Raw genomic sequence first — 55543 nt, forward strand, 5'->3', positions numbered from 1 at the left:
GGGGCCGGATTCGCTATCCGGAATGAGAATCGGCGTCTACCAGCACAGTTCGGTCGCGGCGGAATTGCTGGTGCAGGTCCTTCGGTCTTTCGGCGCCGAGGCAGTTCCTGTCGGAAAGAGCCAAACCTTCGTGCCCGTCGATACCGAAGCCGTGGATGCAGGCACGCTTGCGAAGCTGAAGGGCTGGGCCCGCGAATTCGCGCTCGACGCCATCGTGTCGACGGACGCCGACGCCGACCGCCCGCTTGTCGCCGACGGGAACGGTGATCTGTTCCGGGGCGACCTGATCGGGCTGGTTACGGCTCTTTTCGTCGCGGCGGATACGGTGGTGACGCCCGTGACCTCCAATTCGGGCATTTCAGATGCCCTGGGTTTCGAGGTGAGGAGAACGAAGGTCGGGTCCCCCTTCGTCATCGCCGGCATGGAAGCGGCGTACCGCGATGGCACGGTCGTCATCGGCTTCGAGGCCAATGGCGGCGTTCTCCTGGGGTCGAATTGCCAGTTGAATGGAAAGACGTTGCCCGCGTTGCCGACGCGGGACTCGCTCCTCCCGATCCTGGCCGTGCTTGGCACCGTCGCATCTACGAAAAGACCACTGTCGCGCTTGCGCGAGCTTTGGCACCTTCCATTCTGCGCCAGCGAGCGCCTCGAGAACTTCCCGCTCGAGAGCTCGCGCAAATTGATGACCGAGCTCGCTGGCCCGGATGCGCTGCAGCAGTTCCTGGCCCCGTTCGGTACCGTCGCCGAAATCGATGAAACCGACGGCCTCAGGGCGCGGATGGATAGCGGTGAGATCATCCATTTGCGGCCGTCCGGAAATGCGCCGGAATTGCGCTGCTATTCGGAGGCCGCGACCTATCACAGGGCGACTGCGATCGTGGCGCTGACGCTGGAGAAGGCGCGGGCATTCGCATCCACCGGCCCAGAGGTCGCCTCATGAAAGTCGTTCCGGTCATCATCAGCGGCGGAGCCGGCTCGCGCCTGTGGCCCGCCTCGCGGCAGTCGCACCCCAAACCCTTCCTCAAGGTGGCGGACGGGCATTCGCTGATCCAGCACACCGCCTTGCGCGCCGCCTCGATCAAGGACGTCGTCGAGCTTGTCACCGTGACGTCGCGGGAGCACCTCTTCCTGACGACGGACGATTTCGACGAACTCGACCCCGTCGTTGCGCAGCGCACCTTCCTGCTCGAGCCGAAGGGGCGCGATACCGCCGCCGCGGTGGTCGCGGCCGCGATCCACGTCAGGACAACGCAAGGCCCCGAGGCCATTCTGTGCATTTTCCCTGCGGACCACATGATTGGAAACGTGGCGGCCATGGCCAGGGCCATCGAACATGCCGGGCAAGGACGCATCGCGACGCTGGGGATAAACCCAACCAGACCGGACACGGCCTTCGGCTATATCGAGGCGGACGGCGAAAAGGTCGCCCGCTTCGTCGAGAAGCCGGATCTGGAGACCGCCAGGGCCTATGTCGCGTCCGGGCGCTTTTCCTGGAACGCCGGCATCTTCTGTTTCCAAGCACGGGTCATGCTCGAAGAAATGGCCAAGCATTGTCCCGCGGTGATCGAGGCCGTTCTCGCCAGCTATGAGGACAGCGGATCAGCCGGGGCGAAGGCTTTGCGAACATCGAACTCTCGGCGGAGCATTTCGCCGTGGCGCCGCGCATTTCACTCGACCATGCGGTGATGGAAAAGGCGCAAAACCTGGCCGTCGTTCCCTGCGACATGGAATGGAACGACATCGGATCGTGGAACGCGATGGCCGAACTGGTCGCCCCCGACCAGAGCGGCAATCGAATTCGCGGCGACGTTCGCATGGTCGACACCGCGGGCAGCTACGTCAGCTCCGACAAACGCCTTATCGGCACGGTCGGCGTCAGCGACCTGGTGATCGTCGATTCCCCGGACGCATTGCTGGTGGCAGCCCGCGACCGCGTCCAGGACGTCAAGAAACTGTTCGAATCCCTCAAGGCTTCCGGACATGAAGCGCATTTGCTTCACAGCACCGTGCACCGGCCGTGGGGCACCTACACGGTTCTGGAGGAAGGCGAGCGCTTCAAGATAAAACGCATCGAGGTGAAGCCTGGCCGGCGGTTGAGCCTGCAGATGCACCACCATCGCTCGGAGCACTGGGTCGTGGTCAGCGGCTCGGCAAAGATCTTCAATGGCGACGAGGAGCTGTTCCTGGCGACCAACCAGTCGACCTACATCCCGTGCGGCCACAAGCATCGGCTCGAGAACCCGGGCAAGATCGACCTGGTGATCATCGAAGTCCAGAGCGGCGATTATCTCGGCGAGGATGACATCGTGCGGTTCGACGACGTATGCGGTCGCACCTGACAATTCATTGGCTCGCAGGGTTGGCGGGCAAAAACTACACACACAGGGGCTGGGACGGGGCAAACATCAGACACACCGAGAGCATTGATGACAAAGACAGCATTGATAACCGGCATCACCGGACAGGACGGCGCCTATCTGGCGGAACTCCTGCTGGCAAAGGGGTATTAGGTCCACGGACTTGCGCGGCGATCGAGCACGGCCGACGTCAACACGACGCGCCTGAAATGGCTTGGCATCGAGAAAGACGTCAGGATCGTCGACTGCCCCGGACGGACTTGCAGGACGACGCTTGGCGTAATAGAACACAACAAGAACATAGTAAGGAGTTGCGCCATGAAACTGACCGGGAAGCTCGACTATCTGGAACTGCCGGCGACCGGCGGCACGCTGGATAGCGTGAAAGCCTTCTACAGCGCCGCGCTCGGCTGGTCGTTCACCGACTACGGGCCGACCTATTCGGCCTTTGCCGAGGGGCTGGACGGTGGTTTCCAGGCCGATGCCGGCGAAGCCGCCGCGAAGCCGCTGCCGGTGCTCTATTCGGAGGCGCTGGAGGAAACGCTTGCGGCGGTCGAGAATGCCGGCGGCGCCATCGTCAAGCCGATCTTCTCGTTTCCAGGCGGACGACGCTTCCATTTCACCGATCCGGCCGGCAACGAGCTGGCCGTCTGGGGCGAATAGACGCAAACTGACCGGTCCTCGGGCCGCCCCTCGGACAGGCGCGCCGGTCAGTCGACGGCGAAACATGCGGCAAGATTACCTTGGATGAGACCTGTCCGAGCATTGAGCTTTGCGCCGGCTCGTCCTATAAGGCCGCGCGCAACGGCACGTTGCGGCTGTTGGGGCGTCGCCAAGTGGTAAGGCATCGGTTTTTGGTACCGACATTCCCAGGTTCGAATCCTGGCGCCCCAGCCAAACCAACAGCACGAGACATCAGCGACTTGTCGCTTTGAGCGGCCCGTTTTCAGCCTTGCGCATGAACTTGCGGCAGGGCGGCATCGAGCGACCGCTCGAACGCATCGACCAGCGTATCGACCTGAGGCTCGGTGATGATCAGCGGCGGGCAAAAGGCGATGGCGTCGCCCATGTTGCGCGAGATGACGCCATTCTGCTGCAGCAACCCGTTGACCAGCGCACCGAGAGCGGCAGGCTTGCCCCATGGCGCCTTGCTCGCCTTGTCGGCGACCAGCTCGACGGCGGCGATCAGACCAACGCCGCGCACCTCGCCGACCAGCGGATGCGAGGCGAGCTTGCGCAGCCGCGCCTGCAAATGCGCGCCGACCCTGCGCGCATTGCCGACAAGGTCGCGCTCCTCGATCAGCTTCACATTCTCAAGCGCGACCGCTGCCGCGACCGGATGGCCGCCACCGGTGAAGCCATGACCGAAGGTGCCGATGCGATTGCTTTCGTCGGCTATCGGCTCGAACACCTTGTCGTTGATGAGCAGGGCCGAGATCGGCAGGTATGAGGACGAAATCTGCTTCGACAGGACCATGATGTCGGGCTTGATGCCGAAGGCCTGCGAGCCGAACATCTCGCCGGTCCGGCCGAAGCCGCAGATGACCTCGTCGGCAACGAGCAGGATGTCGTATTTCGACAGCACGGCCTGGACCTTCTCCCAATAGAAGGCAGGCGGTACGACGACGCCGCCGGCGCCCATGATTGGCTCGCCGAAGAAGGCGGCAATGGTCTCCGGTCCCTCGGCAAGGATCAGGCTCTCCAACTCGTCGGCAAGACGGCTCGAGAACTGCTCCTCGCTCTCGCCCGGCCTGGCGTCGCGCCAATGGTGCGGCGTCGATATGTGCAGCACATTGGCGATCGGCAGGTCGAAGGAGAGATGGTTGTTCGGCAGCCCGGTCAGGCTTGCCGCGGCTATGGTGACGCCGTGGTAGCCGCGCTTGCGGCTGATGATCTTCTTGCGCGCCGGCTGACCGAGCGCGTTCGAGCGGTACCAGATCATCTTGAGCGCCGTATCGTTGGCCTCGGAGCCGGAATTGGTGAAATAGGCCTTGCTCATCGGCACCGGCGCCATCTGCACCAGCTTCTCGGCCAGGTCGATCAGCGGCGAATGCGCTTTCGATCCGAAGTCATGATAGAAAGGCAGCTTCGACATCTGCCGGGTCGCGGCCTCGACCAGGCGCTTTTCCGAGAAGCCGACCGCGACGCTCCACAGCCCTGCCATCGCCTCGATATAGCGGTTGCCGGCAATGTCCTCGACATAGATGCCGTCGCCCTTTTCGATGACCAGCGGACCCGTTTCCTGATGCTTGCGGGCATTGGTGTAGGCATGCAGGTGGTAGCGGATGTCGCGGGCTTCAGGGGAATTGGGTTGGGCGTCCATGCTGGCTCCTGTCTGCAGGCGTGCGGGCCAAACAGACCGTCTCTGTGATGAGAAGTCCAAGGTTCCGCCTCGCATTTGAGAGGCTTGATGCATCATGGCGGCAGGCGGCCGCAAGAGCCGCTCTGTCATGATCGATAGCGCCATGCAGTTCCCAACGCTGCTTCGCACCACCCCAATGCCGCGGCCAGGCGCATGATCGCCGGCACTGGACAACAAGCCTATGATCCTTGAAGGCTGTGAGGCGCCGCTTGCGCAACCAAAATGGACGGGGGCATGGAACAGGTCGATTGCATCGTCGCCGGCGCCGGCGTCATCGGCCTGGCGGTTGCGCGCACCATGGCCGCACAAGGCCTCGACACGCTGATCCTCGAAGCCGCCGACGCCATCGGCACCGAGACGAGCTCGCGAAATTCGGAGGTCATCCACGCCGGCATATACTACCCAAGGGGGTCACTGAAGGCGCGGTACTGCGTTGACGGGCGCGAGCTTCTGTACCGCTACTGCGCGGAGCGGTCGATCCCGCACCGGCGCTGCGGCAAGCTCATCGTCGCAACCGACGAGGCACAGGAGCCGGTGCTTGCCTCCATTCGCGCCAATGCCGCCGCTTGCGGCGTTGACGACCTGCGGTTTCTCTCCGCAGCCGAGGCGCAAACGCTGGAGCCGGCGCTGCATTGCACCAAGGCATTGCTGTCGCCCTCCACCGGCATCATCGACAGCCACGCTTTGATGCTCGCCCTGCTCGGCGAGGCCGAAGAGAACGGCGCCATGCTGTCGCTCAACACGCGCATCGTTTCCGGTCGGATCGGCGCCGGCGGCGGCATCGTCCTCGAGACGATGGACAGCGCAAGCGGCGAGCGTTTCGAGATCGCCGCCTCACACCTGATCAACGCAGCCGGTCTCGGCGCGGTGGCGCTTGCCGCCTCGCTCGACGGGTTCGACCGGCAGTTCCTGCCCACGCTTCGCTACGCCAAGGGCAATTATTTTTCGGTGGCCGGGCGCGCGCCGTTCTCGCGGCTTGTCTATCCCGTGCCCGAACCCGGCGGGCTCGGCGTCCATCTGACGCTCGACCTCGCCGGCACGGCGCGCTTCGGGCCGGATGTCGAATGGACGGACAGGCTCGACTACCGCGTCGACCCTGCGCGCGGCGAGCGCTTCTATGATGCCATCCGCAAATACTGGCCGGAGCTCGCCGACGGCAGCCTGCAGGCAGCCTATAGCGGCATTCGCCCAAAGCTCTCCGGACCCGGCGAGGCCAACAGCGACTTCGTCATCCAGGATCCGGCAACCCATCGCATCGAAGGCCTGGTCAATCTGTTCGGCATCGAAAGCCCCGGACTGACGTCCAGCCTGGCGATCGCGGAGCATGTCGCGCGTATTCTGGGACCAAGGGCGCGCTGATGCACAGCCCAATTACAAGCACCTCGACAGTCAGCCAAGCGGGCCACTAAGGACCTCGCCAACACCCCGGAGCAAGCCCGCGCGTTGCTGGCGCGATTCAGCTCGCCTCGCGCATGGCTTCGGCCGCCTGCAGGTCGACCGAGACCAACTGGCTGACGCCCTGCTCAGCCATGGTGACGCCGAACAGCCGGTCCATGCGGGCCATGGTGATCGGGTTGTGGGTGATGATGACGAAGCGCGTCTCTGTGGTGCGGGACATCTCGTCCATGAGATTGCAGAAGCGCTCGACATTGTGGTCGTCGAGCGGCGCGTCGACCTCGTCGAGCACGCAGATCGGCGCCGGATTGGTGAGGAACACGGCGAAGATCAGCGACATCGCCGTCAGCGCCTGCTCGCCGCCGGAGAGCAGCGTCATGGTCTGCGGCTTCTTGCCCGGCGGGCGGGCAAGGATTTCGAGCCCGGCTTCCAGCGGATCCTCGGATTCGATCAGCTGCAATTCGGCGGTGCCGCCGCCGAACAGATGCGAGAACAGGCGCTGGAAATGGCCGTTGACCACCTCGAAGGCCGACAGCAGCCGCTCGCGCCCTTCCCGGTTGAGGCTCTGGATCGCCTGCCGCAATTTGCGGATCGCCTCGATGATGTCCTCGCGCTCGGAAACGATGGTCTCCAGCCGGTCGGACAGCTCCTTTTGCTCTTCCTCGGCGCGCAGGTTGACGGCGCCGAGCCGCTCGCGCTCGACCTTCAACCGGTCGAGCTGGCGCTCGACCTCGGCCATTTCGGGCATCGGGTCATCGGCTTCCAGACCGGTGTGGCGGATGACCAGGTGCGGCGGCGTGTTCAGCGTCTCCTGGATACGCGCCTCGACCTCCAGCCGCCGCTCATCGGCGGCCGTCAGCCGCTCCTCGGCGCGGACACGGGTTTCGCGCGCCTCGGCCAGCGACTGAATCGCTGCGGTCGCGGCCTTCTCGAGCTCGGCCTGCCGGTTCTCCGCTTCCTGCAAACGGTCGGCCGCCGCCTGGCGCAGAGTCTCCGCCTCGGTCAATTGCGACAGCAGCGCGCGACGCTTGGCGTCGATCTCGTCCGGAGCGTCGGCCAGCCGCTCGCGCTCGGCCTCGGCTTCCGCCCTGCGCTCGCCAAGAGCGGCGATCTGCGTCGAGGCGTTCTCGGCCCGCTCCAGCCAGTTGCGGCGCTCGGCGCCGATCGCTTCGAGGCGGCGGGTGCGGGCCTCGGCCTCGCGCCTCAAGCCCTCATGGACGGCGCGCGCGTCGGCGAGGGTGGCGCGATCGCGCGAGACATTGGTCGAGGACTGTTCGAGTTGCAGCTGCAGGTCGCCGAGATCGGGCGCGTCCTGCAGCAGCATCTCGGCTTCCAGGAAAGCCGCCTGGGTTTCCTCATGGCTGTCGACGACGCGGGCGCGCGCCTCGTCGAGCGCGGCACGCCGGCTTACCAGCTCGCCGCCGGCCTTCTCGGCCTCGGCAAGCGCGTTGCGGGCAGCATCCAACCCATGCTGAGCGTCGCGGCCGGCCTGGCGGGCATTGCGCTCGGCCTCGCTTGCCTGGCGCAGCGCCTGTTCGGCCTGGGCAAGGGCTGCCTCCGCCCCGCGCAGGATGCGGGTGGCCTGCACCGCCTCGGCGTCGAGCTCGGCCAGTCGGTTCTTCTGCGCCAGCCGCTGCGCGGCGGCGGTCGGCGCGTCTGCGCTGGCGGTCAAGCCGTCCCAGCGCCACAGCGCGCCGTCGCGGCTGACCAGCCGCTGGCCTGGCGCGAGCAGCGCCTGCAGACGACGGCCGTCGGCGGCCTCGACAATGCCGATCTGCGCCAGCCGGCGGGCAAGCTGGGACGGCGCTCGCACCACGCTGGCAAGGCTCTTCACGCCTTCGGGCAGCGCGGCGTCGCCCGGCTGGACGGCGCTCTCGCCCCAATGCACGGGGGCGCTGCGGTCGAGCGGCACGTCGAGATCCTCACCGAGGGCGGCGCCAAGGGCGGTCTCGTAGCCGCGCTCGACGCTGAGCTGCTCCAGCACGGAGGGGAAAAGATCGCCACTGGCGGCATTCAGAATCTTGGAAAGGGTGCGGGCTTCGGTCTCGATGCGCTGCAACTCAGCCTTGGCGTCCTGTAGCGGCGGACGGGCGGCGCTTTCGGCGCCACGCGCCTCGGCGACCGCCTGCTCGGCCGCAATGGCGCCGGCCTCGCTCTCTTCCAGCCGCGCCGCGGCATCCTCGACCAGCAGCCGCTTCTCGGCCGGATCGGGCAGGCCGGAAATGCGGGCGACGATGTCGGACAGCTCGCGATCGACCTCGGCGAGCTGGCGGGCAAAGCGGTCGCGACGTTCGGCGGTCTCGCGCAAAGTGCGCTCGATCTGATGGCGCGAGGCGGCCGCCTCGGCGCGTTCGGCGGTCAGCGCGGCAAGCTTTGCCTCGCTCTGCGAAAGCGTCGCGCCGGCCTGTTCGAAGGCGGCCCGGGTGGTGGCCTCGCGCTCGGCGGCGCCGGCGTTCTCGGAGTTGAGCGAGGCTTCCTCGGTGCGAAGGCGCTCGAGGATGTCCGCATTGTCGCGCACCATGCGCTCCTCGCGGGCGATGTCGCCGTCGAGCTGCTGCAGCCGGCGCTCAAGCTCGGCCTGGCGGGAGCGGATGCGGCCGGCCTCTTCCTCGATCTGTGTCTTGGTGATCGACAGGCGCTGGAAGGCGGCGGCCGCGGCAGCTTCGGCGTCGCGCAGGTCCGGCAGCCGGTGGGCGCCGATGCCTTGCTCTCTGGCGGCGGCCATCTGCGCGGCGGCGCGGTCGCCGACCAGCGTCGTCGCGGCGGCCAGCGCGGAACGCGCCTCGCCTTCCTGGGTCTTGGCCAGCGTCCAGCGCAGATGCAGGAGGGTCGCCTCGGCCTTGCGGATATCGGCCGACAGGTTCTTGAAGCGCGAGGCCTGGCGCGCCTGGCGCTTCAGGCTGTCGATCTGGCTCTCCAACTCGCCGACGACGTCATCCAGCCGTTCGAGGTTCTGCTCGGCGGCCTTCAGCCTGAGCTCGGCCTCGTGGCGGCGCGTGTGCAGGCCGGAAATGCCGGCCGCCTCTTCGAGCAGCGCCCGACGCGCCTGGGGCTTGGCCTGGATCAGCTCGCCGATGCGGCCTTGCCCGACCATCGAGGGCGAGCGCGCGCCGGTCGACTGGTCGGCGAACAGAAGCTGCACGTCCTTGGCGCGGGCTTCCTTGCCGTTGATGCGATAGAGCGAGCCCGCCTCGCGCTCGATGCGGCGCGACACCTGCAATTCATCGGCGTCGTTGAAGGCTGCGGGCGCGGTACGGTCGGTGTTGTCGAGGAAAAGCGTGACTTCGGCGGTATTGCGGGCCGGCCGCGTGCCCGAGCCGGAAAAGATGACGTCGTCCATGCCGGACGCGCGCATGTTCTTGTAGGAGCTTTCGCCCATCACCCAGCGCAGCGCCTCGACAAGGTTCGACTTGCCGCAGCCGTTCGGCCCGACAATGCCGGTAAGCCCGCGTTCGATGACGAACTCGCCGGGCTCGACGAAGGACTTGAAACCGAGGAGGCGAAGGCGCGAAAATTTCATTCGCGCCGCCCCACACTACAGGCGCGCGCGCCGAAGCCGAGCCGCTTCGGCGCGGCCTGGACGTCAGAGCAGAGGGTCGATGATGGCCGACATTTCCTCAATCGACATCGCCCCTTTGTAGGTCTTTCCATTGATGAAGAAGGTCGGCGTCGAGTCGACCTTGAACTCGTCCGCGCCGCGTTTCTGGACTGCTCTCACATCGTCCAGAAGTTTCTGGTCCGTCAAGCAGGCCTCAAAGGACTCCTGTGTAAAACCGGCGAGCTTGGAGATCTGCAGCAGTGCTTCCTTGGTGTTGTTGACGCCGACCCAGCTGGGCTGCTGCTTGAACAGCACGTCGACCATCGGGAAATAGTTATCCTTGGCGCAACGCGCCAGCATGAAGCCGGCCTCGGCGCTCGGGTCGAAGGGAAATTCACGCAGGATGTAGCGCACCTTGCCGCTGTCGATGTACTTGGTCTTCAACTCAGGGAAGGTGGTTTCGTTGAAGTGCGCGCAATGCGGGCAAGTCATCGAGGCATATTCGACGATGGTGACCTTGGCGTCGTCCTTGCCAAGCTGCTTTTCGGGCAGCGCGCCCGGCTTCAGCAGCTGCGCCATGTCGACCGTGCCCTGCGCTTCCGGCACCTTTGCGGCGGCCGGCGTTGCCGGCTTGGCGGGCGTCGACGGGTTGGCGGGCTTCACATCGGCGGCCTTTGCGTCCTCGCCCGAGTCGCTGCATGCGGCGATGAGAGCCACCGCCGGAATGGCGGCCAGCGAGGTCAGAAGGTTTCTGCGAGACAAAGGACGGTTCATGCGAATCACCTGATATCGGTTGGATTTTGCAATGCAAAGGCTAGAAAAGGCGAGAGTTGGCGCGAATTAAGGCATCGCCGTCCCCATTCCAATCGCCAAATTTTGGCGTGCGTTCACGAATACGCGAGATTAGCGACAATCCTATGGTCTTTTCTGCCCCAGAATGGTTGCGCCGAGGCGCTCCAGCGAGGCGCGCAGGCCATCGTCCTCGATCTTGCCGACGGTTCGCGAAAGCTTCGCCTTCTCGGCGTCGTTGAGTTGTCTCGGCGCCGGTTTCGGCCGGGCCTTTTCGGACAGCACCGGCTTCTGCACGATCTTGATGCGGCCAATGGCGTTGAAGCCGAGGAAGGCATTGACGCGATTGATGATTTCGCCTGCCTCGTGCTGCAGGTGGAGCGCCGCCATGCCCTCGCACGCGATGATCAGCAGCGCCGGCTCGAACGGATCGTCCTCATGCAGGCGGCGCGGCCATTGGATCTTTTCCGGGCGAGAGCGGCCGGCTAGCCGGGGCCCGGCGATCTCCTCCCAGGACTGCACCAGCCCGATCGAGATGCCGGCCCGCTTCTTCAGCACCGGATCGAGGATTTCGGTTGCGAGATCGCTCACCGGGACGGGATTGCCGTAGGGCCTTTTCCCTGCCATGTGCGTTCTCCAATCCCCGAGCTCACCCGATCAATGGCATCGCACGACCAGACCCGCAAGGCCGCATCCGGCGAAAGCAGCGAAGCCGTTTCAGTCGCCTCCCGCCTGCTTGACTGGTACGACGCGCATCACCGCGACCTGCCGTGGCGCGTCGCGCCCAAGGCGCTGGCGGAGGGAGCCAAGCCCGATCCCTACCGGGTTTGGCTGTCGGAAGTGATGCTGCAGCAGACCACGGTCGAAGCGGTCAAAGCCTATTTTCGCGCCTTCCTCGAAAAATGGCCTGACGTCCGGGCGCTGGCGGCGGCGCCCGCCGAGGACGTCATGAAAGCCTGGGCCGGGCTCGGCTACTATTCGCGGGCGCGCAACCTCAAGGCCTGCGCCGATCTTGTCGCTCAGCGCGGCGGCCGCTTTCCGGACACGGAGGCCGGCCTCAGGGAGTTGCCGGGGATCGGCGCCTACACGGCGGCGGCGATCTCGGCCATCGCCTTCGACCGGCCGGCGGCCGTCGTCGACGGCAATGTCGAGCGGGTTGTGTCCAGGCTGAATTCGATCGCGACGCCGCTCAGCGAGGCCAAGCCCGAGATCCGCGCGCTGGTCGAGCGGATGGTTCCGACAAGGCGGCCGGGCGATTTCGCTCAGGCGATGATGGATCTCGGCGCCACGATCTGCACGCCGCGGCGGCCGCGCTGCATGCTGTGCCCGCTGCGCGCGGATTGCAGCGCCATTGTCTCGGGCGATCCCGAGCGCTTCCCCGTCCGCCTGCCCAAGGACGACAAGCCGCTCAGACGGGGTGCGGCCTTCGTGGCCCAGCGCAGTGATGGCGCCGTCCTGCTTCGCAAGCGGCCGGAAAAAGGCCTGCTCGGCGGCATGACCGAGGTGCCGACGACGGCGTGGAGCGCAAGGGTGGACGGCGCGACCACGGAGGCTGGGGCGCCGTTTGCGGCTGACTGGCGACGCGCCGGCCGGATCGCGCATGTCTTCACCCATTTCGCGCTCGAACTCGAAGTCTTTCATGCCCACATCAAAGGTGATGCGCCGGAAGGGCATTTCTGGTCGCTGGCCCATGAGATTTCCGGGGAGGCGCTGCCCACCGTCATGAAAAAGGTAATCGAGGCAGCGATACCGGGCGCGACCAAAGCGCGTCGCGTGTGACCGGGTCACGCGCGACACGCTATCCCAAACCGCTGCACTTTTGGGCGACATGCGCTAAGGCAGCGCCCGCATTGAAAGGACAGGCATGACCGAAATCCGCCACATCGTGTTCGACATCGGCAGGGTGCTGATCCACTACGACCCGGACCTTCCCTTCAGCCGCCTGATCCCCGATGCCGAGGAACGCAAATGGTTCTTCGACAATGTCTGCACGCATGACTGGAACCTCGAGCAGGACCGCGGGCGGACATGGGCAGAGGCCGAAGCGCTGCTGATCGGCGAATACCCGGGCCATGCGGGGAATATTCGCAATTTCCGCCGGCATTGGCACGAGATGGTGCCGCATGCCTATGACGACAGCGTCGCCATCATGGTCGGCCTGATCGAGGCCGGCCACGATGTCACCATGCTGACCAACTTTGCCTCGGATACGCTTGCCGAAGCCCGGCAGCGTTTCGACTTCCTCAACCGTCCGCGCGGCGTGACCGTTTCGGCCGACATCCGGCAGATCAAGCCGGATCGCGCTATCTACGATCATCATGTCGCTGCGTTCGGCCTCGAACCGTCCGCGACGTTGTTCATCGACGACAGCCAGAAGAATGTCGACGGCGCCAGGGCGGCCGGCTGGCAGTCGGTGCTGTTCACCGACGCCGAAACGCTCAAGACGGACCTCGAGCGTTACGGGATCAGGGCCTGATTTGAATCGCTTCGGACGATCCGCTGAAGTTCTGATTCAACTTTAACAGCGGGATCTCAGGCCCCTGCCCGCTCCATGCCGAGGCGGGCGATGCGGCGCAGCTCGTCGATCGGGGTGAGGCCGCCGCTACGCTCATAATGCCAGAAGGTCCAGCCGTTGCAGGCGTCCAGCCCCTGCACCTCGGCGCCGATCTTGTGGATCGAGCCGGCGCTGTCGCCGATCGCCACCGTGCCGTCGGCGCGCACCTTGGCCGCCCAGCGTTTCTTGGCGTCGTAGAGGGTGGCGCCGGGCTGCATCAGTCCGGTGTCGATCAGGCTGATGAAGGCCACGCGCGGCTCGGCGCGCTTGCCGGACAATACGGTCAGGTCGGCTCCTTCCAGTGGCCGCACCGCGTCGATGCGCTCATTGGCGGCGTCGATATAGGCCTGCTCGCGCTCGATGCCGACGAAGTGGCGGCCGAGGCGCTTTGCCACCGCGCCGGTGGTGCCGGATCCGAAGAAGGGATCGAGCACGACGTCACCCGGCTTGGTCGAGGCCATCATGATGCGGGCGAGCAATGCTTCCGGCTTCTGCGTCGGATGCAGCTTGTCGCCATTGTCGTTCTTCAACCGCTCCTGGCCGGTGCATATCGGAAACAGCCAGTCGGAGCGCATCTGGACGTCGTCGTTCGAGGCCTTCAGCGCCTCGTAGTTGAAGGTGTAGCCCTTGGCCTTCTGATCGCGCGAGGCCCAGATCATCGTCTCATGCGCGTTCTGGAAGCGGCGGCCGCGGAAGTTCGGCATCGGGTTGGTCTTGCGCCAGACGACGTCATTGAGGATCCAGAAGCCGAGATCCTGCATCTTGGCGCCGACCCTGAAGATGTTGTGATAGGAGCCGATGACCCAGATGGTGCCGTTCGGCTTCAGCACGCGCCGCGCCGCCAGCAGCCAGGCGCGGGTGAAGGCGTCATAGGCCTCGAAACTCTCGAACTGGTCCCAGTCGTCGTCGACGGCATCGACCTTGGACTGGTCGGGCCGGTGCAGGTCGCCATCGAGCTGCAGGTTATAGGGCGGATCGGCGAAAATGACGTCGATGGACTTTTCGGGCAGCCGCTCGAGGGCCGCGATGCAGTCGCCCTTGAGGATGGTGTCCAGCCATTCGGATTGCTGGGGAGCGCGGGAGAGCTCGTCGAGAAGACGCACGGCTGACATTTTTACACCCAAGGCACGCGTTACTGTTTACTGTCCGTTATGGTTACCGATCAGCGTAAATATTCGGTGAAGGGCGGGACTGCCCCGGTCGAGACCTGCCGTGAATTTGCGAAGCCCGGCCGCTTGGTGTATGCCGCGCCGCCTGAGCCGTATCAGGCCAGCTTTCTCCCGCGTTCCGGATTGCCATGCCCCAGCCAGACCTTGTCATCTTCGATTGCGACGGCGTGCTCGTCGATTCCGAAATCATCGCCGCGCGCATCGAGGCCGAGCTCCTGACCTCGGCCGGGTATGAGATCTCGGCCGAGGAACTGGCCGAGACCTATGCCGGACTGACCTTCAAGGACATCATGATGCGGGTCGAGGAGAAATCCGCCATCCCGTTCCAGGCCTCGCTGATCGGCCGCGCCGAAGAGCTGGTCGACCGCAAGCTGCGCAGCGACGTGCGCGTCATCGACGGCGCGCGCGAGGCGGTCGCGGCGGTGACGGTGCAGCGCTGCGTCTGCTCGAATTCCCGCACGGAGCGGGTCGAGTTCATGCTGGAGAAGGTGGGGCTGCTGCCGTTCTTCGCCGGCCGCATCTTTTCGGGGCTCGACATCCCCAGCAAAAAGACCAAGCCGGCTCCGGACGTGTTCCTTTACGCCGCCGAAAGGCTCAACGCCGATCCGAAAAACACCTTCGTCATCGAGGACTCGGTGCATGGCGTCACCGGCGCCAGGACGGCCGGCATGCGCGTCATCGGCTTCACCGGCGCCGCGCACAGCTATCCCGGCCACGCCGACGCGCTGACCGAAGCCGGCGCGGAGACGGTCATCCGCCGTTGGGCCGAGTTGAAAAGCGTGATTGCCGCGCTGTCGGAATGGTCGGCGGACGCTTGAGGCGTCCGCCCCAGCCCACCTCAGTTTGTCGCCGGAGCGGCCTTTTTCTTCCGCTTGCCCTTGTCGGTCGCGGCTTTCGGCGTGTTTTCGTCATAGCCGGCAAAGGCCTGGTAGTCCTTGGCGGTCGGTTCCGGCACCACGACGTTCTGGTCGGTGAAGACGAACTGCGTCGCGGCCGACGGGTCGGAGACCTGGACCCGGTACTGGTGGATCTGCGAGTAGAGCACATCGGTGCCGTGCATCACCGCGACGCGGATCGGCATGGTGATGGTGCCGGGCGCGAACATCGGCCCCGGCACGACCTTGCCGGCCACCGCTATCTTCATCGACAGCTGACCGTTGGCGCGCATGCAATCGCGGGTCACGTCGGTGATCGAGGCCTGATAGATGACCTTGGCGGGATCGCGATCGGGATCGACAATAGTGCCATCAGGCGCGGTCTGGGCGGCGGCGGCCTCGGCGTCCTGCGCGGCGTCGGCCTTCTTCCTGGGCTTGGCGCCGCCCTTGGCATAGGTGTTGAAGTAGGCGGTGCCGTCGCGCAGCGTCACTTTCGGGCAATAGGCCTCCAACTGGCTGGCAAGCACCTTGGGGTCCTGCGGCGGCGGTGGCGCCTGGGTGTCCTTCTTGCCCAGACCAAAGCTCAGTATGCCATTGTCGCTCGATTGGCAGCCGGCGGCGGCAAGCATAAAGCCGGCAAGCGCCAGACCCGCGACAAAACGACGGTTGACCGAATGAAACGCCATGAACTCCACTTCCCTCTCGCAAAGCTGGTGACGTATATCAACGGCGCGGCGAAAATGCGACTGAGCCGGCTCGGAAAATTAACCAATTGGCGGTGGATGAACCCGCCGGCTGCAATGGACTTGTGACGATGCAATATGTGAGTACCCGCGGGGACGCGCCCGTGCTTGGATTTTCCGACGCGGTGCTGGCCGGGCTGGCCCGCGACGGCGGGCTCTATGTGCCACGCGAATGGCCGCAGTTTTCCGCCGCCGACATCGGCGCCATGCGCGGCCTCGCCTATCCCGACCTTGCCATTCGCGTGCTGACGCCGTTCCTGGGCGGCGAGATCGCGGCGCCCGTCTTCGAGCGGCTGGTGCGCGAGGCCTATGCCACCTTCCGTCACGAGGCCGTCTGCCCGCTGGTGCAGACCGGGGCGAACACTTTCGTGCTCGAACTCTTCCACGGCCCGACGCTCGCCTTCAAGGACGTCGCGATGCAACTGCTGGCGCGGCTGATGGACCATGTGCTGGCGGAGCGCGGCCAGCGCGCCACCATCGTCGGCGCCACCTCTGGCGACACCGGCGGCGCCGCGATAGATGCTTTCGCCGGCCGCGACCGCACCGACATCTTCATCCTTTTCCCGCACGGCAAGGTCTCGCCGGTGCAGCAGCGGCAGATGACGACGTCAAGCGCGGCGAACGTGCATGCACTGTCGATCGAAGGCAATTTCGACGATTGCCAGGGCCTGGTGAAGGACATGTTCAACGACCACGGTTTTCGCGACCGGGTCTCGTTGTCGGGCGTCAATTCGATCAACTGGGCACGCATCATGGCCCAAATCGTCTATTATTTCTCCTCGGCGCTGTCGCTCGGCGCGCCCGACCGGCCGGTGTCGTTTACCGTGCCGACCGGCAATTTCGGCGATATCTTCGCCGGTTATGCCGCGAAAAGAATGGGATTGCCGATCGATCGGCTGATCATCGCCACCAATGACAACGACATATTGGCGCGCACGCTGGCGAGCGGCGAATACCGCACCAAGGGCGTGTTCGCCACGACCTCGCCGTCGATGGACATCCAGGTGTCGTCGAACTTCGAGCGCCTGCTGTTCGAGGCGGCCGGCCGCGATGCCGAGACCGTGCGGCGCTACATGAACGGGCTGAAGCAGTCCGGCGCCTTCACCATCGAGGCGGGCGAAATCGCGAAGATCCGCGCCGAATTCGACGCCGGCCGTTCAAGTGTCGACGAGGTCGCCGCCACCATCCGTTCGACGCTCGCGGCGAGCAACTATCTGCTCGACCCGCACACGGCGGCGGCCGTGCACGTTGCCGCCGGCAAGGTCGATGGCGCAGTCCCCATGGTGGTGCTGGGCACCGCCCATCCAGCCAAGTTCCCGGCCGCGGTCGAGGCCGCCAGCGGCATCACGCCGGCCCTGCCGGCATGGCTGGGCGCATTGATGACAGCCGACGAAAAATACACGGTACTTCCCTCCGACCTGAAAATGGTGGAAGATTACGTCGGACGCCACACGCGGGCGGCGCGTTAAGGAGTACTTGCCATATGGGTGTTGAGGTAAGCCGTCTGTCGAACGGCCTGACAGTCGCAACCGAAACCCTTCCAAGCCTCGAATCCGTTGCCCTCGGTGCCTGGGTCAAGTCGGGCGCACGCAATGAGCGTGAGGAAGAGCACGGAATGGCCCATTTGCTCGAGCATATGGCCTTCAAGGGCACGAAAAGGCGCACCGCCTTCGAGATCGCCTCGGAAATCGAGAATGTCGGCGGCGAGATCAACGCCGCCACCAGCGTCGAGACCACCTCCTATTACGCCAGGGTGCTCTCCGACGACGTGCCGCTGGCGGTCGACATCCTGGCAGACATCCTGCAGGAGTCCGAATTCGACCCTGAAGAACTGGAGCGCGAACAGCATGTGATCCTGCAGGAGATCGGCGCCGCGCACGACACGCCCGACGATATCGTCTTCGATCGCTTCACCGAAACCGCCTTCCGCCACCAGACGATCGGCCGCTCGATCCTCGGCACGCCGGAAACGGTCAAATCCTTCACCTCCAAGCAGCTGCACAATTTCATCGAGCGCCAGTACGGCGCCGAGCGCATGGTGGTCGTGGCCGCCGGCGACATCAAGCACGACAATTTCGTGCGCGAGGTGGAGAAGCGGCTCGGCGGCTTCCGCGCCAAGGCCGAGAGCAGCATTCCGCAATACGCGCAATATGTCGGCGGCGACTTCCGCGAGGATCGCGACCTGATGGACGCGCAGATCGTGCTCGGCTTCGAGGGCCGCGCCTACCATGTGCGCGATTTCTATGCCTCGCAGGTGCTGTCGATGATCCTCGGCGGCGGCATGTCGTCGAGGCTGTTCCAGGAGGTGCGCGAGAAACGCGGCCTGTGCTACTCGGTCTACGCGTTCCACTGGGGCTTTTCCGACACCGGCATATTCGGCGTGCACGCCGCGACAGGGCAGAGCGATATCGCCAAGCTGGTGCCGGTCATCATCGACGAATTGCAGAAGGCCGGCGAGAACATCCTGCAGGAGGAGCTCGACCGGGCGCGCGCGCAATACCGCGCCGGTTTGATCATGTCGGCCGAAAGCCCGGCCAGCCGCGCCTCGCAGATCGCCAGGCAATTGCTGCTGTTCGGCCGGCCGATCGCCAAGGAAGAGCTGATGGAACGGCTGGCGGCGCTCACCACCGAGCGGCTGACCGATCTCTCGTCGCGGCTGTTTTCGACCAAGCCGACGCTCACCGCCGTCGGACCCGTGGGGACGCTGGCGCCCTATGAGGCGATTCTCGATTCGCTTTCGGGTCCGCAGACGACGGCCCGCAAGCTCGCCGTCTAGTCCTGCTCAAGCGCCATGTTCGCGCTCCCTTTCTTTCGCCGCGACCTGCCGGCACTGAAGGGCGACAAGGTCACGCTGCGCGTGCCGCTGACCAACGACTATCGTGATTGGTCGACGCTGCGCGGTGAAAGCCGCGCCTTCCTGGAGCCGTGGGAGCCGCGCTGGACGCCGGACGAGCTCGACCGCACGGCATGGCGGCTGCGCATCAGCCGCTATCGCGAGGATTACGCGCAAGGCACCGCGATCGCCTTCTTCATCTTCGAGAAGTCGAGCGGCAAGCTCGCCGGCGGCATCACCCTCGGCAACATCCGCCATGGCGTCGCGCAAAGCGGCCATATCGGCTACTGGATCGGCGAGCGCTATGGCGGCCGCGGCCTGATGACCGAGGCGGTCAAGCTGGTGTCGCGCTTCGCCTTCGATACGCTGAGGTTGCACCGGATCGAAGCGGCCTGTATTCCCGACAACGCCCGGTCGATCCGCGTGCTTGAAAAAGCCGGATTCCGGCGCGAAGGACTTCTGCGATCCTACCTCAGGATCAATGGTATCTGGCAGGATCATTACCTCTACGCCCGGATCGCGGACGATCCGCCGGGCGCTGGAACGAAGGGCTGATTGTTGACGAATTTTTCGCGATTCGCGTCGCTGCTCGCCCTTGTCCTGGCGATGGTCGTTGCGCTCTGCGCAGCCTCGCCGGCGTTCGCCGTCGAGCCGATCAAGATCGCCCGCGACGACGTGGCGCTCGACCTCTCGCGCGCCTTCGATCTGTACCCGAATCAAGGCGAGAATTTCCAGGTCTCGACAGCCCCCGGCCCCGACGGCATCGTAAGGCGCATCGAGGTGGAAGCGAAGGATTCGCGATCGAGTGGCGACTGGGCCGTGTTCGCGCTCGCCAACACCACCGACCAACAACTCGACCGGCTGATCGTGGCGCCGCATTTCCGGCTGGTGAATTCCGGCATCTTCTGGCCCGATCTCGGCGCGACACGTATCGCCGCGATCACGCCCAGCGAAGGCTTCGCGCTCGACCGCCAGACCAGCCCCGATGCCGACGTCTTCCGGGTGACGCTGAACCCCGGCACTGTGGTCACCTTCGTCGCCGAGCTTGCCTCGCCGAAACTGCCGCAGGTCTACCTCTGGGATCCGGAATCCTACAAGGACTCGGTCAATTCCTACACGCTGTTCCGCGGCATCGTCATCGGCATCGCCGGCCTGCTAGCGCTGTTCCTGACCATCCTGTTCGTCGTCAAGGGCACCTCGATGTTCCCGGCGACGGCCGCGCTTGCCTGGGCGGTGCTTGCCTATATCTGCGTCGATTTCGGCTTCCTCAACAAGATCATCGAGATATCGCCCGGCAATGAGCAGATGTGGCGCGCCGGAACGGAGGTGGCGCTGGCGGCGACCTTCGTTGTGTTCCTGTTCGCCTATCTCAACCTCAACCGATGGCACGGCCATTTCAGCTACGGCGCGCTGGTCTGGATCCTCGGTCTGCTCTTGATCGCCGGCGTCGCCATCATCGATCCGGCGGTGGCGGCCGGCATCGCCCGCATCTCGTTCGCGGCAACCGCGCTTACCGGGCTCGGCCTGATCATCTTCCTCGGCATTCGTGGCTATGACCGTGCGATCATGCTGGTGCCGAGTTGGGTTATGGTCTTGCTGTGGCTATGCGGGTCGTGGATGGCGATCACCGGCATGCTCGACAACGATATCGCCCAGCCAGCGCTGGGCGGCGGCCTGATCCTGATCATCCTTCTGATCGGCTTCACCGTCATGCAGCACGCCTTCGCCGGCGGTGGCGCCCATCAGGGCCTGTTCTCCGATCTCGAACGGCAGGCGCTCGCCGTCGCCGGATCGGGCGACATCGTCTGGGACTGGGACGTGCTGCGCGACCGTGTCGTCACCAAGCCAGATGTCAGCCTGCAACTTGGCCTTGCCCCCAACAGCCTTGGCGGGGCGGCCCGCAACTGGCTGCCGGTGCTGCATGCCGACGACCGCGACACCTTCCGCACCACGCTCGACGTTGTGCTGGAGCATCGTCGCGGCCGGGTGGCGCAGAATTTCCGCCTGCGCGGCGCCGACGGCCACTATCATTGGTTCGCGCTGCGCGCCCGCCCAGTGATCGGCTCGGACGGCGAGGTGATCCGCTGCGTCGGCACCATGGTCGACGTGACCGAGCAGAAAAAATCCGAGGAACGGCTGCTGCACGACGCCGTGCACGACAATCTGACCGGCCTGCCGAACCGCGAACTGTTCATGAACCGGCTGGAGGCGATCATCTCGATCGCCCGCACCGAAGACAAGGTGCGGCCGACCGTCTTCGTCATCGACATCGACCGCTTCAAGCAGGTCAATGACGGCCTCGGCATCTCGGCCGGCGACACCATCCTGCTCACCATTGCGCGCCGTCTGCACCGGCTCTTGAAGCCGAAGGATTCGCTGTCGCGCTTTGCCGGCGACCAGTTCGCGCTGATGCTGCTGTCGGAACAGGATCCGGCCCGCATCGCCGCGGTGGCGGACGCCATCAAGCATGCGATCAACAACCCGATCACCTTCGCCAAGCGCGAGATCGTGCTGACCGCCTCGATCGGGCTGATCACCTGGACGACGGCGCAGACCTCGTCCGAGGACATGGTCAAGGACGCCGAGCTCGCCATGCACCAGGCCAAGCGCTTCGGCGGCGACAGGATCGAACCGTTCCGGCCAGCCTTCCGCACCGTCGGCACGGACCGGCTGCAGTTCGAATCCGACCTGCGCCGCGCCATCGAACGGCGTGAATTCACCCTCGCCTACCAGCCGATCGTGCGGCTGGAGGACGGCAGCGTCGCCGGCTTCGAGGCGCTGCTCAGATGGGACCATCCGCGCCGCGGCATGATCCCGCCGGCGGATTTCATTCCCGTCGCCGAGAATTGCGGGCTGATCGTGCAGCTCGGCCTGTTCGCCATGCAGCAGGCGGCCGAGGACCTGGCGACCTGGCAGAAGCAGATCGGCGACGCGCCGCTGTCGGTTTCGGTCAACCTCTCCAGCCGCCAGCTGATCCGCCGCGACCTGGTCAGCGACGTGCGCTCGGTCATCGCGCGCGCCAATCTGAAGCCGCGCTGCTTCCGCCTCGAGCTCACCGAATCGCTGGTGATGGACAATCCCGAGCAGACCTCGCATGTGCTGACCAAGCTGAAGCAGCTCGGCATCGGGCTGTCGCTCGACGATTTCGGCACCGGCTATTCCTCGCTGTCCTACCTGACGCGCTTCCCCTTCGACACGATCAAGATCGACAAGAGCTTCGTCGACGACGCGACGCCGAAACGCGCCGTGCTGCTGAAGTCCATGGTCAACATGGCGCACGAGCTTGGCCTGTCCGTCGTGGCGGAAGGCATCTCGGACGAAAGCGATGCGCTGGAGCTGCGCCAGATGGGCTGCGAATATGTGCAGAGCTTCATGTTCGGCGCGCCGATGCCCGGCGACCAGGTGCTGAAGACGCTGAAGGAACAGTATCCGCTGACGCAGGCCTGATCAGGCGTGGCCGGCGGCCAGGCTGAGATGCGCGAGATCGATGCCGATCGAGGCGAGGATGCGGTCGTATTTGCGCTCGATGTCGGCGTCGAACAGAAGCTCCGGTGTCGCCGGGCAGGTCAGCCAGCCATTCTCGGCGATCTCGCTTTCGAGCTGGCCTGCGCCCCAGCCGGAATAGCCGAGCGCCATCAGCGCATGGCGGGGACCGCGGCCGGACGAGATGGCGCGCAATATGTCGACGGTGGCGGTCAGGCAGATGTCGTCGGAAACGCTGAGCGAGGATTCCACCCGGTAGTCGCCGGAATGCAGGACGAAGCCGCGGCTGCGGTCCACCGGCCCGCCGTTGCGCACGACGAAATCGCGCGCATGCGCCGGCAAGCGGATCGCCTCCTGCTCGTTCATGATGCCGAGCTGCACCAAAAGATCCGGAAACAGCATCTGCTGCGTCTGGTTGATGATCAGGCCCATCGCGCCCTCGTCGCTGTGGGCGCAGATGTAGATGACGGAGCGCGTGAAGCGGTCGTCCTTCATGCCGGGCATGGCAATCAGGAACTGATCGTCGAGAAAGCCGCGTCCGGCGGCCGTCTTCTTGTGGCGCAACAAGTCCATGGATGGGAGGGTAACGCGTTTCCCGGGCGTCGGAAAGATGCGCCGCGCGCGATTTGCGGCCGGCGTGCCGCTGCCGATTGCGCCGCGCGCTTTTTGGCACGCGCACGATGTCACGCAAATATGATACCGAATGGCTGATGAAATCATTGCGCAGCCATGAACTGACGATCAAATCACCGCCATGCAAAGCTTGAAGATCCTGCTGCTCTGCTCCGCCTTTGGATTGGGAACGAGCATTCCCGCCTCGGCCTCCTCCTCGATCTGGTACAACAGCGAAGGCGGCCAGGTGCGGCTCGTCACCAGCGGCAAGCCCGACGAGGCCGGGCACGTGCAGGGCGTGCTCGACATTGCGCTGAAGCCCGGCTGGAAAACCTATTGGCGCGACCCTGGCGATGCCGGCGTGCCGCCGCAGATCGACATTTCGCCGAGCACCAACGTGGCGAGCGCCGCCTTCTCGTTTCCGCCGCCGCAGCGCCATGACGACGGCTACGGCAAATGGGCCGGCTACGACCATCCGGTGTCGCTGCCGGTGACCTTCACGCTGTCGGCCGCCGACCAGCCGGCCATCATCGTGGCCGATGTCTTCCTCGGCATCTGCGAGACGATCTGCATTCCCGTGCAGACGCGACTGACCATCGACCCGGCTTCCGACGCGGACAATGCCAAGGACGCGGCGCAGGTGAAGGCGGCATTCGCGGCGCTGCCGTCGCCGCCACGGCCCGATTTCGGCGTCAACGTGCTGCCGGGCGACCATGAGACGCTGGTCGTCGAAGCGAGCTTCCCGGGCGATCCGGAAGCGGCCGACTTCTTCGTCGCCGGCGAGCGGGACTATATGTTCGGCGCCCCGTTGCGCAGCCAGAAGGACGGCAAGCTGGTGTTCACGGTGCCGATCCTCGACCGGCCGTCGACGACGCCAACCGATGGCGGGCTGCACTACACGCTGACCAGCGCCGACGGCGCGGTCGAGGGTCTGCTGCCCTTCCCGTGACGCAGATCGCAACGTCTCTTGCTCCAGGTGGCCCGGCAGTTGCGGGCGGCATCCGACTTCGCTATCGCAAGGGCACGCGCTGCCCTCCATCTCTCTCAATCATCGAACGAGGTATTCCATGATCTCCGTTGGCGACAAACTGCCCGAAGCGACCTTCAAGACGATGACCGCCGACGGCGCCAAGCCGATCACGGCGGCCGAGATCTTCGCAGGAAAGAAGGTGGTGCTGTTCGGCGTGCCCGGCGCCTTCACGCCGACCTGCAGCAACAACCATTTGCCCGGCTATCTGGAAAACCGTGACGCCATTCTGGCGCGCGGCGTCGACACGATCGCCGTCGTCTCTGTCAACGACGCGCATGTCATGGGCGCCTGGGCGCGCTTCACCGGCGGCGAAGACAAGATCCTCTATCTGGCCGACGGCAGTGGCGACTTCGCCAAGTCGGTCGGTCTCGACAACGACCTTTCGGCAAGCGGCATGGGGCTGCGCTCGAAGCGCTTTTCGATGATCGTCGAAGACGGCAAGGTCACCGCTCTCAACGTCGAGACCAAGCCCGGTGTCGACACGTCGGGCGCTGCTCACATCCTGGAACAGCTCTAGCCCGCAGCCGGGACGAGCCACACACCGCCAAGGATCGCGCCCGACAGCGCTTGGCGTTTCTTGCCTATTGGGGGACCTGACCGATGCTCGACGTGATCTGGCGCAGCGTGGCGATCGGCATTGGCGCCACGGCGTTGATGGATGTCTGGGCCATTTTCCTCCACAAGGCCTTTGCCCAGCCGCGGCCGAACTGGGGGCCGGTCGGCCGCTGGGTCTGGCACCTCAGGAGCAAAATCTTCCACGACGACATCGGCGATGCCGTGCCCTACCGGCATGAAGCGGCGTTGGGCTGGGCTTTCCATTATTTCGTTGGCATCGTCTACGGCATCATCCTGGTCGTGCTGGCCGGAACGGCCTGGCTCACCCAGCCGACTTTCCTGCCGGCCTTCATCCTGGGGATCGTCACCGTCGGCGCCGGCTGGTTCCTGCTTGCGCCTGGCATGGGCGCCGGCTGGGCCGCCTCGAAGCGGCCAAATCCAATGCAGATCCGCGCCCTCAACCTCGTCGCGCACACGGTGTTCGCGCTGGGGCTCTACGGCACCGCCCTGCTGATCCGCTGAGGGACGGCGCGAATGGTCACGATCCGCTGGCGGCGCGTGGCTTCATCGAGGCGACAGTGTCGATGATTTCCTGGCGCAGCGCGCCCTTCTGCGCCTCGAACTGCTCTCGCGTGACGCCCTGACCGCCGGTGGCGGTGACGCCGAATTCCTCCAGCGCGAATTCGTAGCGCGTCTTCCATCTGATCACATGCCCGGTCATCGCCTGGGTGTGCGCCGGCACCGAGCCCGGATGCGCCGGCAGGCCGCACAATTGCGTGGTCCGCGCATCCGCAGCCAGCATGACGACATTCCAGTCGTCGAAGCCGATCAGATCCATCTGGGCATAGAGGAACGCCCCGTGCTCGCCGTCCCAGATCGTGTCGCCGATGACCAGGAAGGGAGCGGCACGGCAATAGCCGTGGCGTGCCGTCATCTCGCTGTTGAAGGTTTCGGTGCGCTGCTGAAGCCGGTACCGGGCAGCTGCAAAAAGGGCGATGTAGTCGTCGGCCGTGCGCATGATGTTGCGCTGGTCGTCCGGCGCGAAGCCGAGTTCGCGCAGCATCGAGCCGATTTTCGGATCGTTCCAGAGTTCCTTGGAGAAGACGCGCGTCACGCCATCGGAATCGGGCGTCGGACGCATCATCTTCTTGAGGTCGGCAAAGCTGTGCTTTTGCTTGCCGAAGGTCCTGCGCCCGAACATCTTCGCAATACCTCGTGCCAGGTCGATCGCGGCAGTCTATCGCGTCACGCGTAAAATTGAATTTAATCCGAAGCCTCGATTTGTCCCGGTCCGGCCAACTCAATCATCGAGGCGCGGTGAGGCCCTGTCGATCGGCCGCCATCCCTGGATGAGGCTGTGAGCGCCGATATCGTAGGCGAAATAGTTGCCGCCGCCCGCCGGCTGATCCGCCTCGCGGCTGATTGCCCGCCCAGTAGAGAAAGCAGCAGGAGCGTCCCCACGCCTCCATGGCCGACGAAAGCGGTATCGCCGGGATCGTCGTTGCCGAGCACCGCGTCGACCTCGCTCACGATGCGGCGCTGGGCATCGATGGCCCGCTCCCATCCGCGAATGCTGTCGTTTGGATTGGCGAAGAACTGGTCGGCGACGGCTTCGAACTCCGGCGGCGGCAGGAAACCCGTCGCCGACCGGTCGTTCTCATGCATCCGCTCCCTTACCTCGACCGCGAGGCGCAGACGCGTCGCGAGGATTTCGGCGGTCTCTATCGCCTTGCGTTCAGCCGACGACACGATACGCCGGATCGACCCGATCCAGGGCTGATCGAGCATTGCGACCGCCCTTGCCTTTCCGATGTCGGACAGCCCCCATTCCGGCACCGGAACGTTGGCATCGACCTGAACCTGGGGATGCGTGATGTAGTATGCGATCGGCACGATAGAGGTTCTTCCTGCCGGCGAGCGGACCGCTCCCGCAATCAATAGCTCTGCGTCGAGCGCCGTGCTTTTGCGACCGTCGGTCGTGTTGGCTGTGCCGCCGGCTGCGGCGCGGCAGCAGGCCTGATCGGGCCCTTCTTGAATGGCGCCATGCCTTCGCGAGCGAGCTCGTCGGCGCGCTCGTTCTCGACATGGCCGGCATGACCCTTGACCCAGTTCCAGGTCACCTGATGGCGTCTATTTGCAGCATCGAGGGCCTGCCAGAGCTCGCCGTTCTTGACCGGCTTCTTGTCGGCGGTCTTCCAGCCGTTCTTCTTCCAGCCGTGGATCCACTTGGAAATGCCGTCCATGACGTATTTGCTGTCGGTGTGAAGCTCGACCGCGCAGGGCTCCTTCAGCGCTTCAAGCGCGGAGATGGCGGCCAGCAGTTCCATGCGGTTGTTGGTGGTCTCGGCCTCGCCGCCCGACAGTTCCTTGGTCTTGCCGTTGAAGCGAAGGATGGCGCCCCAGCCGCCAGGGCCCGGATTGCCCGAGCAGGCGCCGTCGGTGAAGATTTCAACATGCTTGGTCATAGCAATCCGTATTCGGAAGGAGATCTGATCGCCCGATGGAAGCGCATGCGGCGGATGTATTCGGTCGGGTCGCGCTTCATCACCAGCCCGCCATTGGGAATGGTCAGCCAGTCGTAGAGCCGGGTCAACATGAAGCGCAGCGCCGAGCCGCGCGCCAGCATCGGCAGCGCCGCCTTCTCGTCGCCGGAAAGCTGCCGCACGCTCTGGTAACCGGCGAGCAGCGCCGTGCCCTTGGTCAGATTGAAGGAAAAATCCTTCTCGAAGCACCAGGCGTTGAGGCAGGTGGCAACGTCATAGGCGTAGAGGTCGTCGCAGGCGAAATAGAAATCGATCAGGCCGGACAATTTCTCGCCGAGAAAGAAGACATTGTCCGGGAAAAGGTCGGCATGGATGATGCCTTCCGGCAGGTCCTTCGGCCAGTTGCGCTCGAAATCGGCGAAATCGGCATCGACCTCGGCCGCCAAGCCCGGCTCAACCTCGTCGGCACGGTCGCGAGAAGCGTCCCACAATTTGCGCCAGCCATCGATGGCGAGCGCATTCGGGCGCCGCATGGCAAAATCCCGGCCGGCGAGATGGAGTTCGGCCAGCGCCTTGCCGACCTCGCCGCAATGCGCCGCTGTCGGCCGCCGCAGCGACAGACCTTCGAGGAAGGTAATGATGACGGCGGGCCGGCCGGCGAGTTGGCCGATGACGGCGCCGTCATGCGCGGTGACCGGCAGCGGGCAGGAAATGCCCTTTCTCGCCAGATGGCCCATCAGGCCGAGGAAGAACGGCAGGTCGGCCTTGTCGACGCGCTTCTCGTAGAGCGTCAGGATGTAGGAACCGCTGGTGGCGTGCAGCAGGAAGTTGGAATTCTCGGTGCCTTCGGCGATGCCCTTGTAGGACAGGAGCTCGCCGACCGGATAGGCCTTCAGGAACGCGCCGAGCTCGCCCTCGTTGACATCGGTATAGACGGCCATGGGCTGTTCACGCGGCTCCGTTGACGAAGGCCATGTCGGCCGCCGTCAGTTCGACATCGCGCAGAACCCGCATCACCGGAAAGTCCTCCGTTTCGGTCGCCGTCACCGCCAGTTCGATCGTCACGTCGAAGCGCTGCCGGAAGGCATCGATGATCTCGTCGACGATGATCTCGGGCGCCGAGGCGCCCGCCGATAGGCCGAGCGTCGAGATGTTGGCGATGTCATTCCACGGAATCTCGGCGGCACGCTGCACGAGAAGCGACATCTTGGCGCCGGCGCGTTCGGCGACCTCGACAAGACGCCGCGAATTGGAGGAGTTGGGAGCGCCGACGATCAGATAGAGATCGGCGCCGGCGGCGGTCTCCTTCACCGCCTCCTGGCGGTTGGTGGTGGCATAGCAAATCGATTCGGCGGCCGGCGCGTGCAGCTCTGGAAAGCGCTGCTCTAGCGCCCGGATGATGCCGGCGGTGTCCTCGACCGAGAGCGTCGTCTGGGTGACGAAGCCGAGGGCTGCGGGGTCGGCCGGCTCGAAGACGGCGGCATCGGCCTCGGTCTCGATCAGCGTGACGGCGCCGTCCGGCAATTGGCCCATGGTGCCGATCACCTCCGGGTGGCCGGCGTGGCCGATCAGGAGCACGTGGCGGCCAAGGCGCTGGTGGCGCATCGCCTGCTTGTGCACCTTGGACACCAGCGGGCAGGTGGCGTCGAGGTAGAAGAGACTGCGCGCCTGAGCATCGGCCGGCACCGATTTCGGCACGCCATGCGCTGAAAAGACAACCGGGCTCTGGCGATGCTCCGGAGGGATCTCGGACAGTTCCTCGATGAACACCGCGCCCAGGCTCTGCAGCCCCTCGACGACATAGCGGTTGTGCACGATCTCGTGGCGGACATAGACCGGCGCGCCATACTTCTTCAGCGCCAGCACGACGATCTGGATCGCGCGGTCGACGCCGGCGCAGAAGCCGCGCGGCTGGCAGAGCCTGATCGTCAGCGGTGGCTTTGTCTGAAGCATGATTGCGGACCGGTTGATCGGAACTAACTCAAGCGCGAATACCTAGGGCGCGAAATGAGGCGCGCACCCCTGCCCTGTCAAGGGCAGCGTCTCCATCACCCTGCTTTCGCCGGGCGGCGAAGCCTGAACAACAGGACGCCGGCAAGGGCGGCGGCAAGGCCGTACCAGGTGACGGCGTATTGCAGGTGGCTGTTCGGCAGGTCGATGATGGTGACGCCACCGACCGGCAGACCGCCGGGATTCGGCGTCTTGTCGGCATCGATGAAGAACGGCATCAGTCCGGCCCCGGCGGGCAGGCCGGCGCTCGCAGCCATCGCATCGCGGTCCTTCCAGTAGAAGATGTTCTTTTGCACATCATTGTCGGGAAGCATCATCGAGGGCTTGCCCGCCAGCGGATTGCGGGCGAGCCCGGTAATCGTGACCTTGCCGGCGACCTCGCCATGCGGTCGCTTGGCAGCATCCTTCAGGTCGTAGGGGACGAAGCCGCGGTTGATGAGCACGAAGCGGCCATCGTCGAGCTGCAGGGGCGTGAAGACGTCGAAGCCGGAGGCGCCCTCCCAGGTGGCGAAGAAATGGCGCTCGCCCTGGTGCAGGAAGGTGCCGGTCACCGTCACCGGCGTGTAGTCGACGTCACCTGTGGCTGCGAACTGCTTTTCGAGTTCGGCCAGAGGGCGTGGCGCCGAATGCGTGCGCTGGTCGATGGTCTGGAGCAGGCCGTCCTTCCAGTGCAGGCGCTGGACCTGCCAGGTGCCAAGGCCGATCAGGACGGCGAACAGCGCCATGCCGAGGATGAGCAGCAACGCCCGCTTCGGCCGCGAGCGGCCCGCCGCCACGCCGGATGCCTCGCTCATTGGTCGGTGTCCAGCCTGCCCTCGGCGGCCTTGTTGCGGTACTGCAGCGTCAGGAGCACACCCTTGATCAGCCTGAGCGCCGTCAGGCACAGCGCCAGGGCCAGCGGTATCCAAAGCAGCAGGTGCACCCAGAGCGGCGGCCCGAGCGTCACCTCCATCCACAGCGCCAGGCCGACGACAATGAAGCCAATGATCAGGATGACGAACACGGCAGGCCCGTCGCCGGCATCGGCGAAGGAATAGTCGAGGCCGCAATTGACGCAGCGCTTGCCGACGCTGAGGAAGCCCGAAAACAACTTGCCCTCGCCGCAGCGCGGGCAGCGGCCGCGCAGGCCGGCCGAGATCGGCTCGATCGGTGGCCAGATGGCCTTGTCCTCGCTCATTGCAGGCATCCTAGATCATTACGAGCAAAAGATAAGGCGGCCACGTCGCCGCAGCCGCCTCGTCACATTCCTCGGACTGCTGTCAGTGGGCTTCGATCATCGCGCCGTTCGAGGCCCAGACGTAGATGGCGCTGAACAGGAACAGCCAGACCACGTCGACGAAGTGCCAGTACCAGGCAGCCGCCTCGAAACCGAAATGCTGCTTCGGGGTGAAGTCGCCCTTCATCGCGCGCACCAGGCAGACCAGCAGGAAGATGGTGCCGATGATGACGTGGAAGCCGTGGAAGCCGGTGGCCATGAAGAAGGTGGCGCCGTAGATGGAATCCTTGAAGCCGAACGGCGCGTGCATGTACTCGTAGGCCTGCACCATGGTGAACAGCATGCCGAGGCCGACAGTCAGCACCAGGCCGTTGATCAGGCCCTTGCGGTCGCCATGCATGAGCGAATGGTGCGCCCAGGTCACCGTCGTGCCCGACAGAAGCAGGATGATGGTGTTGTAGAGCGGCAGGTGGAAGGGGTCGAGGACCTCCATGCCCTTCGGCGGCCAGACGCCGCCGGTAAAGGCGGTGCGGGCATATTGCTGCGTCTCGCCCGGAAACAGGCTGGCGTCGAAGAAGGCCCAGAACCAGGCGACGAAGAACATCACCTCGGAAGCGATGAACATGATCATGCCGTAGCGCAGATGCAGCGACACGACGCGGGTGTGATGGCCCTCATGCGCTTCCTTGATGGTGTCGGACCACCAGGCGAACATGGTGTAGATCACGATCAGGAGGCCGATGAAGAAGAGCCACGGATTGGCGATGTTGTGGCCGAAGATCGGGAAGCTGCCGGCCTTCAGATACTGCATCAGGCAGACGCCGCCGATGGCGGTCACCAGGGCGCCGACGGAGCCCAGGAACGGCCACGGGCTGGGGTCGACGAGATGGTAGTCGTGCTGTGGTTTTGCGTGTGCGTCTGCCATATCAACCCCCGAGGCTTGCTTCGGTATTCGGAACTTTGTTGGTGCTTTGGGCCGGCGCCGACGATGCGACGGGCTTGTTCTTGTCGACCGGGAACATGGTGTAGGACAGGGTGATGGTCTTCAAGTCCTTCAGTTCCGGCACGTTGACGATGTCGGGATCTACATAGAACACGACCGGCATGTCCAGCGATTCACCGGGCTTCAGCGTCGTGTCGGTGAAGCAGAAGCACTCCACCTTGTTGAAGTAGGGACCGGCCAGTTCAGGCTGCACGTTGAAGGTGGCGCGGCCGGCGAAGGGGCGGTCGAACTTGTTGGTGGCGCTGAAATGCGCCTGCACCGTCTCGCCGATCTTGATGGTGACCGAGCGGGCGACCGGCTGGAACTCCCAAGGAACCCCGGCGGTGTTGGCGTCGAAGCGGACGGTGATGTCGCGGTCGAGCACCCGGTCGGCATATTGCTGGGTGGCGCGCTTGACCGTGCCGCCATAGCCGGTGGCCTGGCAGAACATGGTGTAGAGCGGCACTGCGGCATAGGCCATGCCGATCATGCCGCCGAAGAAGGCGATGCAGACGCCGGCGACGACGCGGTTGGTGTTCTTCTTGGTGGGATCGGTGACCGTTTCGCGCGCCATGATCGACCTCACATCGTCCCGGAGAGATTGTGGCCGAACTTAACGATGGTGGCGATGTAGAAGATGATGACCAGCACCGCCAGCGCCACGCCGATGGCGACCGAGCGGCTGCGGCGCGCCTTCTGCTGGCGTTCGGTCAGCGTTACGAGCTCGAGGTTCTTGTCGGCCACGATCAAATCCCCCCCATGGCGAGCGCGCGCCCGACCACGCAGTCGGCGAGGTAGACGGCGAAGATGGCAAAGAGATAGAGCAACGAATAACCGAACAGCGCCTTGGCCGGCTTCATCTCCTTGTCGTCATCGGCCATGCCAAGCACTTTCCAGGCGTACCAGACGAAGCCGGCGCCAAGCACGGCGGCAACGGCGCCATAGGCTGCCGTGGTGAAACCAAGCGCCCAGGGCAGCACGCCAACCGGCGACAGGATGACCGAATAGGCGAAGATCTGGCGGCGGGTCGAGGCCTGCCCGGCGACGTTCGGCATCATCGGGATGCCGGCGCGCTGATAGTCCTCGGACTTGAACAGCGCGAGCGCCCAGAAATGCGGCGGCGTCCACAGGAAGATGATCAGGAACAGGATCAGGCTTTCCAGGCTGACATTGCCGGTCACCGCCGCCCAGCCGATGACCGGCGGGAAGGCGCCGGCCGCACCGCCGATGACGATGTTCTGCGGCGTCCAGCGCTTCAGCCACATCGTGTAGATGACTGCGTAGAAGACAATGGTGAAGGCAAGAAGCGACGCCGATAGCCAGTTGACCAGCACGCCCAGCGTCATCACCGACAGCACCGACAGCACCAGGCCGAAGCTCAGCGCCTCGCCGGGCGTGACGCGGCCAGCCGGAACCGGACGGCTCTTGGTCCTGGTCATCACCCGATCGATGTCGGCGTCGTACCACATGTTGAGCGCGCCGGAGGCGCCCGCTCCGATAGCGATCGACAGGATGGCGATCACCGCCAGCAGCGGATTGATGGTGACGGGCGCCGCAACCAGGCCGACAAAGGCGGTGAACACCACCAGCGACATGACGCGCGGCTTCAGGAGGGCGAAGAAATCACCCGCCGTCGCTTCCGACATGCGAAAGCCCGCTTCGTCAATCAATCTCTCGTCGACAAGGGCCATGCGTACTTAAAGTCCATTATTTCCGTTGGCCAAAACCGCCGGACGAGCCGGCGGTCTCGTATTCAAGCTAGGCTGCCGCCTACTTGATCTTCGGCAGCTGTTCCCACTGGTGGAACGGCGGCGGCGACGGCAGCTGCCATTCCAGCGTGGTCGCACCCTCGCCCCACGGATTGGCGCCGGCCACCCGCTTCTTCTGGAAGGCTTCGAACACGCCGTAGAGGAAGATCACGACGCCGACGGCCGAGATGTAGGAGCCGTAGGACGAGACCATGTTCCAGCCGGCGAAGGCATCCGGATAGTCGATGTAGCGGCGCGGCATGCCCGAAAGGCCGAGGAAGTGCTGCGGGAAGAAGATCAGGTTGACGCCGACGAAGGTGACCCAGAAATGGGTGTTGGCGATGACGGGCGAGTACATGTAGCCGGTCATCTTCGGGAACCAGTAGTACCAGCCGGCGAAGATGGCGAACACGGCGCCGAGCGACAGCACGTAGTGGAAGTGCGCGACGACGTAGTAGGTGTCGTGCAGCGGGCGGTCGAGGCCGGCATTGGCGAGCTGGACGCCAGTGACGCCGCCAAGGGTGAACAGGAAGATGAAGCCGATCGCCCACAGCATCGGGGTCTTGAGCGAGATCGACCCGCCCCACATCGTGGCGACCCAGGAGAAGATCTTCACGCCCGTCGGCACCGCGATGACCATGGTGGCGAAGACGAAGTAGCGCTGCGTGTCGAGCGACAGGCCGGTCGTGTACATGTGGTGCGCCCACACGATGAAGCCGACGGCGCCGATCGCGACCATGGCGTAGGCCATGCCGAGGTAGCCGAACACCGGCTTCTTCGAGAAGGTCGAGACGATGTGGCTGACGATGCCGAAGCCCGGCAGGATCAGGATGTAGACTTCCGGGTGACCGAAGAACCAGAACAGGTGCTGGAACAAGATCGGGTCACCGCCGCCATCCGGCGTGAAGAAGGTGGTGCCGAAATTGCGGTCGGTGAGCAGCATGGTGATGCCGCCGGCCAGGACCGGCAGCGACAACAGCAGCAGGAAGGCGGTGATCAGCACCGACCAGGCAAACAGCGGCATCTTGTGCAGCGTCATGCCCGGCGCGCGCATGTTGAAGATGGTGGTGATGAAGTTGATGGCGCCGAGGATCGACGAGGCGCCGGCGATGTGCAGCGACAGGATCGCCAGGTCCATGGCAGGCCCAGGCTGGCCGGATGTCGACAGCGGCGGATAGATCGTCCAGCCGCCACCTACACCGAAGGCGCCCGGCGCGCTCGGCACGAACATCGAGGTGAGCAGCAGGATCAGAGCCGGCGGCAGCAGCCAGAACGAGATATTGTTCATGCGCGGGAAGGCCATGTCCGGCGCGCCGATCATGATCGGCACCATCCAGTTGGCGAAGCCGCCGATCAGCGCCGGCATGACCATGAAGAAGATCATGATCAGCGCATGCGCGGTGGTGAAGGCATTGTACATGCTCTTGCCGCCGTCGATGGCGGCGTCACCGCTCATGCCGTAGACCATCTGCGCCAGACCGGTGAAGATCTGGATGCCCGGCTCCTGCAACTCCATGCGCATGACGACCGAGAGCGCGCCGCCGATGATGCCCGCGCAGATCGCGAAGATCAGATAGAGCGTGCCGATGTCCTTGTGGTTGGTCGAATAGACCCAGCGGACCCAGCCATGATAGGGCTTGTGGTCGTGATCGTCGTGAGCTGCAGCCTCTGCCATGTTCCGCTCCGTTCCCTGATCTTTCCTGGCCGCGGCATCAGTTGCCGGCGGCCGCTACCTTGTCTTGAGCATCGACCTCGGCCATCAGCGCCTTGTTGGCGCCGGGCAGGTCGGTCCTGGCTGCGGCCAGCCAGGTGTTGTACTGCGCGTCGGAGACGACGCGGATGGCGATCGGCATGAAGGCGTGGTCCTTGCCGCACAGTTCCGAGCACTGGCCGTAATAGAGGCCTTCCTTCTCGGCCTTGAACCAGATCTCGTTAATGCGGCCGGGCACGGCGTCGGTCTTGACGCCGAAGGACGGCATGGCGAAGGCGTGGATCACGTCTGTCGCCGTCACCAGGACGCGGGTCATGGTGTTGACCGGCACGACCATCTCATTGTCGACGGCCAGCAGGCGCGGATAAAGCTTGCGGTCTTCCTTGCCGGCGGCTGCGCGGTCGGCGTCCTGGAGGATCGCGGAGTTGAAGGTGAGCGTCTTGTCGACCTGGTACTCATAGTCCCAGTTCCACTGGTTTGCGGTCGCCTTCAGGGTCAGCTTGGCTTCTTCCGGCGGCGTGTATTGCGCGGTCAGCAGCTGGAAGGAAGGGATGGCAAGGCAAAGCAGGATGACGACCGGACCGACCGTCCAGATCACCTCGATCAGCGTGTTGTGGCTGGTGCGCGAGGGCACCGGATTAACGCTGGCGCGGAACTTCACGATGCAATAGGCGAGCAAAAACAGCACGAACAGCGTGATCGGCACGATGAACCACAGCGTGTAGTGCTCGAACCAGGTGACCTGCCGCATGATGTCGGTGGCGGCGGGCTGGAAGGTCATCTCCCACGGCTGCGGCTGGGCCGCATGGGCGGATGCGCCGGCAAAGACTGCGGCGGCGGCAGCGGCGCTTGCTAGGAATTTTCTCATCGCCCTTATCATCTCCCATTTCCTCGCGGCCGTGCGCGCAAGAATATCGAATAGCGCCGGGACGGGAATCCCGGACAGTCCCAAGGGTGGTTCAAACCATACTCTAATTGCCTCCGCAAGAAAGGAGCGGAGGAAACCGTGCGGCATTTTTGCGCGCAAGTGCAGCCACGCCTTGAAGAGGGCAAAGCGGCCTCTGCCGATCACCGGCGCGTGATCGGCGACGAACACCCCGGAGCCGTCCGCCGGACGGTCGCAATTCGGGCGAAATTGGCTTGGAAAAGCGCTTGATTGCCCATATCCGGGCGGGCCGGCCTCGGTCCCGTCCTTTACTTGGCAGTCGCGCGGCTTCAAAGTGCCGTGATTCGCAATGGAGCCGTCATGAGACCCTGGCTTTCGAGAACCTTGGCGAAGGTCATCTTTCTCGCCGCCGTGCTTGGCGCCGGCTTGTCCGGAACCGGCGCGTCGAGCGCTGCCCAGGCCAATGCCGCGCAGCAACCGAGCGGCACGGTGCGCTCGACGCATGGCGCGTGGTCGATCATCTGCGACACGCCGGCCGGCGCGACCTCCGAGCAATGCGTGATGATGCAGAACGTCGTCGCCGAGGACCGTCCGGAGATGGGGCTGTCGGTGGTCGTGCTGCGCACCGCCGACAACAAGGCCGAGATCCTGCGCGTGCTGGCGCCGCTCGGCGTTCTCCTGCCCAACGGGCTTGGCCTCAACGTCGACGGCAAGGACATCGGGAGAGCCTATTTCGTGCGCTGCTTCCAGGACGGCTGCTATGCCGAGGTGATCCTCGAAAAGCCGCTGCTCGACACGCTGAAGACCGGCACCTCGGCCACCTTCATCGTCTTCCAGACGCCGGAAGAAGGCATCGGCATTCCCGTCGACCTCAAGGGTTTCGCCGACGGTTTTGCCGCCCTCCCCTGATCCTAGCCGGCAAGACTGCGACGACGGCGGCGGCCTGACACCGCCGTGATCGGCGCTGTTGCGATTGTCTCGGCGCGCCTTCGCCCCTACATCGGGGGAAACGACCAATCCTCCTGCGGACGGACCTGCCATGAACAGCCTGATCGGCCAATTCGACATTTCCGACGATCGCATCAAGAAGATCGTCGCCGAGACCATCAGCGGCGCCGACGACGGCGAGCTTTTCCTCGAATACAGCGAGAGCGAGGCGCTGATGTTCGACAATGGCCGGCTGAAGACCGCCAACTTCAACACCGACCAGGGTTTCGGACTGCGCGCGGTGGCCGGCGAGGCCAGCGGCTATGCGCATTCGAGCGATCTTTCCGAAGCCTCGCTGCTGCGCGCGGCCGACGCCGTCTCGGCGGTCAAGGGCGGCTATTCCGGCACGCTTGCCGCGCCGCCCGCCCGCACCAACCGCCATCTCTATGGCGAGGAAAACCCGATCCCCTCGCCTTCTTTCGAGGCCAAGGCGAAGCTGCTGCAGGAGATCGACGCCTGGCTGCGCGCCGAGGATCCGCGCGTGCGCCAGGTGACGGCCTCGCTGGCGGCTTCCTGGCAGCATGTCGAGATCGTGCGCGCCGACGGCCAAATGGTGCGCGACATCCGCCCGATGGTCAGGATCAACGTCTCGGTCGTGGTCGGCAGCCGCGACCGCCAGGAGAGCGGCTCCTATGGAATGGGCGGCCGCAAGAGCTTTGGCGATTTCCTGGTCGAGGAGAGCTGGAAGCACGCAGCCAAGGAGGCGCTGAGGCAGGCGCTGGTCAATCTCGAGGCCGTGCCGGCGCCGGCCGGCACATTCGACATCGTGCTCTCCAGCGGCTGGCCGGGCGTCATGCTGCACGAAGCCGTTGGCCACGGACTGGAGGGCGACTTCAACCGCAAGAAGACTTCTGCCTTCGCCGGGCTGATGGGCCAGCAGGTCGCGGCAAAGGGCGTCACCGTCGTCGATGACGGCACGCTACCCGAACGGCGCGGCTCGCTCACCGTCGACGACGAGGGCACGCCCTCGGCGCGCAACGTGCTGATCGAGGACGGCAAGCTGGTCGGCTACATGCAGGATCGCCAGAACGCGCGGCTGATGGGCATGAAGGCGACCGGCAACGGGCGGCGCGAAGGCTATGCGCACCAGCCGATGCCGCGCATGACCAACACCCACATGACCGCCGGCGACATGCAGCCGGAAGAGATCATCGCCTCGGTCAAGAACGGCATCTACGCGGTCTCCTTCGGCGGTGGCCAGGTCGACATCACGTCGGGCAAATTCGTCTTCGGCTGCACCGAGGCCTACATGATCGAGGACGGCAAGGTGACTCAGCCGATCAAGGGCGCGATGCTGATCGGCAACGGGCCGGACGCCATGCACCGCGTCACCATGGTCGGCAACGACATGAAGCTCGACAACGGCATCGGCATGTGCGGCAAGGCCGGACAGGGCGTGCCGGTGGGCGTCGGCCAGCCGCATCTGAGGATGAACCAGATGACGGTCGGCGGCACCAGGGTTTGAGCGATTACCGCCTTCGCTTCGGCTTCTCCAGCAGCGCGACGGCCTCGACATGCGCCGACCACAGGAACTGGTCGATCGGAGTGACACTTTTCAGCGCGTAGCCGCCATCGATCAGGATGCGCAGATCCCGCGCCAGCGTAACCGGGTTGCAGGATACTGCGGCCACCAGCGGCACGTCCGAGCGGGCGATCTGCTTCGACTGGTCCTCGGCTCCGGCGCGCGGCGGATCGAAGACCAGGCCGTCGAAGGCGTTCAATTCCTTGAACGTCAGCGGCCGCCGGAACAGATCGCGGCGCTCGCTGGTCACCCGCTTCAGTCCGTTGGCAAAACGGAAGGCGCGGTCGAGCGCTGCAAGGGCCGGCGCGTCGCCTTCGACGGCATGAACCTCCGACTTCGCCGCAAGCCGCAGCGCGAAGCTGCCGCAGCCGGCGAACAGGTCGGCGACCTTTTTTGCGCGCGACAGGTGCTGGCCGACCAGCTCGGCCATGGTCCGCTCGGCGGCTTCGGTCGCCTGCATGAAAGCGCCGGGCGGCACGGCTACGGCGACCGATCCAAACTGCACCACAGGCTTCTTCGGCTCGACGACGATCTCACCATCGACCGATAGTCTGGCCAACCCCTCGGCGGTGACGAGATTCGACGCGATGCGGCGCTGATGATCGCCGAGCTTGCCTCCGTCCTGGACCGCGACATCCAGACCGGATGCGGTCACGGTGACGGTCATGTGGAAGGCTTTCGAAGTGGCGCAGACCAGGTCGGCCAACGCCCGCAGGCGACCCAGCGCGGCAACGATCGCCGGCAGCGAGATCGGGCATTCCTCGATCGGAATGATCTCCGAGGAAAGCGCGCGCACGAAGCCAAGCAGCATGCCGGCCTCGGTGCGCCGGGCGCTGAAGACGACGCGGCGACGCGTCTCGGGCGCGCATGGCACCAGCGCGGCGACATCGAAAGCGATGCCCTTGGCCTTCAATGCCTGCATAACCTTGTCGCGCTTCCACTGGCGGTAGGCTTCAGCCTCGAAATGCTGCAGCGCGCAGCCGCCGCATTCGGTGAAATGCCGGCAGGCCGGATCGATCCTGAGCGGCGATGCCTCCAGCACCGACATCAGCGTGGCGCGGTGCTTTTCGCGGGCGGCGGTGACCGTCTCGCCCGGCAGCGTGAAGGGAATAAAGACCTCGCCGCCGTCGGCCTCGGCGATGCCGTCGCCCTGCGAGCCAAGCCTGGCGATGGTGAAACGCGCGCTCATTTTTCATCCTTGATGGCGGCGAGCAGGAATTCGCGGTTGCCGTCGCCGCCCTCGATCGGCGAAGGATGCCGCCCCAGCACGCGCCAGCCGGGAATGCCGCCAAGCCAGTCGCCGAGCAGGCCGGCGATGCGTTCGGCGTCAGCCTGATCCCTGAGCAGGCCACCCTTGCCGATCGCCTCGCGGCCGGCCTCGAATTGCGGCTTGACCAGAAGCAGCGCCCTGGCGCCATCTCCGGCGAGGGCAAGAGCCGGCGGCAGCGCCAGCTTCAGCGAGATGAAGCTGACATCGCAGACGATGAAATCGGGGACAACGCCGCCCAGGTCGGCGGACGAGAGATCGCGGGCATTGAGGCCCTCGATGGCCGTGACGCGCGGATCGCCTGAGATCTCCGGATGCATCTGGCCGTGGCCGACATCGATCGCGGTGACGTGCGCGGCGCCGCGCTCGAGAAGCACCTGGGTGAAGCCGCCGGTCGAGGCGCCGATATCGAGCGCTTCGCTGCCGGTGGGGTCGAGGCCGAACCGGTCAAGCCCGGCGATCAGCTTCAGCGCCGCGCGCGAGACATAGGCCTGCGCTGGGTCGTCGATTGCAACGAGGCAATCGGCCTGGACGCTCAGGCCGGGCTTGCGGGCGATGGTGCCGTCAACCGTCACTGTGCCGCGCTCGACGGCGTCGCGGGCGCGCGAGCGGCTGGCGAACAGGCCGCGCTGGACGAGCAGTTCGTCGAGCCTGAGGCGCGCGCTGGCTGGCAAAGTGGAGTTCATCGGCCTTCCTTGGCGAAAGCCGGTCGCGAAGGCAAGAAGGGGATTAGAAGATGGTCCGCGAAACCGGCCGTTCGACGGCGGGCGCCAGACCGTCATTCCTGTCGCCGGAAGCTTGCCGGCGCTGCGGCTCGACCGGCACCGCCGCCGCGGTCTCGGGCAGCACGACGAGCTGCGGAACCTGCTTGTAGGAGAAGCCGCCGCGGATGTCGCCGATCTTGCCGGCGACTATGTCCATCGCCGCTTTTTCGAGATTGCGGTCGTAGCGCGTCTCGGCGTTCGCCGGTCCAGCGGCGAGCGCCAAAAAGGCGATGCCGCACAGAAACCTGTTCATTGTCGTTGCCCCTATCCCTCGGCAGGCTTCTAGCAGGCCGCCGTTGAGAAACGGCCAAGAGACAGGGTAAGCAAAGCGCCAAATGGTAGCGTAAACAATCGATTACGACAGCAAGCCGGCAAAGCGATTCAGGATGCTGATATCTTGAGTCAGGCGCTTCTGGCGCTGGCCGCGTGGCCGAGGGCGGCGAACACCGTGCGCACGATGCCGCCTGCGTCCAGGCCCGCATCGGCATACATCTTCTCGGGCTTGGCGTGATCGGTGAATGCGTCGGGCAGCACGAGCGGGCGCACCTTGAGGCCGCCTTCCAGAAGGCCTTGATGGGCGAGGAACTGCAGCACCTGGCTGGCAAAGCCGCCGACCGCGCCCTCTTCCACCGTCACCAGCACTTCATGCGAGCGGGCGAGCCGGCGCACGAGATCCTCGTCCAGCGGCTTGGCGAAACGGGCGTCGGCGACGGTGGCGGAAAGCCCGGCGGCGCCGAGTTCCTCGGCGGCGATCAGGCAATCCTGCAGGCGGGTGCCGAACGAAAGCAGCGCCACCTTGGTGCCTTCCTTGAGAATGCGGCCCTTGCCGATGTCGAGCACCGAGCCGCGCTCCGGCATGTCGACGCCGACACCGTTGCCGCGCGGGTAGCGGAAAGCGATGGGACCCTCGTCATAGTGAGCGGCGGTGCGCACCATATGGCGAAGTTCCGCCTCGTCGGCGGCGGCCATGACGACGAAGCCCGGCAGCGAGGCGAGGAAGGTGGTGTCGAAGGCGCCGCAATGGGTGGCGCCGTCGGCGCCGACGAAGCCGGCGCGGTCGATCGGGAAGCGCACCGGCAGCTTCTGGATCGCCACATCGTGGACGACCTGGTCGTAGGCGCGCTGCAGGAAGGTCGAATAGATGGCGCAGAAAGGCTTGTAGCCTTCCGTGGCGAGGCCGGCGGCGAAGGTCACGGCATGCTGCTCGGCGATGCCGACATCGAAGGTCCGGGCCGGGAAGGCCTCGCCGAAGAGATCGAGGCCGGTGCCGCTCGGCATGGCGGCGGTGATGGCGACGATGCGGTCGTCCTCGCGCGCCTCCTGGACCAGGCTTTCGGCGAACACCTTGGTGTAGCTCGGCGCGTTGGCAGGCGCCTTGGCCTGCGCGCCGGTGATGACATCGAACTTGTTGACGCCGTGATATTTGTCGGCGGCGGCTTCGGCCGGTGCGTAGCCCTTGCCCTTCTGGGTCACGACATGGATCAGCACCGGGCCGTCACCATTGTCGCGGACGTTCTTCAGCACCGGGATCAGGTGCTCGAGATTGTGCCCGTCGATCGGGCCGATGTGATAGAAGCCGAGCTCCTCGAACAGCGTGCCGCCGGTGACGTAGCCGCGCGCATGCTCGACGGCTCGTGTGATGGCGCGATCGGCGCGCTTGCCGAGATAGGAGGTCAGCTTCTTGCCGAAATCACGCAGGCCGAGATAGGCCTTGCCGGAGGCGAGCCGCGCCAGATAGGCGCTCATCGCCCCGGTCGGCGGCGCGATAGACATGTCGTTGTCGTTGAGGATGACGATCAGCCGGGCATCTAGCGCGCCGGCATTGTTCATCGCCTCATAGGCCATGCCGGCCGACATGGCGCCGTCGCCGATGACGGCAATGACGTTGTTGCGGCCGCCGGAGAGGTCGCGGCCCATCGCCATGCCGAGACCGGCGGAAATCGAGGTCGAGGAATGGGCGGCGCCGAACGGGTCGTATTCGCTCTCGGCACGCCGGGTGAAGCCGGAAAGGCCGCCCTCCTGCCGCAGGGTGCGGATGCGGTCGCGCCGGCCGGTCAGGATCTTGTGCGGATAGGCCTGGTGGCCGACATCCCAGATCAGCCGGTCGTCCGGGGTGTTGAAGACATAGTGGAGCGCAACGGTCAGTTCGACCACGCCGAGCCCGGCGCCAAGATGGCCGCCGGTGTGCGAGACGGCGTCGATCAGCTCGTCGCGCAGCTCCGAGGCGAGCTGCGGCAGCTCGCTTTCGTCAAGCGTCCTCAGATCCGCGGGGATGCGGACCTTGTCGAGGAGCGGCGTATCGGGCTTTGCGTTCACGGCTAAGGGGCCTGGTCAAACCTGACGTTCATGCACGTTGATCATGGGCGAAATATGCCGCCGCCCGGCGAATGTAAATGCGTGTCAATGACGCGGATGCTTCTGGCGTTAATTGTCCGGTAACGGAATGAACTCTTCCTCGTCTCCAGGAACGATATCGAAGCGGCCGGTCTTCCATTCCTCTTTCGCCTGTTCGATGCGTTCCTTCGACGACGAAACGAAGTTCCACCAGATGTAGCGCCTGGAGCCGAGCGAGGCGCCGCCGAATAGCATGAAATGGGCGCCGCGCTCGGACGAAACGACGATTTCGTCGCCCGGTTTGAACACCAGCAGCCGCTCGGCCGGGAAACGGTCGCCCGCAATCGAGACCTCGCCTTCCAGCGTGTAGATGGCGCGCTCCTCGGCATCGGGCGGGATCTTGACGCTGGCGCCGGGCGCCAGCCTCAGGTCGGCATAAAGGGTGTCCGAGGCGGTCGAAACCGGCGAGCGCAGACCGGAAAAAGCGCCGATGATGACGCGGCCGCTGATGCCCTCGGCATCGATCTCGGGCAAGCGGATCACGGCCGTGTTCTCGAAGACCGGAGCAACCTCCTCCTTGCCGTCCGGCAGCGCCAGCCAGGTCTGCAGGCCGGAGATCGACATCGGCGCGCCGCGCAGTTCCTCCGGCGTGCGCTCGGAATGGACGATGCCGCGGCCGGCGGTCATCAGGTTCACATCGCCCGGCGCGATCACCATTTCGGTGCCGAGCGAATCGCGATGCCTGATCTTGCCATCGAAAAGGTAGGTCACCGTCGACAGGCCGATATGGGGATGAGGGCGCACATCGAGCGCGTGGCCGGCGCGCAGGATGGCCGGGCCCATGCGATCGAAGAAGATGAACGGGCCGACCAGACGACGCTTCGCGGTGGGCAGCGCGCGGCGAACCTCGAAGCCACCAATGTCCTTGGCGTTAGGTACGACCATCAGCTCGATCTGGTCGCAGGCGAACGCATCGCCAGGCTCAGGATCGTTTCCCGGAAAGAAGCTCATCTCGACCTCAGGCGAAACGAAGGGCGGACCTGGCCTTCGCCTTGGCCGCCTCTTCCTCGCGATTGCGCGGCTCCTGGTTGGTCTCGAGCGAGTCGATCAATTCACGCGCGATGGCGGCGATCGCCTCGACGGCGTGATGGAAGGCGTGCTCATTGCGCTTTGAGGGTTTGGTCGATCCGCTCAGCTTGCGCACGAACTGAAGTGCCGCGTCATGCACTTCGTCATTGGTTGCCGGCGGTTCGAAATTGGCCAGGGTCTTGATGTTGCGGCACATAGCTTAAACTCCTTACCTGCTGCCCGATCCACCGCCTGCGCGGACTGTGCACTACCGCAAGCGCAGGAAAGCCGCCATTTGCAGGCCGGCTGAATATCAATACACCTTACTCGGCGTCGAGCGGCTCCGTGCCAACCGGCTTGCCGTCGCGCGACAGCCTGATCTTCTCGACCTTGTCCTCGGCCGCCTTCAGCAACCGGTCGCAATGGACTTTCAGCGCCTCGCCGCGCTCATAGATCTTGATTGACTGGTCGAGCGGCACGTCACCGCGTTCAAGATCGTCGACGATCTTCTCCAGCGCGTCGAGCGCCTGCTCGAAGCTCATCGCCTTGACGTCCTCGTTAGCTTCACCAGCCATAGTTCATCCCTTCATCAGCCGCCCGACATGGGCGGCGACCGAAAATGCCAGTCCCTGCAGATCGTAGCCACCCTCGAGCAGGCTGACGAGCCGGTTGCCGCTGTGGCGCGCGGCGCGCTCCATCAGCTGGCCGGTCGCCCAGTCGAAATCCTCCTCGGTCAGGTTGATCTCGGCCAGCGGGTCGCGATGGTGCGCGTCGAATCCGGCGGAAATGATGATCAGGTCGGGCGCGAAATTGTCGATCGACGGCAGCACGCGCGACAGGAAGGCGTCACGGAACGTCTCGCTGCCGGTGCGCGGCGCCAGCGGCGCGTTGACAATGTTGCCGGCGCCGGTCTCGCTCTTGGCGCCGGTGCCCGGATAAAGCGGCATCTGGTGCGTCGAGCAATAGAGCACCGAAGGGTCATCCCAGAAGATATCCTGCGTGCCGTTGCCGTGATGGACGTCCCAGTCGACGATGGCGACGCGCTCGGCCTGGTGCCTCTTCTGCGCGTAGCGAGCGGCGATCGCCGCGGTGTTGAACAGGCAAAAGCCCATGGCCGTGGTCTTCTCGGCATGGTGGCCGGGCGGCCGGGCGGCGACGAAGACATTGGCGGCGCGGCCGTCGAAAACGTCGTCGACAGCGGCATTGGCGGCGCCGATCGCCGTCACCGCCGCCTGCCAGCTCTTCGGGCTGGCGCTGGTGTCGGCATCGATCGAAGCGATGCCGGTTTCCGGAATGGCGGCGCGCACGCGTGCGACGTGATTCTCGGGATGCGCATAGAGGATGGTCGCCTGGTCGCCTTCCGGCGCCTTGACCCGGTCGAGCGCCGAAAATGCCTCGTCGTCCAGCACGCGCTCGATGGCGCGCAGGCGATCGGGCCGCTCGGGGTGGCCGGGCGGGGTCAGGTGTTCGAGGAAGACCGGGTGGGTGTAAAGTCTGGTGACCATGCCCCGATATAGGCGCGCAAGACCGGTTTGGCCATGTTTTCGCGCCGCCAAAGAGGAACGTTCAACAGGGATTAGGCTGGTTTCCCGGTTATTGGGGTGCGGGCTGCGTCCAGCGCGAGCCGCCGAACGAGGCCAGCGCCTTGTCCTTCAGTTCGCGGAATTTCGAGGAGGCTTCCGCCAGCCGGCGGTCCCAGTCCGGATTGGGCGCCTGGCCCTCGATGGTGGCGAAATAGACCTGCATCAGCGAGGCGATGGCGAAGGGCTCGATGAAGGCGGCCTTGAAGGCCCAGGCAAAGACGATGGCCAGGACGAAGGCCCAGCCGGCAAGCTGGCCTGGCATGACCCAGAGGATGGCGCCGGCCGGCGCCAGCATCAACAGGAAGATGACGAAGGACACGCCCCACATGATCACCGCCAGCCAGACCGCGTTCTTGACCATGGTCTTGCCGTTCTGCGCATAGAGCACAACGCCTTGCCGGGCGGTCTCGAAGGGCGAGGTGGAATTGATGCGGATGTTGTAGCCGAGGATGATCTCGTCGACATAGGTCAGCGACATGCGGATCACCGTGTTGATGAAGCTGACAAGGCCGTTGAGACCGGGAATGGGCAGGAAGGCGGCGATGCCGCCGATGAGGCCGGTGATGGCTCGGATGGCGCCCTTGACCAGCTGGTCGATCACGAACAGCACATTGGCCTCGGCGAAACGCTCGGTCACCACGGCCCTGGCATAGGAGATCTGGTTCTGGCCGTCGGGAACGTCCTGGCCGTCGATCAGATGGACCATGACGGCGATATGCCCGGCCTTGAGGACGTAGAGGATGTATTCGCGGATCCAGTAGACGGCTACCGAGACGATGCCGAAGCCGACCACGCCACCCCATAGCGCGAAGGAGAGCGGCCCATCGGGATCGGTGGAGATGTGGCCGACGCCATAGCCGACGCTGGCCCCGGTCCCGGTCGCCATGATGTAGGCCAGCGTGATGCCGAAATAGACAACCATGCGAAAGACGATGAAAGGCCATGTCCTGATCATGATGGACACCGACCGGCCGATGCTGAAGTCCCACATGGCCCGACTCTCCCGCCTCAGAGATGGTTGAGGAGGATGCGCTCGCCTCGGCGATTGTCAATCTTGGCGACGCCGCGCCGACCTAAAACCGGTGCACAAACCGCGCGTCATGGTTAGCTGACCGTGTGCTCAGGGCTGCTTGCGCAGCCCCTCGAGCAGTTGCTTGAACGCAGCCACCGCCTTTTTCGACGTCGCTTCCGGATCCTGCGAATTGGCGATCCGCTGCGCAGCCTGGCTGCTCGCGCCGTTGATCAGCCGCGCCGTGGTCTCGGGATCGAGGTCGGCCACGACCACCCCCTCCTCCTGCAGCCTGGTCAGGTGATCGGTCATCGACGCCGTGCATGCGCTGGCGTTCGGCCACTGCGCGGGATCACCCAGTACCGCCGGAGCATCGCGGAACATGATGCGCTGGATCTCCGGCTCCAGCGCCAGTTCGATGTAAGTGGTGCATTCGTCGACGAAATGCTGCCAGCGGGTCGGCGCCCTCGCCGCCACCTCGTTCACCCGGGCAGCCATCTCGCCGTCGATCTCGGCGATGACCGCCTGCAGCAATCCCCTCTTGTCGCCGAAGTGGTGATAGAGCGCGCCGCGCGTCAGCCCGGCCGAGGCGGTGAAATCATCCATCGAGGCGTCCGCATAGCCGATGGTGCCGAAAGCGTGGCGGGCGGCCGCGATCAGCTTGGCGCGCGTCTCGGCAATCATCTCCTTGCGAGGTCGGTGCATACGGTCTGGCCCAACTTACATACGCATCGTATGCCAATTGACATACGCGGCGTATGATCTATCTGATTTCATACGCAACGTATGTAATTGCCGATCCGTCCCTTGTCGAGGAGCCAGAGCATGCAAAATCCCTATACGGAAATATTTCGAGCCCCCGGCACCAAGGGTTTCGCGGCGGCCGGCTTCGTTGCCAGGCTGCCGATCGCCATGGCGCCGATCGGGATCGTCGCCATGCTGTCGCAGACGCATGGCGAATACTGGCTGGCCGGCGCCGTTTCGGCGAGTTTCGCGCTGGTGAACGCGTTTATTGCGCCGCAAATATCGCGGCTGGTGGATCGCCTCGGTCAGACGCGCATCGTCGTGCCGACCACGGTGATCGCCGTGCTCGCCTTCGCAGTGCTGATCGCGGCGGCCAACCAGGACTGGCCGATATGGACGCTGTTCGCCTCGGCGCTGCTTGCCGCTGCCATGCCCAGCATACCTGCGATGGTGCGCGCCCGCTGGACGGAGATCTTCCGTGACCGCCCGGAGCTGAATACCGCTTTCGCCTTCGAGTCTGCAGCGGATGAACTGGTCTATATCGCCGGCGCATCGCTGTCGGTCGGGTTGAGCACCGCGCTGTTCCCGGAAGCGGGCATGCTTGCCAGCACTCTGTTCCTCGCATTCGGCTCGGCGGCCTTCATCCTGCAGCGCGCGACCGAACCCAACGTGCGGCCACAGGAACATGGTTCACGCGGCTCGGCGATCCGCCTGCGGCCGGTTCAGGTCATAACGTTCGCCCTGATCTTCATCGGCGCCACTTTCGCCACCACGGAAGTCAGCACCGTGGCGATCACCAAGGAGCTCGGCCAACCGGAAGCGGCAAGCCTGGTCATCGGCGTCTACGCGCTCGGCTCGTTCGTGCTCGGCATCATCATCGGCGCGCTCAACCTGAAAATGCCGCTGCAACGCCAGCTGGCTGTCGCCGTCGCCGTCATCGCGCTCACCACGCTGCCGCTGCTGGCCGCCGGCACGGTACCGCTGCTGGCGCTTGCCGTGTTCGTCAGCGGCGTGGCGATCTCGCCGACCTTCATCACCGCCTTCGGCCTGATCGAGCGGCGCGTGCCCGAAGCGATGCTGACCGAGGGCATCACCTGGGTGACGACCGGAATCGGCATCGGCATGGCGCTCGGCTCCTTCGCCGCCGGCGCGGTGGTGGACGCGTTCGGCGCGCAGAACGGCTTTCTTGTGTCGGTGGCGGCGGGCGCGATCGCGCTGGCGACGGTTCTTATTGGCCAGCGCAGCCTGGCCGGTCCGGATTGCGATCTTGCCGGATGTGAGGCGGAGGCGGTTCCCGCGGAGTGATGTCGTGCGCGTCCGGTCCTGCAAGGGGCCGGGCGCCTTAGAGGATCTCGGTCTTGGCGATATGGATGCCGAAACCTTCGAGGCCGACATAGTGGCGCTCGCGCGAGGCGATCAGGTTGATCGACGAAATGCCCAAATCTTTCAGGATCTGCGCGCCGAGGCCAATTTCGCGCCATTCGCTTTCGCGCCGGCGGGCTTCCTCATGATCCTCGCGCTCGCCGCTCACCGGCCGCTTGCGCTCCTGATGGGCGACGCCGACCGAACCCTCGCGCAGATAGACGATGACGCCGCGCTTTCGCTCGCCCATCGCCTTCATGATGGCGTCGAGCCGGTGGCTGGTGCCGAACACGTCGGTGACGACATCCTCCGAATGCAGGCGCACCGGCACCTCCTCGCCGTCGCGGATATCGCCGAAGACGATCGCGACGTGATGCATCGAATCCCAGGGCAGCGTGTAGGTGAAGACCTGCGCCTTGCCGCCAAGCGTGTCGATGTCGGAACAGGCGACGCGCTCGACCAGCGTTTCCTTGCGCTGCCGGTAGGCGATGAGATCGGCGACCGAGACCTGTTTCAGGCCATGCTGCTCGGCAAAGGCCTGAACCTCCGGCCCGCGCTTGACGGTGCCGTCGTCGTTGACCAGTTCGGAAATGACGCCGATCGGCGGCAGGCCGGCAAGCTTGCAGAGGTCGACGGCCGCTTCGGTATGGCCGGAGCGCATCAGCACCCCGCCCTCGCGGGCGACCAGCGGGAAGATATGTCCGGGACGGACGAAATCGGAGGCGCCGACATTGCCGTTGGCAAGGTTGCGCACGGTGAGCGTGCGATCGTCGGCGGAGATGCCGGTCGTGGTGCCGTGCTTGAAATCGACGCTGACGGTGAAGGCGGTGGTGTGGGCGGAATCGTTGTCGGCCACCATCGGCGCAAGGTTGAGGCGCTTTGCCTCCTCGCGCGGCATCGGCGTGCAGACGATGCCGGAGGTATTGCGGACGATGAAGGCCATCTTCTCCGGCGTGCAGTGGACCGCGGCGACGATCAGGTCGCCCTCGTTCTCGCGCCCGTCATCATCCATGACGACGACGATCTCGCCGCGCTCGAAGGCGCGGATGGCTTCGACGATCTTCTTCTGGTCGTATGGCATGGAAATGCTCGCTTCGCTCGCCAGGGAGTAGGGGAATAGGGCAGTAACGAAGTAGGGAAAAGGAAAAAGTTTGGCGTGGCGAAACGCGACGTAACATATTCCCCTATTGCCTTACTCCCCTATTCCCTTCCCCGTCTGTCCTCTGTGCCGCAGATAGTGATCGGCGATGGCGCAGGCAACCATGGCCTCGCCGATCGGCACGGCGCGGATGCCGACGCAGGGGTCGTGGCGGCCCTTGGTCATCACCTCGACGTCGTTGCCGTCCTTGTCGATCGATTTGCGCGGGGTCAGGATCGACGATGTCGGCTTGACCGCGAAACGGGCGACGATCGCCTGCCCGGTCGAGATGCCGCCCAGGATGCCGCCGGCGTGGTTGGACAAAAACACCGGCTTGCCGTCATTGCCCATGCGCATCTCGTCGGCGTTCTGCTCGCCGGTGATGCGGGCGGCCTCGAAGCCGTTGCCGATCTCGACCCCCTTGACGGCATTGATCGACATCAGGCCGGACGCGATGTCCTGGTCGAGCTTGCCATATATCGGCGCGCCGAGGCCGGCCGGCACGCCTTCGGCGACGATCTCGATGATGGCGCCGACCGAGGAGCCCGCCTTGCGGATGGCGTCGAGATATTGGGTGAAGACGGGGACCGATGCCGGGTCCGGCGTGAAGAACGGATTTTCGGCATCGCCGATGAAGTTCCAGTTCCAATTGGCGCGGTCGATCGACTTCTCGCCCATGGAGACCAGCGCGCCGCGCACCACCATGCCGGGCACCACCTTGCGGGCCAAGGCGCCTGCCGCCACTCTAGCTGCCGTCTCGCGGGCCGAGGAACGGCCGCCGCCGCGGTAGTCGCGTAGGCCGTATTTGACCTCATAGGTGTAGTCGGCATGGCCCGGCCGGTACTGGCGGGCGATCTCGCCATAATCCTTGGAACGCTGGTCGACATTCTCGATCAGCATCGACACCGGCGTGCCGGTGGTGATCATCGTCTCGCCGTCCTCGTCGAGGATAAAGCCGGAGAGTATCTTGACCTCGTCCGGCTCGCGGCGCTGCGTCACGAAACGCGACTGGCCGGGGCGACGCTTGTCGAGTTCGGCCTGGATGTCCTCACGCTTGAAACGGATGCCGGGCGGGCAGCCGTCGACGACGCAGCCGAGCGCCGGCCCATGGCTCTCACCCCATGTGGTGACGCGGAACAGGTGGCCGAAAGTGTTGTGAGACATGGAAAACGCCCTGCCCGGCGGCGGAGCCGGAAGTCCAAAGTGGTGCGGCGTCCCTTGCGCGTCAAAAAGCTCGCGCGGCGCTGCACGCTGCCTTCTATTGGCGTTTTGCAAAGCGGTCAAACTGTGTGTGCGGGGAGACCTGCGCTGCCACGAACGGCCAGGGCTGCTGCCCCACCCTGCCGCAATGATCAAGAGCACGCCGCGCGAGTGGCTGCCACTCATTTCTCGTGAAAGGAACCGTCGTTGGAACTCGCGATCGCACCTTGAGCGAAATAGGTCGTGACGAAGCCAGTTTTACTTTTGACACATTCGCTTGGTTTCTGCTTTCTTCCATCCGCCGTTGAGGACCCCGCCGCTAGCCATGCCGGCGCAATGATAATGAGGACGACGATGCGTACCCTGATTGGCGCTGTTGCCGCCATGCTGATGATTTCCACCGCCGCCGCGTTCGCCGGCCAGACCGAGGGCCTGATCAAGAAGGTCGACAAGGATACGCTGACGCTGACGCTGGACGACGGCAAGTCCTACAAGCTCAACGCCGAAACCGATCTCGACGCGCTGCAGCCGGGCATGGACATCGTCATTGCCTTTGACGTGACCAATGGCGAGAATGTGGTCACCGACATGCAGCTGCCGGATACCGACGCCAACTAGATCCAAGATGAGGCCGGCCTGATCTGAATTCGACAGGCCGCAGCCTTCACAGCCACTCCAGGCTCCGGCCCTGCAGCCGGAGCAGTTGGTCCTGAGGGATTTCCAGGCCCGCCGCCTCCTGTTTTGACACGCCCATGACGAAGCGGAAAAGGCAGCGCATCACGCCGCCATGGGTGACGCAGACCGTCTGCCGGTCGAGCGCGTCGAACCATGGCTTGATCCGCTCGAGCAGCATCTCATAGCTTTCCGCGCCCTCTCCGGGCGGCTGGAAATCCCATTTGGCCGAGCGGCGCCCGCGGGTCGATCCCGGAAGCCGGGCTTCGAGCTCACGAAACGTAAAACCCTGCCAGTCGCCGAAGCTCAATTCCACCAGACGCGGTTCTGTCCGGTAAGCGAGCGGGTCGAGCCCCATTGCCGCCCGCATCAGTTCCATCGTTTCGCACGTGCGCCGCATCGGGCTGGCGACAAAGTCGAAATCCTCACCCTTGCCGATCATCGCGGCCAAGCGCCGGCCATTGCCAGTCGCCTGCTGGCGTCCAAGTGCATTGATGTCGGTATCGGCCTGACCCTGCAGGCGACGCTCGGTGTTCCATTGCGTCTGGCCGTGGCGCACGAGATAGACGAGCGGATACATCAGGTCTTCCGGAGGTCGGGCCAGGTCTGGGCGGAGGGCCGGCGGAGAGAACTATTCCTTGACGGTCGAGATGTCGGGCGCGTCGACCGCCTTCATGCCGACGACGTGGTAGCCCGAATCGACGTGATGGACCTCGCCGGTGACGCCGCGCGACAGATCCGACAGGAAATAGACGCCGGAATCGCCGACCTCTTCCTGGGTGACCGTCTGCTTCAGCGGCGCGTTGTACTCGTTCCACTTCAGGATGTAGCGGAAGTCGCCGATGCCGGAGGCGGCAAGCGTCTTGATCGGGCCGGCGGAGATGGCGTTGACGCGGATCTTCTTGGCGCCGAGATCGACGGCGAGATAACGCACGCTCGCTTCCAGCGCCGCCTTTGCCACACCCATGACGTTGTAGTGCGGCATCACCTTTTCGGCGCCGTAATAGGTCAGCGTCAACAGCGAGCCGCCATCGGTCATCAGCGGCTCGGCGCGCTTGGCGATGGTGGTGAAAGAGAACACCGAGATGTCCATGGTGCGCAGGAAATTGTCGCGCGTCGTCTCGACATAACGGCCGGTCAATTCGTCCTTGTCGGAAAACGCGATGGCGTGGACGAGGAAGTCGAGCTTGCCCCAATGTTTGGCGATGTCTGCGAAGACGGCATCAAGGCTTGCCGGGTCGGTGACGTCGCAATGACCGGCGACATGGGCGTTGAGCTCCGCCGCCAGCGGCTCGACGCGCTTCTTGAAGGCTTCGCCCTGATAGGTCAGCGCGATCTCGGCGCCGTGATCGACGCACGCCTTGGCGATGCCGAAGGCGATCGACCGATTGTTCGCAACGCCGAGGATCAGCCCGCGCTTGCCGGCCATCAGGCCCTGTCCACCCGCCATGTGAGCGTTCTCCGCAAGAATGTCTGCTTTGTGGAGAGCCTATCGCACAGGCACAGAGCCCCTTCAAGCGCTCAAAGCGGACTGTCCGGGGGAGAAAACTCCAAAGCTCAGCCCTTTTGGCGACGCATCAGCGTTTCCAGCTCGCTGTCGCCGCCCTCGGGCAGCATCAGCCTGACATGGACATAGAGATCGCCATGGCCGCCGGTTTTCTCCGGCAAACCCCTGCCTTTCAGCCGCAGCACCTTGTCGGAACTCGACCATGCCGGGACATTGACCGCGAGGCGGCCGGTTGGTGTCTCGACCGCCACCTTGGCGCCCAGCACCGCGTCGGCCAGCGCCACCGGCAGATCGGCATGCAGGTCGCGACCCTCGACACGGTAGCGCGGATGGCGGCGGATATGGATCTTGACCAGCGCGTCGCCCGGCTGGCCCGGTCCCTGCTCGCCCTGGCCCTTCAGACGGATGGTCTGGCCGTCCTCGACATAGGCCGGCAGCTTCACCGCCATCTTGCGGCCGTCGGGGAACATCGCCGTCACCTTCTCGGCGGTGGCTGCCTCCTCGATGGTGACGTCGAGCGTGACGTTGAGGTCGGGGGCCTGGACCGGCTGACGACGGTCGCCGCTCCTGCCGGCGCCGCGGGCGCCGGAGAAGGCGTCGCCGAAGATCTGGCTGAAGATGTCGCTGTTGCCATCGAACGGATCGCCGCCCGGCCTGCCCGAGCGGAATTCGAAATGCGCGCCGCCCGGGCCTTGCTGTCGGCGGAAGCCGGCGAACGGGTCGCCAGCGCCGGCAGCGCCCTCGAAACCCTGGAATTTCGGCTTGCCGTCGGCGTCGATCTCACCGCGATCGAAAGCGGCGCGGTTTTTCTCGTCGCCGACGATCTCGTAGGCCTGGTTGGCGGCGGCAAAACGATCCTTCGCCTTGGGATCATTCGGATTCTGGTCCGGATGATGCTTCTTGGCGAGCTTGCGGTACGCCGATTTTATGTCCTTGGCCGATGCGTTTTTGGCAACGCCCAGCACCTCATAGGGGTCGCGCATTAATCCTGCCTGCAAGAGAAAATGAGTTCATGGTCGCTTCCTATATGCGCTCGCATAGGAAGAAATTCCAGTGGCGCAAGGCGCGATCGGCGACTGAATTCAGAGCGCCTTGAATTCCTGCATGTGCCAGCCGCCGGCGGTGGCCATGCAGAGCTGGCCCTTGAACAGCGACACCCCGTCGAAACTCTCGCGCGAGGCGGTGAAGCGGCGGCAGGTCAGGCCGGCGTCCTTCAGTTCGACCATTTCAGTGATCGAGCCGCGCGACCCGGTGCCGGCATTCGCCCATGGCACCCCTTGGCCGCCAAGTTCCCGGATGTCGGCCGATGAGACGGCATTGCCGATGGTGGTCTGATCCGAGTCCTCATCGCCGCTCGCCGGCGCGGCGGGCGAGGAAGGCGCGCTGGCGGTGACGATCGAGCGGTCGATTTCCGCCTTCTCCAGACTGAAGCCGCCGGCGCCGCAAGCGGCTAGCGGCAGGGCCATGGCCGCGACCATCAGCCTGACGCTGGCCGAAGCGATAACGCCCCTTTGCCTGCTGTCAAAAGCTTGCATGATGCGCGACAACAGGCAATGTCCTCCGGCTACGGTAAGAATTTGGAAAACTATGAGCGAAACTGAGTTAACAACGAGTGACTTTACCGAAGCTGCGGAGCCGTTCCGGCTGTTTGCCGCCTGGTTGGAGGACGCGACCAGGAGCGAGCCCAACGACCCCAACGGCGTGGCGCTGGCGACCGTCGATGCCGATGGCATGCCTGACGTGCGGATGGTGCTGCTGAAAGGGTTCGATGAAGGCGGTTTCGTCTTCTACACGAATTTCGAAAGCGCCAAGGGCCGCGAAATTCTAGGCAGCATGAAGGCGGCGATGTGCTTCCACTGGAAGTCGCTGCGCCGGCAGGTGCGCGTGCGCGGCTCGGTGGAGATCGTCAGCGACGCCGAGGCCGACGCCTACTACGCGACGCGGCCGCGCGGCAGCCGCATCGGCGCCTGGGCCTCGAAACAGTCACGGCCGCTGGAAAGCCGCTTCGCGCTGGAGAAGGCGGTGGCCGAATACACCGCGCGTTACCCGATCGGCGAGATCCCTCGGCCAAAACACTGGTCGGGCTTCCGCATCGTGCCGCAGTCGATCGAGTTCTGGCACGACCGGCCGTTCCGCCTGCATGACCGGCTGGTCTTCTCGCGCAACGCGGAAGGCGGCTGGGACAAGACGCGGCTCTATCCCTAGCTGGATGCGCCGGAGATCAATCCTTCTCCAGTTGGAAGAACAGGAAATGCGGCCTCTCGCTGGCGAGGCCGACCGCCGGGCGTATCGTCTTGGTCGCCTGCCTCGGCACCAGGAACGTCTCACGCAAATTCAACGTATCGCCGCGTCTGGCGCCGGAGAAGATCGCCGACACGCAGGTGTGGACATCGCCCGGCGCTTTCAGCGACACCACCGATGTCGGCGACCAGCGCCGGCCTTCGGCATCGATCAGCATCACCTTGCACCCAAGCCAGAGTTTCTGGAGATCGGGATCGCCAACCTTTACGGAGAAGTCGGCCAGCACCGGCACCGACTCCGGCGGCAGGTTCGACATGCCGAAGGCGCCCCGCAGATCGGTCAGTTTCCAGTCGCTGCCACCGAAATGCGCGCTCTGTCCCCAGGCGACCTGGCGCGGAAACAGATCCTCGCCGCCAAGCAGCGTCTTGACGCTGTCATAGGCCTGCCCGGCCAGTGCCAGCGGAACGAGCAGGAGGAGAGCCCAAAGGCTGCGGCGACGCCATTTCCGTTCGCCCTGCCCGCTCTCCCAATCCAGACTCCTTGCCGTCATTTGGCGCCATCCCCTTCAGATCGGCTGCGTCAGATCGAGCGTGTCGACAGTCTCGGCGGGTAAGCCGTCAGCTCCGGCAGCAACCGGTCCGAGCGAGATCTCGGCCTGCGAGTCGAGCGCCGACATCAGTTTTTCGGAGATCAGCAATGTGGCATTGCTCACCTCGTCCGGCCGTACTTCGAAGATCAGCCTCGCCTTTTTTGGCAGGCCGGGATCGATGGCCACGGGAAGCAGGCCATCGGCAAAGGACAGCCGTTCGGTCTG

Annotated in this window: 55 protein-coding genes, 1 tRNA gene and 3 pseudogenes (2 of these 59 only partly in view); 21 read left to right on the plus strand and 38 right to left on the minus strand. The window is 65.0% G+C overall.

Going from position 1 to position 55543, the window contains the following annotated elements:
• From EN786_RS07150 to EN786_RS07170, 5 genes and pseudogenes are all read left to right on the plus strand, one after another.
• Positions 1–940, plus strand: partial view of a phosphomannomutase gene (locus tag EN786_RS07150; RefSeq protein WP_127284016.1) — the 3' portion only. Its footprint begins 491 nt before the window's first position; the window shows 940 of its 1431 coding nt (coding positions 492–1431); the start codon falls outside the window, past its left edge; the stop codon is at positions 938–940.
• Positions 937–2339, plus strand: a pseudogene (locus tag EN786_RS39435) (mannose-1-phosphate guanylyltransferase/mannose-6-phosphate isomerase). The gene EN786_RS07150 and the pseudogene EN786_RS39435 overlap by 4 nt, the downstream one beginning before the upstream one ends.
• An 87-nt stretch (positions 2340–2426) precedes the next feature.
• Positions 2427–2507: pseudogene (locus tag EN786_RS07160) on the plus strand (GDP-mannose 4,6-dehydratase); the annotation flags it as partial.
• Positions 2508–2675: 168 nt separating this feature from the next.
• The gene (locus tag EN786_RS07165) at positions 2676–3020 is read left to right on the plus strand and encodes a VOC family protein (protein WP_127284010.1); all 345 of its coding nucleotides are present in this window, start codon (positions 2676–2678) and stop codon (positions 3018–3020) included.
• A gap of 159 nt (positions 3021–3179) precedes the next feature.
• A tRNA-Gln gene (locus EN786_RS07170) sits at positions 3180–3254 on the plus strand.
• Positions 3255–3303: 49 nt separating this feature from the next.
• Here EN786_RS07170 and EN786_RS07175 read toward each other — a convergent pair.
• Positions 3304–4680: an aspartate aminotransferase family protein gene (locus EN786_RS07175; RefSeq protein ID WP_127284009.1), complete on the minus strand. Its 1377-nt coding sequence runs from the start codon at positions 4678–4680 to the stop codon at positions 3304–3306.
• Between the two features lie 273 nt (positions 4681–4953).
• On the opposite strand from EN786_RS07175, the gene EN786_RS07180 reads away from it, so the two are divergent.
• Complete coding sequence (locus tag EN786_RS07180) at positions 4954–6078, plus strand: NAD(P)/FAD-dependent oxidoreductase (protein ID WP_127284008.1); 1125 nt, start codon at positions 4954–4956, stop codon at positions 6076–6078.
• 97 nt (positions 6079–6175) lie between these two features.
• Here the strand turns inward: EN786_RS07180 and smc are convergent, their stop codons facing one another.
• The 3 genes from smc to EN786_RS07195 form a co-directional block, all read right to left on the minus strand.
• Positions 6176–9634 carry a chromosome segregation protein SMC gene (smc, locus tag EN786_RS07185; protein WP_135908107.1) on the minus strand — a complete coding sequence of 1153 codons (3459 nt, stop codon included), beginning with the start codon at positions 9632–9634 and terminating at the stop codon, positions 6176–6178.
• Positions 9635–9697: 63 nt separating this feature from the next.
• Complete coding sequence (locus EN786_RS07190) at positions 9698–10426, minus strand: DsbA family protein (RefSeq protein WP_127284006.1); 729 nt, start codon at positions 10424–10426, stop codon at positions 9698–9700.
• Positions 10427–10567: 141 nt separating this feature from the next.
• Positions 10568–11068, minus strand: a complete 501-nt coding sequence (locus EN786_RS07195) for a DUF721 domain-containing protein (protein WP_127310162.1) — start codon at positions 11066–11068, stop codon at positions 10568–10570.
• A 33-nt stretch (positions 11069–11101) separates the two neighbouring features.
• Here EN786_RS07195 and mutY point away from each other — a divergent pair, with 33 nt between their 5' ends.
• Together mutY and EN786_RS07205 are read left to right on the plus strand one after the other, a co-directional pair.
• Complete coding sequence (gene mutY, locus EN786_RS07200; RefSeq protein WP_135908109.1) at positions 11102–12220, plus strand: A/G-specific adenine glycosylase; 1119 nt, start codon at positions 11102–11104, stop codon at positions 12218–12220.
• 85 nt (positions 12221–12305) lie between these two features.
• A complete protein-coding gene (locus EN786_RS07205; protein WP_127310160.1) occupies positions 12306–12917 on the plus strand; it encodes an HAD family phosphatase in 612 nt (203 codons plus the stop codon).
• A 56-nt stretch (positions 12918–12973) separates the two neighbouring features.
• On the opposite strand, the gene EN786_RS07210 is transcribed toward EN786_RS07205, so the two are convergent.
• Positions 12974–14107, minus strand: a complete 1134-nt coding sequence (locus tag EN786_RS07210; RefSeq protein WP_127310159.1) for a site-specific DNA-methyltransferase — start codon at positions 14105–14107, stop codon at positions 12974–12976.
• Positions 14108–14292: 185 nt separating this feature from the next.
• Between EN786_RS07210 and EN786_RS07215 the strand changes: the two genes are divergently transcribed.
• Complete coding sequence (locus EN786_RS07215) at positions 14293–14982, plus strand: HAD family phosphatase (RefSeq protein WP_127310158.1); 690 nt, start codon at positions 14293–14295, stop codon at positions 14980–14982.
• Between the two features lie 20 nt (positions 14983–15002).
• Here the strand turns inward: EN786_RS07215 and EN786_RS07220 are convergent, their stop codons facing one another.
• The gene (locus EN786_RS07220; RefSeq protein WP_127310157.1) at positions 15003–15725 is read right to left on the minus strand and encodes a hypothetical protein; all 723 of its coding nucleotides are present in this window, start codon (positions 15723–15725) and stop codon (positions 15003–15005) included.
• Positions 15726–15853: 128 nt separating this feature from the next.
• Between EN786_RS07220 and thrC the strand changes: the two genes are divergently transcribed.
• From thrC to EN786_RS07240, 4 genes are read left to right on the plus strand one after another with little or no spacing between them, the layout of a single operon-like run.
• On the plus strand, positions 15854–17251 hold the full coding sequence (gene thrC, locus EN786_RS07225) for a threonine synthase (protein ID WP_127310156.1): 1398 nt from the start codon (positions 15854–15856) through the stop codon (positions 17249–17251).
• A 14-nt stretch (positions 17252–17265) separates the two neighbouring features.
• Positions 17266–18558, plus strand: a complete 1293-nt coding sequence (locus EN786_RS07230) for a pitrilysin family protein (protein WP_127282492.1) — start codon at positions 17266–17268, stop codon at positions 18556–18558.
• A gap of 15 nt (positions 18559–18573) precedes the next feature.
• Positions 18574–19170 carry a GNAT family protein gene (locus EN786_RS07235; RefSeq protein WP_127282493.1) on the plus strand — a complete coding sequence of 199 codons (597 nt, stop codon included), beginning with the start codon at positions 18574–18576 and terminating at the stop codon, positions 19168–19170.
• Positions 19171–19173: 3 nt separating this feature from the next.
• The gene (locus EN786_RS07240; RefSeq protein WP_189340471.1) at positions 19174–22062 is read left to right on the plus strand and encodes an EAL domain-containing protein; all 2889 of its coding nucleotides are present in this window, start codon (positions 19174–19176) and stop codon (positions 22060–22062) included.
• Here the strand turns inward: EN786_RS07240 and EN786_RS07245 are convergent, their stop codons facing one another.
• Entirely contained in the window at positions 22063–22671 is a 609-nt protein-coding gene (locus EN786_RS07245) for a YqgE/AlgH family protein (protein WP_127282495.1), read from the minus strand.
• Positions 22672–22852: 181 nt separating this feature from the next.
• Here EN786_RS07245 and EN786_RS07250 point away from each other — a divergent pair, with 181 nt between their 5' ends.
• The 3 genes from EN786_RS07250 to EN786_RS07260 all read left to right on the plus strand — a co-directional run bounded on the left by EN786_RS07250 (position 22853) and on the right by EN786_RS07260 (position 24817).
• The gene (locus tag EN786_RS07250; protein ID WP_127310155.1) at positions 22853–23659 is read left to right on the plus strand and encodes a protein-disulfide reductase DsbD domain-containing protein; all 807 of its coding nucleotides are present in this window, start codon (positions 22853–22855) and stop codon (positions 23657–23659) included.
• 118 nt (positions 23660–23777) lie between these two features.
• The gene (locus EN786_RS07255) at positions 23778–24257 is read left to right on the plus strand and encodes a peroxiredoxin (RefSeq protein ID WP_127282497.1); all 480 of its coding nucleotides are present in this window, start codon (positions 23778–23780) and stop codon (positions 24255–24257) included.
• Between the two features lie 83 nt (positions 24258–24340).
• A complete protein-coding gene (locus tag EN786_RS07260; protein WP_127282498.1) occupies positions 24341–24817 on the plus strand; it encodes a DUF2938 domain-containing protein in 477 nt (158 codons plus the stop codon).
• A gap of 16 nt (positions 24818–24833) precedes the next feature.
• Here EN786_RS07260 and EN786_RS07265 read toward each other — a convergent pair whose 3' ends face one another.
• The 13 genes and pseudogenes from EN786_RS07265 to coxB form a co-directional block, all read right to left on the minus strand.
• Complete coding sequence (locus EN786_RS07265; protein ID WP_127282499.1) at positions 24834–25496, minus strand: hypothetical protein; 663 nt, start codon at positions 25494–25496, stop codon at positions 24834–24836.
• A 99-nt stretch (positions 25497–25595) separates the two neighbouring features.
• A pseudogene (locus EN786_RS07270) lies at positions 25596–26188 on the minus strand (histidine phosphatase family protein).
• A gap of 41 nt (positions 26189–26229) precedes the next feature.
• Positions 26230–26760 carry a ribonuclease HI gene (gene rnhA, locus EN786_RS07275; protein WP_127282501.1) on the minus strand — a complete coding sequence of 177 codons (531 nt, stop codon included), beginning with the start codon at positions 26758–26760 and terminating at the stop codon, positions 26230–26232.
• Positions 26757–27719: a homoserine kinase gene (locus tag EN786_RS07280; protein ID WP_127311610.1), complete on the minus strand. Its 963-nt coding sequence runs from the start codon at positions 27717–27719 to the stop codon at positions 26757–26759. Before EN786_RS07280 ends, rnhA begins: the two co-directional genes overlap by 4 nt.
• A 7-nt stretch (positions 27720–27726) precedes the next feature.
• On the minus strand, positions 27727–28731 hold the full coding sequence (ispH, locus tag EN786_RS07285; protein WP_127311611.1) for a 4-hydroxy-3-methylbut-2-enyl diphosphate reductase: 1005 nt from the start codon (positions 28729–28731) through the stop codon (positions 27727–27729).
• A gap of 95 nt (positions 28732–28826) precedes the next feature.
• On the minus strand, positions 28827–29582 hold the full coding sequence (locus tag EN786_RS07290) for an SURF1 family protein (RefSeq protein WP_189340657.1): 756 nt from the start codon (positions 29580–29582) through the stop codon (positions 28827–28829).
• The gene (locus tag EN786_RS07295; protein ID WP_135908111.1) at positions 29579–29965 is read right to left on the minus strand and encodes a DUF983 domain-containing protein; all 387 of its coding nucleotides are present in this window, start codon (positions 29963–29965) and stop codon (positions 29579–29581) included. Before EN786_RS07295 ends, EN786_RS07290 begins: the two co-directional genes overlap by 4 nt.
• 82 nt (positions 29966–30047) lie before the next feature.
• Positions 30048–30929, minus strand: coding sequence for a cytochrome c oxidase subunit 3 (locus EN786_RS07300; RefSeq protein WP_127311965.1), 882 nt, complete (start codon positions 30927–30929; stop codon positions 30048–30050).
• A 1-nt stretch (position 30930) separates the two neighbouring features.
• Positions 30931–31560 carry a cytochrome c oxidase assembly protein gene (locus tag EN786_RS07305; RefSeq protein ID WP_127311964.1) on the minus strand — a complete coding sequence of 210 codons (630 nt, stop codon included), beginning with the start codon at positions 31558–31560 and terminating at the stop codon, positions 30931–30933.
• Between the two features lie 8 nt (positions 31561–31568).
• Positions 31569–31730, minus strand: a complete 162-nt coding sequence (locus EN786_RS07310) for a hypothetical protein (protein WP_127282507.1) — start codon at positions 31728–31730, stop codon at positions 31569–31571.
• A 2-nt stretch (positions 31731–31732) separates the two neighbouring features.
• On the minus strand, positions 31733–32677 hold the full coding sequence (locus tag EN786_RS07315; RefSeq protein ID WP_127282508.1) for a heme o synthase: 945 nt from the start codon (positions 32675–32677) through the stop codon (positions 31733–31735).
• Between the two features lie 79 nt (positions 32678–32756).
• Positions 32757–34409 (minus strand): cytochrome c oxidase subunit I, encoded by a 1653-nt coding sequence (gene ctaD, locus EN786_RS07320; protein ID WP_127282509.1) that lies wholly within the window; start codon positions 34407–34409, stop codon positions 32757–32759.
• Positions 34410–34446: 37 nt separating this feature from the next.
• Positions 34447–35313 (minus strand): cytochrome c oxidase subunit II, encoded by an 867-nt coding sequence (gene coxB, locus EN786_RS07325; protein WP_187331211.1) that lies wholly within the window; start codon positions 35311–35313, stop codon positions 34447–34449.
• 378 nt (positions 35314–35691) lie between these two features.
• On the opposite strand from coxB, the gene EN786_RS07330 reads away from it, so the two are divergent.
• Positions 35692–36240, plus strand: coding sequence for an invasion associated locus B family protein (locus EN786_RS07330; protein WP_127311304.1), 549 nt, complete (start codon positions 35692–35694; stop codon positions 36238–36240).
• A 130-nt stretch (positions 36241–36370) separates the two neighbouring features.
• Positions 36371–37783 (plus strand): metalloprotease TldD, encoded by a 1413-nt coding sequence (tldD, locus tag EN786_RS07335; protein WP_127311305.1) that lies wholly within the window; start codon positions 36371–36373, stop codon positions 37781–37783.
• A gap of 4 nt (positions 37784–37787) precedes the next feature.
• On the opposite strand, the gene EN786_RS07340 is transcribed toward tldD, so the two are convergent.
• From EN786_RS07340 to EN786_RS07385, 10 genes are all read right to left on the minus strand, one after another.
• Entirely contained in the window at positions 37788–39029 is a 1242-nt protein-coding gene (locus tag EN786_RS07340) for a class I SAM-dependent RNA methyltransferase (RefSeq protein WP_127311306.1), read from the minus strand.
• The gene (locus EN786_RS07345; RefSeq protein WP_127311307.1) at positions 39026–39793 is read right to left on the minus strand and encodes a TlyA family RNA methyltransferase; all 768 of its coding nucleotides are present in this window, start codon (positions 39791–39793) and stop codon (positions 39026–39028) included. The genes EN786_RS07340 and EN786_RS07345 overlap by 4 nt, the downstream gene beginning before the upstream one ends.
• 43 nt (positions 39794–39836) lie before the next feature.
• Positions 39837–40124: a hypothetical protein gene (locus EN786_RS07350; protein ID WP_127282515.1), complete on the minus strand. Its 288-nt coding sequence runs from the start codon at positions 40122–40124 to the stop codon at positions 39837–39839.
• Between the two features lie 149 nt (positions 40125–40273).
• Positions 40274–42187, minus strand: a complete 1914-nt coding sequence (gene dxs, locus EN786_RS07355) for a 1-deoxy-D-xylulose-5-phosphate synthase (protein ID WP_128276062.1) — start codon at positions 42185–42187, stop codon at positions 40274–40276.
• A gap of 108 nt (positions 42188–42295) precedes the next feature.
• Positions 42296–43216: a pirin family protein gene (locus tag EN786_RS07360; RefSeq protein WP_127310676.1), complete on the minus strand. Its 921-nt coding sequence runs from the start codon at positions 43214–43216 to the stop codon at positions 42296–42298.
• 7 nt (positions 43217–43223) lie between these two features.
• Complete coding sequence (locus EN786_RS07365) at positions 43224–43490, minus strand: DUF2277 domain-containing protein (protein ID WP_127282518.1); 267 nt, start codon at positions 43488–43490, stop codon at positions 43224–43226.
• Between the two features lie 106 nt (positions 43491–43596).
• Complete coding sequence (locus EN786_RS07370; protein WP_127282519.1) at positions 43597–43848, minus strand: exodeoxyribonuclease VII small subunit; 252 nt, start codon at positions 43846–43848, stop codon at positions 43597–43599.
• Between the two features lie 3 nt (positions 43849–43851).
• Entirely contained in the window at positions 43852–44778 is a 927-nt protein-coding gene (locus EN786_RS07375; RefSeq protein ID WP_127310677.1) for a histone deacetylase family protein, read from the minus strand.
• Between the two features lie 88 nt (positions 44779–44866).
• Positions 44867–45847 (minus strand): hypothetical protein, encoded by a 981-nt coding sequence (locus EN786_RS07380; RefSeq protein ID WP_127282521.1) that lies wholly within the window; start codon positions 45845–45847, stop codon positions 44867–44869.
• A gap of 129 nt (positions 45848–45976) precedes the next feature.
• On the minus strand, positions 45977–46570 hold the full coding sequence (locus EN786_RS07385) for a TetR/AcrR family transcriptional regulator (protein ID WP_126055934.1): 594 nt from the start codon (positions 46568–46570) through the stop codon (positions 45977–45979).
• Between the two features lie 120 nt (positions 46571–46690).
• On the opposite strand from EN786_RS07385, the gene EN786_RS07390 reads away from it, so the two are divergent.
• A complete protein-coding gene (locus EN786_RS07390) occupies positions 46691–47914 on the plus strand; it encodes an MFS transporter (protein WP_127310678.1) in 1224 nt (407 codons plus the stop codon).
• 37 nt (positions 47915–47951) lie between these two features.
• Here the strand turns inward: EN786_RS07390 and ribB are convergent, their stop codons facing one another.
• Complete coding sequence (gene ribB / locus EN786_RS07395; protein ID WP_127310679.1) at positions 47952–49052, minus strand: 3,4-dihydroxy-2-butanone-4-phosphate synthase; 1101 nt, start codon at positions 49050–49052, stop codon at positions 47952–47954.
• Positions 49053–49163: 111 nt separating this feature from the next.
• Positions 49164–50273, minus strand: a complete 1110-nt coding sequence (gene aroC, locus EN786_RS07400; RefSeq protein WP_127310680.1) for a chorismate synthase — start codon at positions 50271–50273, stop codon at positions 49164–49166.
• A gap of 390 nt (positions 50274–50663) precedes the next feature.
• Between aroC and EN786_RS07405 the strand changes: the two genes are divergently transcribed.
• A complete protein-coding gene (locus EN786_RS07405; protein WP_127310681.1) occupies positions 50664–50927 on the plus strand; it encodes a DUF1344 domain-containing protein in 264 nt (87 codons plus the stop codon).
• A gap of 46 nt (positions 50928–50973) precedes the next feature.
• On the opposite strand, the gene EN786_RS07410 is transcribed toward EN786_RS07405, so the two are convergent.
• The 4 genes from EN786_RS07410 to EN786_RS07425 all read right to left on the minus strand — a co-directional run bounded on the left by EN786_RS07410 (position 50974) and on the right by EN786_RS07425 (position 54035).
• Positions 50974–51561, minus strand: a complete 588-nt coding sequence (locus EN786_RS07410; RefSeq protein WP_127310682.1) for a histidine phosphatase family protein — start codon at positions 51559–51561, stop codon at positions 50974–50976.
• Between the two features lie 51 nt (positions 51562–51612).
• The gene (gene fabI, locus EN786_RS07415) at positions 51613–52431 is read right to left on the minus strand and encodes an enoyl-ACP reductase FabI (protein ID WP_127282527.1); all 819 of its coding nucleotides are present in this window, start codon (positions 52429–52431) and stop codon (positions 51613–51615) included.
• Positions 52432–52538: 107 nt separating this feature from the next.
• Positions 52539–53471, minus strand: coding sequence for a J domain-containing protein (locus tag EN786_RS07420; protein ID WP_135908113.1), 933 nt, complete (start codon positions 53469–53471; stop codon positions 52539–52541).
• Positions 53472–53570: 99 nt separating this feature from the next.
• Positions 53571–54035: an RT0821/Lpp0805 family surface protein gene (locus EN786_RS07425; RefSeq protein ID WP_127312341.1), complete on the minus strand. Its 465-nt coding sequence runs from the start codon at positions 54033–54035 to the stop codon at positions 53571–53573.
• 40 nt (positions 54036–54075) lie between these two features.
• Here EN786_RS07425 and pdxH point away from each other — a divergent pair, with 40 nt between their 5' ends.
• Entirely contained in the window at positions 54076–54693 is a 618-nt protein-coding gene (gene pdxH / locus EN786_RS07430; RefSeq protein ID WP_135908115.1) for a pyridoxamine 5'-phosphate oxidase, read from the plus strand.
• A gap of 16 nt (positions 54694–54709) precedes the next feature.
• Here pdxH and EN786_RS07435 read toward each other — a convergent pair whose 3' ends face one another.
• A complete protein-coding gene (locus tag EN786_RS07435; RefSeq protein ID WP_135908117.1) occupies positions 54710–55279 on the minus strand; it encodes a hypothetical protein in 570 nt (189 codons plus the stop codon).
• A gap of 15 nt (positions 55280–55294) precedes the next feature.
• Positions 55295–55543 carry the 3' portion of a hypothetical protein gene (locus tag EN786_RS07440; protein WP_127283563.1) on the minus strand. Its footprint extends 330 nt past the window's final position, so only the last 249 of its 579 coding nucleotides appear in the window; its start codon lies off the right edge, out of view — the gene reads right to left on this strand; the stop codon is at positions 55295–55297.

Origin of the sequence: Mesorhizobium sp. M4B.F.Ca.ET.143.01.1.1 (genome assembly GCF_004792275.1) — a bacterium.
Classification (GTDB): Bacteria; Pseudomonadota; Alphaproteobacteria; order Rhizobiales; family Rhizobiaceae; genus Mesorhizobium; species Mesorhizobium abyssinicae.

Coding starts and splice junctions, on each gene's coding strand:
- EN786_RS07165 (WP_127284010.1), top strand. CDS start 2,676: ATGAAACTGACCGGGAAGCTCGACTATCTGGAACTGCCGGCGACCGGC.
- EN786_RS07175 (WP_127284009.1), bottom strand. CDS start 4,680: ATGGACGCCCAACCCAATTCCCCTGAAGCCCGCGACATCCGCTACCAC.
- EN786_RS07180 (WP_127284008.1), top strand. CDS start 4,954: ATGGAACAGGTCGATTGCATCGTCGCCGGCGCCGGCGTCATCGGCCTG.
- smc (WP_135908107.1), bottom strand. CDS start 9,634: ATGAAATTTTCGCGCCTTCGCCTCCTCGGTTTCAAGTCCTTCGTCGAG.
- EN786_RS07190 (WP_127284006.1), bottom strand. CDS start 10,426: ATGAACCGTCCTTTGTCTCGCAGAAACCTTCTGACCTCGCTGGCCGCC.
- EN786_RS07195 (WP_127310162.1), bottom strand. CDS start 11,068: ATGGCAGGGAAAAGGCCCTACGGCAATCCCGTCCCGGTGAGCGATCTC.
- mutY (WP_135908109.1), top strand. CDS start 11,102: ATGGCATCGCACGACCAGACCCGCAAGGCCGCATCCGGCGAAAGCAGC.
- EN786_RS07205 (WP_127310160.1), top strand. CDS start 12,306: ATGACCGAAATCCGCCACATCGTGTTCGACATCGGCAGGGTGCTGATC.
- EN786_RS07210 (WP_127310159.1), bottom strand. CDS start 14,107: ATGTCAGCCGTGCGTCTTCTCGACGAGCTCTCCCGCGCTCCCCAGCAA.
- EN786_RS07215 (WP_127310158.1), top strand. CDS start 14,293: ATGCCCCAGCCAGACCTTGTCATCTTCGATTGCGACGGCGTGCTCGTC.
- EN786_RS07220 (WP_127310157.1), bottom strand. CDS start 15,725: ATGGCGTTTCATTCGGTCAACCGTCGTTTTGTCGCGGGTCTGGCGCTT.
- thrC (WP_127310156.1), top strand. CDS start 15,854: ATGCAATATGTGAGTACCCGCGGGGACGCGCCCGTGCTTGGATTTTCC.
- EN786_RS07230 (WP_127282492.1), top strand. CDS start 17,266: ATGGGTGTTGAGGTAAGCCGTCTGTCGAACGGCCTGACAGTCGCAACC.
- EN786_RS07235 (WP_127282493.1), top strand. CDS start 18,574: ATGTTCGCGCTCCCTTTCTTTCGCCGCGACCTGCCGGCACTGAAGGGC.
- EN786_RS07245 (WP_127282495.1), bottom strand. CDS start 22,671: ATGGACTTGTTGCGCCACAAGAAGACGGCCGCCGGACGCGGCTTTCTC.
- EN786_RS07250 (WP_127310155.1), top strand. CDS start 22,853: ATGCAAAGCTTGAAGATCCTGCTGCTCTGCTCCGCCTTTGGATTGGGA.
- EN786_RS07255 (WP_127282497.1), top strand. CDS start 23,778: ATGATCTCCGTTGGCGACAAACTGCCCGAAGCGACCTTCAAGACGATG.
- EN786_RS07260 (WP_127282498.1), top strand. CDS start 24,341: ATGCTCGACGTGATCTGGCGCAGCGTGGCGATCGGCATTGGCGCCACG.
- EN786_RS07265 (WP_127282499.1), bottom strand. CDS start 25,496: ATGTTCGGGCGCAGGACCTTCGGCAAGCAAAAGCACAGCTTTGCCGAC.
- rnhA (WP_127282501.1), bottom strand. CDS start 26,760: ATGACCAAGCATGTTGAAATCTTCACCGACGGCGCCTGCTCGGGCAAT.
- EN786_RS07280 (WP_127311610.1), bottom strand. CDS start 27,719: ATGGCCGTCTATACCGATGTCAACGAGGGCGAGCTCGGCGCGTTCCTG.
- ispH (WP_127311611.1), bottom strand. CDS start 28,731: ATGCTTCAGACAAAGCCACCGCTGACGATCAGGCTCTGCCAGCCGCGC.
- EN786_RS07290 (WP_189340657.1), bottom strand. CDS start 29,582: ATGAGCGAGGCATCCGGCGTGGCGGCGGGCCGCTCGCGGCCGAAGCGG.
- EN786_RS07295 (WP_135908111.1), bottom strand. CDS start 29,965: ATGAGCGAGGACAAGGCCATCTGGCCACCGATCGAGCCGATCTCGGCC.
- EN786_RS07300 (WP_127311965.1), bottom strand. CDS start 30,929: ATGGCAGACGCACACGCAAAACCACAGCACGACTACCATCTCGTCGAC.
- EN786_RS07305 (WP_127311964.1), bottom strand. CDS start 31,560: ATGGCGCGCGAAACGGTCACCGATCCCACCAAGAAGAACACCAACCGC.
- EN786_RS07315 (WP_127282508.1), bottom strand. CDS start 32,677: ATGGCCCTTGTCGACGAGAGATTGATTGACGAAGCGGGCTTTCGCATG.
- ctaD (WP_127282509.1), bottom strand. CDS start 34,409: ATGGCAGAGGCTGCAGCTCACGACGATCACGACCACAAGCCCTATCAT.
- coxB (WP_187331211.1), bottom strand. CDS start 35,313: ATGAGAAAATTCCTAGCAAGCGCCGCTGCCGCCGCCGCAGTCTTTGCC.
- EN786_RS07330 (WP_127311304.1), top strand. CDS start 35,692: ATGAGACCCTGGCTTTCGAGAACCTTGGCGAAGGTCATCTTTCTCGCC.
- tldD (WP_127311305.1), top strand. CDS start 36,371: ATGAACAGCCTGATCGGCCAATTCGACATTTCCGACGATCGCATCAAG.
- EN786_RS07340 (WP_127311306.1), bottom strand. CDS start 39,029: ATGAGCGCGCGTTTCACCATCGCCAGGCTTGGCTCGCAGGGCGACGGC.
- EN786_RS07345 (WP_127311307.1), bottom strand. CDS start 39,793: ATGAACTCCACTTTGCCAGCCAGCGCGCGCCTCAGGCTCGACGAACTG.
- EN786_RS07350 (WP_127282515.1), bottom strand. CDS start 40,124: ATGAACAGGTTTCTGTGCGGCATCGCCTTTTTGGCGCTCGCCGCTGGA.
- EN786_RS07360 (WP_127310676.1), bottom strand. CDS start 43,216: ATGAGCTTCTTTCCGGGAAACGATCCTGAGCCTGGCGATGCGTTCGCC.
- EN786_RS07365 (WP_127282518.1), bottom strand. CDS start 43,490: ATGTGCCGCAACATCAAGACCCTGGCCAATTTCGAACCGCCGGCAACC.
- EN786_RS07370 (WP_127282519.1), bottom strand. CDS start 43,848: ATGGCTGGTGAAGCTAACGAGGACGTCAAGGCGATGAGCTTCGAGCAG.
- EN786_RS07375 (WP_127310677.1), bottom strand. CDS start 44,778: ATGGTCACCAGACTTTACACCCACCCGGTCTTCCTCGAACACCTGACC.
- EN786_RS07380 (WP_127282521.1), bottom strand. CDS start 45,847: ATGTGGGACTTCAGCATCGGCCGGTCGGTGTCCATCATGATCAGGACA.
- EN786_RS07385 (WP_126055934.1), bottom strand. CDS start 46,570: ATGCACCGACCTCGCAAGGAGATGATTGCCGAGACGCGCGCCAAGCTG.
- EN786_RS07390 (WP_127310678.1), top strand. CDS start 46,691: ATGCAAAATCCCTATACGGAAATATTTCGAGCCCCCGGCACCAAGGGT.
- ribB (WP_127310679.1), bottom strand. CDS start 49,052: ATGCCATACGACCAGAAGAAGATCGTCGAAGCCATCCGCGCCTTCGAG.
- aroC (WP_127310680.1), bottom strand. CDS start 50,273: ATGTCTCACAACACTTTCGGCCACCTGTTCCGCGTCACCACATGGGGT.
- EN786_RS07405 (WP_127310681.1), top strand. CDS start 50,664: ATGCGTACCCTGATTGGCGCTGTTGCCGCCATGCTGATGATTTCCACC.
- EN786_RS07410 (WP_127310682.1), bottom strand. CDS start 51,561: ATGTATCCGCTCGTCTATCTCGTGCGCCACGGCCAGACGCAATGGAAC.
- fabI (WP_127282527.1), bottom strand. CDS start 52,431: ATGGCGGGTGGACAGGGCCTGATGGCCGGCAAGCGCGGGCTGATCCTC.
- EN786_RS07420 (WP_135908113.1), bottom strand. CDS start 53,471: ATGCGCGACCCCTATGAGGTGCTGGGCGTTGCCAAAAACGCATCGGCC.
- pdxH (WP_135908115.1), top strand. CDS start 54,076: ATGAGCGAAACTGAGTTAACAACGAGTGACTTTACCGAAGCTGCGGAG.
- EN786_RS07435 (WP_135908117.1), bottom strand. CDS start 55,279: ATGACGGCAAGGAGTCTGGATTGGGAGAGCGGGCAGGGCGAACGGAAA.